Origin of the sequence: Undibacterium sp. Ji83W (genome assembly GCF_049340385.1) — a bacterium.
GTDB lineage: Bacteria > Pseudomonadota > Gammaproteobacteria > Burkholderiales > Burkholderiaceae_D > Undibacterium.
The window spans coordinates 1-46986 of sequence record NZ_JBMPOZ010000031.1; the positions used below are offsets into that span (position 1 = coordinate 1).

General features: G+C 48.8%; 46 protein-coding genes, 1 tRNA gene and 1 rRNA gene. 22 read left to right on the top strand and 26 right to left on the bottom strand.

Translation table 11 applies throughout. From position 1 onward, the window contains the following. A 16S ribosomal RNA gene (locus ACO0LD_RS29480) occupies window positions 1–97 on the bottom strand; the annotation flags it as partial. A gap of 584 nt (window positions 98–681) precedes the next feature. Here ACO0LD_RS29480 and alkB point away from each other — a divergent pair. Both alkB and ACO0LD_RS29490 read left to right on the top strand, forming a co-directional pair. Then, complete coding sequence (gene alkB, locus ACO0LD_RS29485; RefSeq protein WP_423012685.1) at window positions 682–1335, top strand: DNA oxidative demethylase AlkB; 654 nt, start codon at window positions 682–684, stop codon at window positions 1333–1335. Between the two features lie 48 nt (window positions 1336–1383). Further along, a complete protein-coding gene (locus ACO0LD_RS29490; RefSeq protein ID WP_423012687.1) occupies window positions 1384–2289 on the top strand; it encodes a 5'-nucleotidase in 906 nt (301 codons plus the stop codon). 88 nt (window positions 2290–2377) lie between these two features. On the opposite strand, the gene ACO0LD_RS29495 is transcribed toward ACO0LD_RS29490, so the two are convergent. Then, a complete protein-coding gene (locus tag ACO0LD_RS29495; RefSeq protein WP_423012689.1) occupies window positions 2378–4687 on the bottom strand; it encodes an NADP-dependent malic enzyme in 2310 nt (769 codons plus the stop codon). Window positions 4688–4960: 273 nt separating this feature from the next. Between ACO0LD_RS29495 and ACO0LD_RS29500 the strand changes: the two genes are divergently transcribed. From ACO0LD_RS29500 to ACO0LD_RS29520, 5 genes are all read left to right on the top strand, one after another. Then, a complete protein-coding gene (locus ACO0LD_RS29500; protein ID WP_422952300.1) occupies window positions 4961–5440 on the top strand; it encodes a rubrerythrin family protein in 480 nt (159 codons plus the stop codon). A gap of 40 nt (window positions 5441–5480) precedes the next feature. Continuing rightward, entirely contained in the window at window positions 5481–5645 is a 165-nt protein-coding gene (locus ACO0LD_RS29505) for a rubredoxin (protein ID WP_110258335.1), read from the top strand. A 7-nt stretch (window positions 5646–5652) separates the two neighbouring features. Beyond that, complete coding sequence (locus tag ACO0LD_RS29510; protein ID WP_423012691.1) at window positions 5653–6840, top strand: FAD-dependent oxidoreductase; 1188 nt, start codon at window positions 5653–5655, stop codon at window positions 6838–6840. 74 nt (window positions 6841–6914) lie between these two features. Continuing rightward, window positions 6915–7883 carry a thiamine-phosphate kinase gene (gene thiL, locus ACO0LD_RS29515; protein ID WP_423012693.1) on the top strand — a complete coding sequence of 323 codons (969 nt, stop codon included), beginning with the start codon at window positions 6915–6917 and terminating at the stop codon, window positions 7881–7883. Next, window positions 7880–8404: a phosphatidylglycerophosphatase A gene (locus ACO0LD_RS29520; RefSeq protein ID WP_423012695.1), complete on the top strand. Its 525-nt coding sequence runs from the start codon at window positions 7880–7882 to the stop codon at window positions 8402–8404. The genes thiL and ACO0LD_RS29520 overlap by 4 nt, the downstream gene beginning before the upstream one ends. A gap of 175 nt (window positions 8405–8579) precedes the next feature. Here the strand turns inward: ACO0LD_RS29520 and ntrC are convergent, their stop codons facing one another. The 4 genes from ntrC to glnA all read right to left on the bottom strand — a co-directional run bounded on the left by ntrC (window position 8580) and on the right by glnA (window position 13385). Next, on the bottom strand, window positions 8580–10103 hold the full coding sequence (ntrC, locus tag ACO0LD_RS29525; RefSeq protein ID WP_423012697.1) for a nitrogen regulation protein NR(I): 1524 nt from the start codon (window positions 10101–10103) through the stop codon (window positions 8580–8582). A 77-nt stretch (window positions 10104–10180) separates the two neighbouring features. Continuing rightward, window positions 10181–11254 carry a nitrogen regulation protein NR(II) gene (glnL, locus tag ACO0LD_RS29530; protein ID WP_423012699.1) on the bottom strand — a complete coding sequence of 358 codons (1074 nt, stop codon included), beginning with the start codon at window positions 11252–11254 and terminating at the stop codon, window positions 10181–10183. An 86-nt stretch (window positions 11255–11340) separates the two neighbouring features. Continuing rightward, on the bottom strand, window positions 11341–11829 hold the full coding sequence (locus ACO0LD_RS29535) for a DUF4124 domain-containing protein (protein WP_423012701.1): 489 nt from the start codon (window positions 11827–11829) through the stop codon (window positions 11341–11343). 140 nt (window positions 11830–11969) lie between these two features. Continuing rightward, entirely contained in the window at window positions 11970–13385 is a 1416-nt protein-coding gene (gene glnA / locus ACO0LD_RS29540) for a type I glutamate--ammonia ligase (protein ID WP_423012703.1), read from the bottom strand. A 641-nt stretch (window positions 13386–14026) separates the two neighbouring features. On the opposite strand from glnA, the gene ACO0LD_RS29545 reads away from it, so the two are divergent. From ACO0LD_RS29545 to ACO0LD_RS29555, 3 genes are all read left to right on the top strand, one after another. Next, a complete protein-coding gene (locus tag ACO0LD_RS29545; protein ID WP_423012705.1) occupies window positions 14027–15829 on the top strand; it encodes a putative bifunctional diguanylate cyclase/phosphodiesterase in 1803 nt (600 codons plus the stop codon). Between the two features lie 58 nt (window positions 15830–15887). Continuing rightward, complete coding sequence (locus tag ACO0LD_RS29550) at window positions 15888–16352, top strand: rhodanese-like domain-containing protein (RefSeq protein WP_423012707.1); 465 nt, start codon at window positions 15888–15890, stop codon at window positions 16350–16352. Between the two features lie 107 nt (window positions 16353–16459). Beyond that, a tRNA-Ser gene (locus ACO0LD_RS29555) sits at window positions 16460–16549 on the top strand. 170 nt (window positions 16550–16719) lie between these two features. Here ACO0LD_RS29555 and ACO0LD_RS29560 read toward each other — a convergent pair. From ACO0LD_RS29560 to ACO0LD_RS29575, 4 genes are all read right to left on the bottom strand, one after another. Beyond that, window positions 16720–17343: a hypothetical protein gene (locus ACO0LD_RS29560; RefSeq protein WP_423012709.1), complete on the bottom strand. Its 624-nt coding sequence runs from the start codon at window positions 17341–17343 to the stop codon at window positions 16720–16722. Between the two features lie 55 nt (window positions 17344–17398). Beyond that, window positions 17399–18415 carry a DUF2806 domain-containing protein gene (locus tag ACO0LD_RS29565; RefSeq protein ID WP_423012711.1) on the bottom strand — a complete coding sequence of 339 codons (1017 nt, stop codon included), beginning with the start codon at window positions 18413–18415 and terminating at the stop codon, window positions 17399–17401. A 145-nt stretch (window positions 18416–18560) separates the two neighbouring features. Further along, on the bottom strand, window positions 18561–18695 hold the full coding sequence (locus tag ACO0LD_RS29570) for a hypothetical protein (RefSeq protein WP_423012713.1): 135 nt from the start codon (window positions 18693–18695) through the stop codon (window positions 18561–18563). A 55-nt stretch (window positions 18696–18750) separates the two neighbouring features. Then, a complete protein-coding gene (locus tag ACO0LD_RS29575; protein WP_423012715.1) occupies window positions 18751–19185 on the bottom strand; it encodes a hypothetical protein in 435 nt (144 codons plus the stop codon). Between the two features lie 435 nt (window positions 19186–19620). On the opposite strand from ACO0LD_RS29575, the gene ACO0LD_RS29580 reads away from it, so the two are divergent. The 3 genes from ACO0LD_RS29580 to ACO0LD_RS29590 all read left to right on the top strand — a co-directional run bounded on the left by ACO0LD_RS29580 (window position 19621) and on the right by ACO0LD_RS29590 (window position 21068). After that, on the top strand, window positions 19621–20010 hold the full coding sequence (locus ACO0LD_RS29580) for a hypothetical protein (RefSeq protein ID WP_423012717.1): 390 nt from the start codon (window positions 19621–19623) through the stop codon (window positions 20008–20010). Window positions 20011–20046: 36 nt separating this feature from the next. Then, window positions 20047–20373: a DUF6985 domain-containing protein gene (locus tag ACO0LD_RS29585; protein WP_423012719.1), complete on the top strand. Its 327-nt coding sequence runs from the start codon at window positions 20047–20049 to the stop codon at window positions 20371–20373. 266 nt (window positions 20374–20639) lie between these two features. Then, on the top strand, window positions 20640–21068 hold the full coding sequence (locus ACO0LD_RS29590) for a hypothetical protein (protein WP_423012721.1): 429 nt from the start codon (window positions 20640–20642) through the stop codon (window positions 21066–21068). A 243-nt stretch (window positions 21069–21311) separates the two neighbouring features. Here the strand turns inward: ACO0LD_RS29590 and ACO0LD_RS29595 are convergent, their stop codons facing one another. Then, window positions 21312–21809, bottom strand: a complete 498-nt coding sequence (locus tag ACO0LD_RS29595; RefSeq protein ID WP_423012723.1) for an Lrp/AsnC family transcriptional regulator — start codon at window positions 21807–21809, stop codon at window positions 21312–21314. A gap of 226 nt (window positions 21810–22035) precedes the next feature. Between ACO0LD_RS29595 and ACO0LD_RS29600 the strand changes: the two genes are divergently transcribed. Together ACO0LD_RS29600 and ACO0LD_RS29605 are read left to right on the top strand one after the other, a co-directional pair. Then, window positions 22036–23067, top strand: a complete 1032-nt coding sequence (locus tag ACO0LD_RS29600; protein WP_423012725.1) for a histone deacetylase family protein — start codon at window positions 22036–22038, stop codon at window positions 23065–23067. Window positions 23068–23958: 891 nt separating this feature from the next. Next, window positions 23959–25665 carry a cation:proton antiporter gene (locus ACO0LD_RS29605; protein WP_423012727.1) on the top strand — a complete coding sequence of 569 codons (1707 nt, stop codon included), beginning with the start codon at window positions 23959–23961 and terminating at the stop codon, window positions 25663–25665. Between the two features lie 41 nt (window positions 25666–25706). Here the strand turns inward: ACO0LD_RS29605 and ACO0LD_RS29610 are convergent, their stop codons facing one another. From ACO0LD_RS29610 to ACO0LD_RS29650, 9 genes are all read right to left on the bottom strand, one after another. After that, the gene (locus ACO0LD_RS29610) at window positions 25707–26486 is read right to left on the bottom strand and encodes a TMEM175 family protein (protein ID WP_423012729.1); all 780 of its coding nucleotides are present in this window, start codon (window positions 26484–26486) and stop codon (window positions 25707–25709) included. 127 nt (window positions 26487–26613) lie between these two features. Next, window positions 26614–27045, bottom strand: a complete 432-nt coding sequence (locus tag ACO0LD_RS29615) for a hypothetical protein (protein WP_423012731.1) — start codon at window positions 27043–27045, stop codon at window positions 26614–26616. Between the two features lie 107 nt (window positions 27046–27152). Then, window positions 27153–28220, bottom strand: coding sequence for an alpha/beta hydrolase family protein (locus tag ACO0LD_RS29620; protein ID WP_423012733.1), 1068 nt, complete (start codon window positions 28218–28220; stop codon window positions 27153–27155). A 148-nt stretch (window positions 28221–28368) separates the two neighbouring features. Continuing rightward, window positions 28369–29328 carry an AraC family transcriptional regulator gene (locus ACO0LD_RS29625; protein WP_423012735.1) on the bottom strand — a complete coding sequence of 320 codons (960 nt, stop codon included), beginning with the start codon at window positions 29326–29328 and terminating at the stop codon, window positions 28369–28371. Between the two features lie 2 nt (window positions 29329–29330). Further along, window positions 29331–29810, bottom strand: a complete 480-nt coding sequence (locus ACO0LD_RS29630; RefSeq protein ID WP_423012737.1) for a GNAT family N-acetyltransferase — start codon at window positions 29808–29810, stop codon at window positions 29331–29333. A 96-nt stretch (window positions 29811–29906) separates the two neighbouring features. After that, window positions 29907–30203, bottom strand: a complete 297-nt coding sequence (locus tag ACO0LD_RS29635; RefSeq protein WP_423012739.1) for a 4Fe-4S dicluster domain-containing protein — start codon at window positions 30201–30203, stop codon at window positions 29907–29909. A gap of 1 nt (window position 30204) precedes the next feature. After that, complete coding sequence (locus ACO0LD_RS29640) at window positions 30205–30606, bottom strand: hypothetical protein (protein ID WP_423012741.1); 402 nt, start codon at window positions 30604–30606, stop codon at window positions 30205–30207. A 14-nt stretch (window positions 30607–30620) separates the two neighbouring features. Continuing rightward, on the bottom strand, window positions 30621–31163 hold the full coding sequence (locus tag ACO0LD_RS29645) for an RNA polymerase sigma factor (RefSeq protein WP_423012743.1): 543 nt from the start codon (window positions 31161–31163) through the stop codon (window positions 30621–30623). A gap of 243 nt (window positions 31164–31406) precedes the next feature. Continuing rightward, window positions 31407–34157 (bottom strand): PAS domain S-box protein, encoded by a 2751-nt coding sequence (locus ACO0LD_RS29650; protein ID WP_423012745.1) that lies wholly within the window; start codon window positions 34155–34157, stop codon window positions 31407–31409. Between the two features lie 346 nt (window positions 34158–34503). On the opposite strand from ACO0LD_RS29650, the gene ACO0LD_RS29655 reads away from it, so the two are divergent. Further along, window positions 34504–35154 carry a hypothetical protein gene (locus ACO0LD_RS29655; RefSeq protein ID WP_423012747.1) on the top strand — a complete coding sequence of 217 codons (651 nt, stop codon included), beginning with the start codon at window positions 34504–34506 and terminating at the stop codon, window positions 35152–35154. A gap of 172 nt (window positions 35155–35326) precedes the next feature. Here the strand turns inward: ACO0LD_RS29655 and maiA are convergent, their stop codons facing one another. Together maiA and ACO0LD_RS29665 are read right to left on the bottom strand one after the other, a co-directional pair. Continuing rightward, a complete protein-coding gene (gene maiA, locus ACO0LD_RS29660; protein WP_423012749.1) occupies window positions 35327–35983 on the bottom strand; it encodes a maleylacetoacetate isomerase in 657 nt (218 codons plus the stop codon). 8 nt (window positions 35984–35991) lie between these two features. After that, entirely contained in the window at window positions 35992–36687 is a 696-nt protein-coding gene (locus tag ACO0LD_RS29665) for a fumarylacetoacetate hydrolase family protein (protein ID WP_423012751.1), read from the bottom strand. Window positions 36688–36832: 145 nt separating this feature from the next. Here ACO0LD_RS29665 and ACO0LD_RS29670 point away from each other — a divergent pair, with 145 nt between their 5' ends. Both ACO0LD_RS29670 and ACO0LD_RS29675 read left to right on the top strand, forming a co-directional pair. Then, window positions 36833–38140 (top strand): TRZ/ATZ family hydrolase, encoded by a 1308-nt coding sequence (locus tag ACO0LD_RS29670; protein ID WP_423012753.1) that lies wholly within the window; start codon window positions 36833–36835, stop codon window positions 38138–38140. Between the two features lie 36 nt (window positions 38141–38176). Then, window positions 38177–39970, top strand: coding sequence for a M14 family metallopeptidase (locus ACO0LD_RS29675; RefSeq protein WP_423012755.1), 1794 nt, complete (start codon window positions 38177–38179; stop codon window positions 39968–39970). A 44-nt stretch (window positions 39971–40014) separates the two neighbouring features. Here ACO0LD_RS29675 and ACO0LD_RS29680 read toward each other — a convergent pair whose 3' ends face one another. Then, complete coding sequence (locus ACO0LD_RS29680) at window positions 40015–41253, bottom strand: nucleoside recognition domain-containing protein (RefSeq protein WP_423012771.1); 1239 nt, start codon at window positions 41251–41253, stop codon at window positions 40015–40017. 212 nt (window positions 41254–41465) lie between these two features. On the opposite strand from ACO0LD_RS29680, the gene ACO0LD_RS29685 reads away from it, so the two are divergent. Beyond that, entirely contained in the window at window positions 41466–41915 is a 450-nt protein-coding gene (locus ACO0LD_RS29685; RefSeq protein WP_423012757.1) for a hypothetical protein, read from the top strand. A 51-nt stretch (window positions 41916–41966) separates the two neighbouring features. Here ACO0LD_RS29685 and ACO0LD_RS29690 read toward each other — a convergent pair whose 3' ends face one another. After that, window positions 41967–42581 carry a DUF1345 domain-containing protein gene (locus ACO0LD_RS29690; protein WP_423012759.1) on the bottom strand — a complete coding sequence of 205 codons (615 nt, stop codon included), beginning with the start codon at window positions 42579–42581 and terminating at the stop codon, window positions 41967–41969. A 302-nt stretch (window positions 42582–42883) separates the two neighbouring features. Between ACO0LD_RS29690 and ACO0LD_RS29695 the strand changes: the two genes are divergently transcribed. The 3 genes from ACO0LD_RS29695 to ACO0LD_RS29705 are packed head-to-tail and all read left to right on the top strand — an operon-like array spanning window position 42884 to window position 45078. Continuing rightward, window positions 42884–43204: a hypothetical protein gene (locus tag ACO0LD_RS29695; RefSeq protein WP_423012761.1), complete on the top strand. Its 321-nt coding sequence runs from the start codon at window positions 42884–42886 to the stop codon at window positions 43202–43204. Beyond that, window positions 43201–44055 carry an HDOD domain-containing protein gene (locus tag ACO0LD_RS29700; RefSeq protein ID WP_423012763.1) on the top strand — a complete coding sequence of 285 codons (855 nt, stop codon included), beginning with the start codon at window positions 43201–43203 and terminating at the stop codon, window positions 44053–44055. The genes ACO0LD_RS29695 and ACO0LD_RS29700 overlap by 4 nt, the downstream gene beginning before the upstream one ends. Window positions 44056–44106: 51 nt before the next feature. Beyond that, entirely contained in the window at window positions 44107–45078 is a 972-nt protein-coding gene (locus tag ACO0LD_RS29705; RefSeq protein ID WP_423012765.1) for a diguanylate cyclase, read from the top strand. 73 nt (window positions 45079–45151) lie between these two features. Here ACO0LD_RS29705 and ACO0LD_RS29710 read toward each other — a convergent pair whose 3' ends face one another. Continuing rightward, entirely contained in the window at window positions 45152–46405 is a 1254-nt protein-coding gene (locus tag ACO0LD_RS29710) for a tetratricopeptide repeat protein (protein ID WP_423012767.1), read from the bottom strand. Between the two features lie 169 nt (window positions 46406–46574). Beyond that, window positions 46575–46986 (bottom strand): ExbD/TolR family protein (locus tag ACO0LD_RS29715; protein ID WP_423012769.1); only part of this gene is annotated, 412 nt, incomplete at its 5' end.

Here is a 46986-nt window from a genome sequence, read left to right on the forward strand (position 1 = left end):
CCACTCGCCGCCAGGTTGCCCCGCGCTGCCGTTCGACTTGCATGTGTAAGGCATGCCGCCAGCGTTCAATCTGAGCCAGGATCAAACTCTTCAGTTTAATCTCTGTTTTGTGTTCATTTCTGAACTCCGTTCTTTCGAACGGTGTCGCTCACTCAAAATACTGACAGTTCAATCTCCTATTGCTAGAAGATTGTCTTGCTTTATTTCTTGTGAACACTTGCTATATTATTTAAGCTTTTCCAATCCACCGAAATGAATTGGTGCGCTTCACCAAGTGCCCACATTTATTGACTGTTAATTGTTAAAGAACCAAATTCTTTTCTACCCTGCCAGACCGTCTTCCGATCCAGCTTTGCGTCGCAGCGTTGTGTGCGTCAGCAGCAGAGAAACGAGATTATGAAGCACTTCTTTTTATCTGTCAACACCCTGTTTTTTTATTTCGTTTAGATCAAATCTTTTAGAATCAATCTCAACTACTTCAGGACATTTCCAGACCCTGGCTTTTTGCGTCATTTCTTTCGCTCGAACCAAGAATTACTTCACTTTCTGCACCCGCTCTTCAGCGGGAGGCGAACTATAGCAAATCCCCCGCCTGCTTTGCAAGAGAAATTTTCTTTATGCGCCAAACTTTCAAAAAATGAATTACGCTTATATATGAGATGAGCAAACAGAAGTAAGGCAATGAACTATTCACTATTTGACGATGCCGGTGATGTACAACCCTGGGTAGAAAGCATTTGCGAAGGTGCCGTGATACTGAGGCACTTTTCAGTGAGTCACGAAATTGCATTGATGGATGGCATACAGCACATATTAAGCAAGCACCCTTTCCGGCAAATGCGCACGCCTAATGGTCACCGTATGTCAGTAGCGATGACTTGCTGTGGTGAGGTTGGCTGGGTGTCTGATAGCGATGGATATCGTTACAGTGCTTATGATCCGGAAAATGGCGAGTACTGGCCCGTCATGCCTGATAGTTTTCACTCACTAGCCGTGCAAGCGGCACAAGAAGCTGGTTTTCCTGGTTTCAAACCTGATAGTTGCCTGATCAATCAATATCAGGCAAGGTCACGCCTTAGTCTGCATCAGGATAAAGATGAAAAAAATTTGGGTGCCCCTATCGTCTCTTTCTCATTAGGGATACCTGCGACATTTCTTTTTGGTGGCATGCAACGCACTGATGCCGTCCAGCGCTATCATCTGGCACATGGCGATGTTGTAGTCTGGGGCGGCCCGGCCAGATTGCGTTACCATGGTGTTGCGCCAATCAAGGAGGCAGCGCATCCGCTACTTGGAATACAAAGAATCAATCTGACGTTTCGCCAGGCCATGTGAACAGAAAACCGCTTATCCCGTCACCAAATAACAAGACAACAATTCAATATGCCATTTTCGCTAGACAATCTCCTCGTCATAGGAATTTCTTCTCGTGCGTTATTTGATCTGGAAGCAGAAGAAACCATTTTTCAGGAACAGGGATTAGATACTTATCGCCAGCATCAGCTCAAGGAAGAAAACAGTATACTAAAACCAGGTGCAGGTTTTGCGCTGGTAAAAGCTCTATTAAAACTCAACGAACTGACACCTGGCCACAGACTGGTGGAAGTGGTCATCATGTCGCGCAATTCGTCCGAGACTTCTTTGCGGATATTTAATTCCATCGCCCACTATGGCCTGGACATCACACGCGCAGCCTTATCAGGTGGTTCACCACTGGCCCCCTACTTACTGGCTTTTAATGTCAGCCTGTTTTTATCCTTGCATGAAGATGATGTGCAAGCAGCTATCAATTCAGGCGTAGCGTCGGCGATGTTATATCGACTACCGGAAAATGCTGCTGACCCTGAGCAAATCCGTATTGCCTTTGATGGCGATGCCGTCATTTTTTCAGATGAATCTGAACGCATCTATCAGGAACAAGGCGTGGAAGCCTTTGAGCAGCATGAAAGAGAAAATGCCTTGAAGCCTTTGCCGGAAGGGCCTTTCGCCAGGTTGCTGCTGGCCTTATCGTACCTACAGAATAATTTCAAGACACCCGATGGCCGCGCCTTCCCGCTACGCACTGCCCTGGTGACAGCCCGTGCCTCACCTGCCCATGAAAGGGTGATACGCACATTGCGCGCCTGGAATATCGCGATTGATGAAACCTTCTTCATGGGCGGCGTCAACAAGTCTGCCGTATTGGCTGCCTTCAAGCCACATATGTTCTTTGATGACCAGCATGGTCATTGCCTGCATGCGTCGAATGTTGTACCGACTGGCCGGGTACCGGTTAAACAAGCTAAATAAGCAAGCTAAATAAGCAGACTAAATAAGAGCACTGAAAAACAAAAAAGCCAGCCTTGTAACGAGGCTGGCTTTTTTATCGGATGACAGATTAACGCTGTGCGAGTACGTCCACCACACACAAGGCTGTCATATTGACGATGCGGCGTACTGTCGCTGATGGCGTCAATATGTGCACTGGCTTGGCGCAACCCAGCAAGATGGGGCCAATCGCGACATTATTACCAGCTGTTGTTTTCAACAGGTTATAGGCAATATTTGCTGCATCGATATTTGGCATGACGAGCAAATTGGCATCGCTCTTCAAATTCGAATCAGGCATCATTTTTTTGCGATAGCTGGTATCAAGTGCAGTATCACCATGCATTTCGCCATCTACTTCAAGATCAGGCGCATCACGCTGGATAATCGCCAATGCTGCACGCATTTTTTGCGCAGATTCGCTATTGCTGGAACCAAAATTGGAATGCGATAGCAAGGCCGCTTTAGGCAACAGGCCAAAGCGACGCATTTCTTCTGCAGCCAGAATCGTGATCTCGGCAATTTGTTCTGCCGTCGGGTTTTCATTGACATGCGTATCAACCAACACCAACTGGCGATCTGGCAAAACCAGGCCATTCATGGCGGCATAGACATTCACGCCATCACGCTTGCCCAATACCTGATTGATGTAATTCAAATGCAGGCCCGTTGTGCCAAAGGTGCCGCAGATCATGCCGTCAGCATCGCCCTTGTGGATCATCATGGCGCCGATCAATGAATGGCGGCGGCGCATTTCCAGCTTGGCATATTGCTCGGTCACACCTTTGCGGGCAGTCATCTTGTGATAGGTCTGCCAGTAGTCGCGATAGCGGTCATCTTGCTCAGGATTGATGACTTCAAAATCAACCCCTGCCTTGAGACGCAAACCAAATTTTTCTATGCGCTGGTCGAGGATGTGCGGACGGCCCACCAAAATAGGCGCTGCCAGTTTCTCATCAACGATAACCTGTACTGCACGCAAGACTTTTTCTTCTTCACCTTCGGCGTAGACAATACGCTTGCGTTCAGCCGGTGCTTTTTTAGCGATCTGGAACAGCGGCTTCATGAAAGTACCACTGTGATAGACGAATTGCTGCAGCTTCTCTACATAAGCCTGCATATCCTGGATAGGACGCACAGCCACGCCGCACTCTTCTGCCGCACGCGCTACAGCTGGCGCGATCTTGATCATCAGGCGAGGATCAAAAGGTTTAGGTATCAGGTATTCAGGGCCAAAGGACAGATTGCTGATGCCATACGCAGAAGCAACGACGTCTGATTGCTCTGCCTGCGCCAGTTCGGCAATCGCATGTACGACCGCAATTTCCATTTCACGCGTGATGGTGGTTGCGCCGCAATCCAGAGCCCCACGGAAAATATACGGGAAGCACAGGACATTATTAACTTGATTCGGGTAGTCAGAACGCCCTGTCGCCATAATGGCATCATCACGTACAGCCTTGACTTCTTCAGGCAAGATTTCTGGTGTAGGGTTAGCCAAAGCCAGGATCAGAGGATTTGGTGCCATCAGCTTGACCATATCCTGTTTCAGCACGCCTGCAGCGGACAAACCCAGGAAAATATCTGCATCAGGCATGACATCACGCAGGCTGCGGGCAGATGTTTCTTGCGCGAAGCGTTCTTTGTCCGGGTCCATCAACTCAACACGGCCTTTATAAACCACGCCAGCCAGATCAGTAACGAATATATTTTCCAGAGGAAAACCAAGATCAACGATCAAATCCAGACAGGCCAGCGCTGCTGCACCTGCTCCAGATACCACCAGCTTGGTATTTTTGATAGTTTTACCAACAACCTTCAAGCCATTCAGAATAGCTGCGCCAACTATGATCGCTGTGCCATGCTGGTCATCATGAAAGACTGGTATCTTCATGCGCTCACGCAGTTTGCGTTCTATATAAAAGCATTCTGGCGCTTTGATGTCTTCCAGATTGATGCCGCCAAATGTAGGCTCAAGTGAAGCAATGATGTCGACCAGTTTGTCAGGGTCAGATTCACTGATTTCAATATCGAATACATCAATGCCGGCAAATTTCTTGAACAGCACGCCCTTGCCTTCCATCACCGGCTTGGATGCCAGCGGGCCGATATTACCCAGGCCCAGCACTGCGGTACCGTTGGTAATCACACCCACCAGATTGCCACGGGCAGTGTATTTGAATGCAGCAGTTGGATCTGCGACGATTTCTTCACATGGCGCAGCTACACCAGGGGAATACGCCAAAGCCAGATCACGTTGATTCGTCAGTTGCTTGGTAGCAGTGACACTGATTTTGCCAGGAGTCGGAAATTCATGATATTCCAGCGCTGCCTGACGCAATTGTTGACGTATTTGCTCTTTTTGATCTGACGAATCCATGTGCTTGACCTTCTTTCTATTTTTTTGCTTACGGAAATCTTACTAGTAGAGATTCTAGCAGAGGGAACCCTCTAACTTTATACGTATTTGTACGACTCTTATGCTTTTCAAGCATAACCAAATGCAATTTATTCTGTTAGGCAAAAATACATAGCCCTTAACTATCGAATCGATAAAATCAATTATCTTTTCAAATCAATTATTAAAATCTATGATCTGTCTCACGTTGATAGCAAATGCAAACAACATCCGCAAATAACCAAGGAGAGCATTATGAGCACCCAGGCAAACCCATCCGTCACCATCCAGAACCTTGAATCCGCTTTTGCAGGTGAATCCATGGCCCATATCAAATACCGCTATTTCGCCAAACTGGCGCGTGAAGCGGGTGCGATAGAAATTGCAGAAGCATTTGAAGCAACCGCTGATCAGGAAGTCATGCATGCCTTTGGACATCTGGATTTGCTGTATCCCAAAAGCCAGCTGACACCACAACGTGCCCTGGAAATTGCTATCGAAGGTGAGACTTATGAATACACAGAAATGTACCCAAAATTCCGCCATCTCGCTGTGGAAGAAGGCAACCAGGCTGCTGTCGCTGAATACGATGAGCAAATCGCAGAATCTAAGGAACACGCTGAAAACTTTAAGCGGACTTTAGAAATCGCGGCGAAACGCTTTGCTGCACTGGCCAAGGTAGAAGAACGCCATGCCAATCACTACCGTGCAGTGCTGGAAGCCAATCAGGCCTGAGCCCCCGAAAAACATTCAATTAAAAAATACAGAGGACATTATGAAAACTTACCAATGCATCGTATGCGGCTTTATCTATGAAGAATCCAAAGGCTTGCCGGAAGAAGGCATCGCCGCAGGCACACGCTGGGATGATATTCCAGCAGACTGGGAATGCCCTGATTGCGGCGTTGCCAAAGCTGATTTTGACATGATAGAAATTTGAGGCAGTCATGAAACCCATCGCCATCATCGGTTCCGGCCTGGCTGGTTATACAGCCGCCAGAGAATTCCGCAAGCTCGATAAAACCACGCCCTTGCTGATCTTCACTGGTGATGATGGCGGCTTTTATTCCAAGCCCATGCTGTCGAATGCTTTTGCAATGGGAAAGCAGCCGCAACAATTGCAAAGCAAAACAGTAGATCAGATGGCAGCCGAACTGACTGCCACTATCCTGACTAAAACTCAGGTGAACGGCATCAATACAGAGGCGCAGACCATACAAACCAAAGTGGGTGATTTTGATTATGCCCAACTGGTGCTGGCGCTCGGTGCGCAAGCCATACGCCTGCCCATCGCTGGCAACGCGGCAGACCGCGTTTTGTCGGTCAATAACCTGGCTGACTATGCGGTGTTTCGCGACAAGCTGGCGCAAGCTGGTGACAAGGCCAGGGTCACGATACTGGGCGCTGGTTTGATAGGTTGTGAATTCAGCGATGACCTGGCCAGCGCGGGGCATGAAGTTACCTTGATAGACCCAAACGCCCTGCCGCTCGCTGCGCTGGCACCGACAGCTATTTCACAAGGCTTGCAAGCTGCCCTGAGTGCAAAAGGTGTACAGCTCAAACTGGGTACAACTGCCAGCCAGATTGATGTGCTGGATAATACCTTACAGGTAACTTTGTCCAATGGAGAGAGTTTTAACACTGATGTCGTCTTGTCTGCAGTAGGCTTGCGTGCCGATATACGTCTGGCGCAGGCAGCACAATTGCAAACGGATCGCGGCATTATTATCAATGAATACGGTCAGACCAGTGCGCCTGGCATATTTGCCCTTGGTGATTGTGCGCAATACAAGCAAGCAGATGGCAGCCAAAGCCTGATGCCCTATGTCGCCCCCATCATGACTGCAGCGCGAGCAATTGCGCTAAGTCTGACAGGCCAACTGACCAGCATAGACATGAAGCCTTCCGCAGTGCTGGTCAAGACCCCCAGCTACCCGGTTGCATTGATCCCGCCTGCGTTTGCTGTCAGCAAATCAGGCTCGTGGGAATCAGATCATGCGGATGGCGTTACCACCAGCCGCTACTTTGACGAGGGCAAAAAATTGCATGGCTTTGCAGTTGCCCCACAAGATGCCAAATCGAGAAATGCACTGATTGCAGAATTAACAGAAGCACAAGCAACCCGGCTGAGCTGAATTAGGCAAGCGCACAGTACCGAGGGTGCTGGGGTTTATCTTGAATCCTGAGTCAGCTTAGGTACAATGCGCGCATGCTTTCCGAATTTGATCTCATCAAGCGCTACTTTGCGCAGCACAGCATTCATGACAGCCGCATCGCCCTCGGCATAGGGGACGATTGCGCCCTGCTCAATCCCAGTCCCGGCATGCAGATGGCCATTTCCAGCGACATGCTGGTATCTGGCCGTCATTTTTTCCCGGATGCTGACCCGTACAAGCTGGGTCATAAATGCCTGGCTGTGAATTTGTCTGACCTGGCCGCCATGGGTGCTGCTCCACTGGGCTTTACCCTGGCATTGTCACTACCCGAAGCAAACCAGGATTGGCTGGCAGAATTTTCACGCGGCTTGCTGGCGCTGGCTGATGAATATGGCTGTCACCTGATAGGCGGCGACACCACAAAAGGCCCCTTAAATATATGCATCACAATTTTTGGTGAGCTGCCACCCGGCACTGCCCTGCGCCGCGATGCGGCCAAAGTTGGCGATGACATCTGGGTGTCAGGCACCTTGGGTGATGCCCGCCTGGCTTTAGCGGGCTACTGGAATGAAATCGCACTCAGCGAGTCTGATCATCAATTGGCTGCAACACGCATGCACCAACCCAGCCCGCGTATTGCACTGGGCATGGCCTTGCGTGGTATTGCCCATGCGGCACTGGATATTTCTGATGGTCTGGCCGGTGATCTGGGTCATATCCTGGAAAAATCACAAGTTGGTGCCAGCCTGTTTATTGATTTGTTGCCTGCTGGCCCGGTCTTGCAAACGCAACCACAGCAACTGCGCAGGCAATTTACGCTGAATGGTGGGGATGATTATGAACTGTGCTTTACAGCTCCCGCCAGCAACAGGCAGCAAGTCATCGCAGCAGCAGCAAAATCGCAAACTGCTGTCACGCGCATAGGCCAGATAGAAGCAGATACTGGTTTGCGTTTGGTTGATGAAGATGGCAAACCAGTGCAGCTGCAATATAAATCTTTCGATCACTTCGTCAATCCATGACCACTTTAGAACAAGGCCAGACAGCCATCGTCACCCACCCCGGCTGGCGCTTCATGATGCGACACCCTGCCCATATTCTGGCTCAGGGTTTTGGCAGCGGTTTGTCACCCGTCATGCCCGGAACATCGGGCACCCTGTTTGCGTGGCTGAGTTTTTATGTATTATCCAGCCGCTGGCCTGAAGTATTCACAACCATTAACTGGCTTGCCATCATCGTCATTGGCTTTGCTGCTGGTGTCTGGGCTTGTCATGTCACTGGCAAAAACATGGGTATTGCCGATCATGGCAGCATGGTGTGGGATGAAATCATTGCCTTTTGGCTGGTACTGCTATTCATCGTACCTGCTGATTGGCAAACCCAGTTGTGGGCGTTTATAGGCTTCCGGTTCTTTGACATGGTCAAGCCGCCACCGATAGGCTATTTTGACCGCCGCTTCAAAGGTGGCTTTGGTGTCATGTGGGATGATATTGTGGCGGCTTTCTTTTGCCTGCTGAGCTTTGCACTCTGGCGTAACTTCTAAATAGGACTTACGCAAAACCGCCCCAGCTGCGTTGCAGCTCCTAGCCGTACTAAAGTACTGTCTTCGTCGCTGACGCCTTGCTGGGACAATTTTGCGTAAGTCCTAAAAAAGAATAGTGGCTGCAATCTGCAACCACTATTTTCACTTCTTCATATTGAGTAGTTACTCTGAGTACTTACTCGTCCTTTACCCCATCTATCCCCAGTTCCTGAATTTTGCGGGTGATGGTATTCCTGCCTATGCCCAGACGTATCGCGGCATCATTCTTGCGGCCATGGGTATGACGCAATGCAGCCTTGATGACGACAGATTCAAAACAACGACCCAGTTTGTCGATAACTTCTGACTGTCCTTCTGCCAGCATGGCCGTTGCCTCTGCTTCCAGCAAAGAAACCCAGCTTTCGCCACTGCGGTATACCGGTTTTTCTGGATAGGCACTGCCATTGATTTGTACAGGCTGGCCTGGCAAATGTTCACTACTCCTGCCATATGCTTCATTAACACTACTGCTAACTGGCGTCTGAACTGCACTTACCGCACCTATTGCAATCGGTACCAGATCCTGTGGCAGATCAGGCACTTCCACAGTCTGGCCTGGTGCCATAACGGTGATCCAGTTGCACAGGTTTTCCAATTGGCGGACATTACCCGGAAAATCAAGGCTGGACAAAAATTGCAATGCCGGTTCGGACATACGCTTGACATCCACACCCAATTGCTTGGCACTCTGGTTCAAGAAATATTTAGTCAACAGCGGAATATCTTCGCGACGCTCACGCAGACTAGGCAGGCGCAGGCGGATGACGTTCAGGCGATGATACAAGTCTTCACGGAACAAGCCGTCTTTGACGCGGGTTTCCAGATTTTGATGAGTCGCTGCGATCACGCGCACATTCGCCTTCATAGGCTGGTGGCCGCCAACGCGATAAAAATGGCCATCCGACAAAACCCGCAACAAGCGCGTTTGCAAATCAAAAGGCATGTCGCCAATTTCATCAAGGAACAGCGTGCCGCCCTCGGCCTGCTCAAAGCGGCCACGGCGCGTGGTTTGCGCACCAGTAAAAGCGCCACGTTCATGACCAAATAATTCAGACTCCAGCAAATCCTTGGGGATCGCTGCGGTATTCAGGGCGATGAAAGGTTGAGAAGAACGCGGGCTATGTTTATGCAAGGCACGCGCTACCAACTCTTTACCACTGCCTGATTCGCCCGTGATCAGCACCGTCACATTCGATTGTGACAATCTGCCTATCGCGCGAAACACATCTTGCATGGCAGGTGCCTGACCAAGTATCTCAGGCGTTTCAGACATGCTTTGCTCTACACTGGATTCACGCAGGCTCTCATCCATGGCACGGCGTATCAGCTCTACTGCCTTGTCCAGGTCAAAAGGCTTGGCCAGGTATTCAAAAGCACCGCCCTGAAATGCAGCCACTGCGGACTCCAGATCAGAAAACGCCGTCATGATAATCACAGGCAAGCCAGGATATTTGGCTTTGACGGTTTGCAAGAGTTCAAGGCCGGATGCGCCGTGCATGCGTATATCAGACACCAGCACTTGCGGCGTATCGCTTTGCAAGGCATTCATCGCATCTCTTGCATTGGTGAAGCTGCGGGTTGCCAGATTTTCTCTCGCCAGGGCCTTTTCCAGCACCCAGCGAATTGAATCATCGTCGTCCACTATCCAGATTGGTTTCATATTGTCGTTTTGCAGTCTGTGTTAAGCATATCGATAGAAGGAGCACTTTTGGTGCCGCCACTTTGCCACACCCTTATTTAAGGTAGTGGTATCAGTATCCGGAAATCCGTACATCCTGGCCGGCTCTCGCATTCGATGACACCCATGTGTTGTTCAACGAAAGTTTGTGCCAGCGTCAACCCCAAACCGCTACCGCCTTCCTTGCCTGATACCAGGGGATAGAAAATACGATTGCGAATCTCAGGTGGGATGCCCGGACCGTTATCAATGATATGCAAGTCTAATGCCAGCCTGTAACGAACCTTGGCCAAAGTGATCTGGCGCACCACGCGCGACTTGAAAGTCAGCACGGCGTCGCCCTGCCTGATTCTTTCATTCAGGGCTTGCGCCGCATTGTGGGCAATGTTTAACACTGTCTGTATCAGCTGTTCTTTGTCACCACGAAATTCAGGTATCGATAAGTCATAGTCGCGCCCTATCGTCAGCCCCTGTGGAAACTCAGCAACGATAAGGCTGCGCACACGCTCGCACACCTCATGGATATTCACGTCACCGACGATATGTGGCAAACGATGTGGTGCCAACAGACGATCCACCAGAGTCTGCAATCTGTCAGCTTCCTTGATGATGACCTGGGTGTACTCACGCAATTCGCGCAAGTGGCGCTCGGGTAATTCCAGCTCCAGCAATTGCGCTGCGCCCCGTATGCCACCGAGGGGATTCTTGATCTCATGCGCCAGATTACGGATCAACTCTTTGTTGGCCTTGCTCTGGTCGAGCATGCGCTCTTCCCTGTCGAGCTTGAGCTGCTGTACATTTTCACGCAGTTCTATCAGCACCGGCGTCTCTGGATTGTCGAGTGCAGTGACTATGCTGTGCACATGCAAAGCATCCCGCCCTGCCCGCTCCAGCGTCAAGTCCTGACGCTTGTCCGCAAACTGATGAGCCACTGCCTGATGGAAGACGGCATTCAATTCCTGTCCATTCAGGAACAGGTCAGTCAACTTTAAATGCGTGAGTGATTTGAAGGAAGAATCGAGCAGATTTTCAGCAGCGGCATTGGCAAATAAAATGCAGCCTTCAGCATCCAGCACAATCACGGCTGAAGTCAGCAGATCTAGCCCGGCAAATGAGGTAAGTGGAGTTTTCAAAACTTGTCCATAAAAAAAGGCCGCACAGAGCGACCTTTACGCAAGCATCATGCCCGAACAGCATATTTGCCGTTCACACGGGCAACTTATTTCGCATTGGCAATTTCACGTTTCAGTGCTTCTATGTTTTTTTCGGTGCGGCTAATGTCTTCTTTCATCAAATTGGTGCGTTCCTGATATTTGGCGAAATTTCTTTCATCACCACGACGCTCAGGCTCACCATTATTGTATTCTTTCTTGATGTTCGCCAGTTTTTGCTCTTCAGTCTTCAACTCATCCATCAAAATCTGTTTACGATCAGAATCCCTGGCCTTTTGCGTACTGTCGTCTACCTTGGGGAAATCGCTGGGGCTGCTGGCAGGCTTGCCCTGCGGCTTTTTGCCAGCGGCAGGTGGTGTTGGCGCAGGAAGCACCGTGATGCCCTGCAAATCCACTTTCTTGCAACCTTTGACGGCGCCGGTGTTCTTGTATTCTTTTTTGCCATTATCGTCGACGCACAGATACACCTCAGCCTGTGCATGCGCATAGGCATGCACGCCAATAAAGAGAAGCAATCCTGACAAGAGTCGGTTCATAAATAAGCAATAGTCATTGATAGACTGTAAGTGTATGTCATGCAGCCGTGCAACACAATTACGAACAAATTAGCATTTGTAACAAAAAAAGCGGGGTTACCCCCGCTTTTTTGTGCTTTTACCCTGATTACAGAGAGTAATTACAGAGAATAGTACATGTCAAATTCGACAGGGTGAGTTGTCATGCGATAGCGTTGTACTTCTTGCATTTTCAAATCAATGTAGGCATCGATCATGCTGTCGCTGAATACACCACCACGTGTCAGGAACTCGCGGTCTTTGTTCAATGCATCCAGTGCTTCTTCCAAAGAAGCGCACACTGTTGGGATCAATGCATCTTCTTCTGGTGGCAAATGGTACAGATCTTTGCTGGCTGCTTCGCCAGGATGGATCTTGTTCTGTACGCCATCCAGACCTGCCATCATCAGTGCAGAGAAGCACAGGTATGGGTTAGCCAGTGGATCAGGGAAACGTGTTTCAATACGACGACCTTTTGGATTGGCAACGTAAGGAATACGGATGGAAGCAGAACGGTTACGTGCAGAGTAAGCCAGTTTTACTGGAGCTTCATAACCTGGAACCAGACGCTTGTAAGAGTTGGTACCTGGATTAGTGATCGCATTCAATGCTTTGGCATGCTTGATGATACCGCCGATGTAGTACAGGGCGAAATCAGACAAACCAGCATAGCCGTCGCCAGCAAACAGGTTTTTGCCATCTTTCCAGATGGATTGATGTACGTGCATGCCAGAACCGTTGTCGCCAACGATAGGCTTAGGCATGAAAGTCGCTGTCTTGCCGTAGGTATGGGCAACATTCCAGACTACGTATTTCAGGTTTTGTGTCCAGTCGGCGCGCTCTACCAGCGTAGAGAACTTGGTACCGATCTCATTTTGACCAGCGCCAGCCACTTCATGGTGATGCACTTCAACCGGGATACCCAGGGATTCCAGGATCAGGCACATTTCAGAACGCATGTCCTGAAAGCTGTCGACTGGAGGAACCGGGAAGTAACCGCCTTTAACCGTAGGACGATGGCCAGTATTGCCGCCTTCCAGTTTTTCGCCTGTAGTCCAGGAAGCTTCGTCAGAATCAATCTTGACGAAGCAGCCAGACATGTCCACTTTCCAGCGTACGCTGTCGAAAATGAAGAATTCTGGTTCCGGGCCAAAGTAAGCTGTATCACCAATGCCAGATGATTTCAAATACGCTTCAGCACGTTTCGCGATGGAACGTGGATCGCGGTCATAGCCCTTGCCATCAGATGGCTCGATCACGTCACATTGCATGAACAATGTGGTTTCTTCAAAGAAAGGATCAATATTGGCAGTAGATGGATCAGGCATCAACAACATGTCGGATGCTTCGATACCTTTCCAGCCAGCGATGGACGAGCCGTCGAATGCGTGGCCAGATTCGAATTTATCGATGTCGAACTGGGAAACTGGAACAGTTACGTGCTGTTCTTTGCCTCGGGTATCAGCAAAGCGAAAATCAACGAATTTGACTTCGTTATCTTTCGCCATTTTCAAGACTTCTGCGGCTGTCATTGCCATGTGAAACTCCTCTGAGAGCTAAAAAATAAATTCGGAAATTGCTGAGTGCTGCGCCTGCCAGTTTTGCGTAATATTGACCAACAGACAATCCTTGTCTTATTGCCCTTATTTACAACTTACCAACAACATTTACCCGGCGGCTCAACTCACCGGGGATAATAGCAGAAACCATGCCATCATCCAGATCAGTCATATATAAATCCGAAATTTGTTAAATGCTTGTTTTTGTGGCGTTTTCTTGTCGAAAGTAGAAACGACATAGGATTATGCCAAATCATGTAACGCACCAAAATAATGCGCACTACGTAAAAATTACTATTTTGGTGCAAATTTTAAAGAAAATCATTATTTTGCATAATTTTGGTGCGCTTTTCAGGTGCGGCAAAAAAAACGATTTGTTAGCAACAGCCTTTCATATTGCCACCATGCAAAATAAACAAGCTTGATCAAAATCAACTTTTGCCCGCATAGATCAATATCAAATTGGTGCTCATTTAGACTATCGCATCTTTGCCAGGTTCGTCACGCATCGCCCCAAGGATCTTGTACAGAATCTATAACAACCAGAACCAGAACCTGCCATTGAATACTTTATCCCCATATTTATTATGCTGCCCCACCCCTGCCCGCGAAAGCCGCTTGTGCTTACCGCCCTGAGTTTTGTTCTGGCCATACTGGCAAGCACTGCTCTCACACTAAAACTGGTCAAGTTGCTGCAAGAAGCGCTTGAACAAAAACAACGCCTCAAAAAAATCATCTGCTGGCAACGTGCGAAACGCAGACATGTAGAAGAAGACTTGCGCATTGCCGCCATTGCCTTTGAGGCGCAGGAAGGCATGGTTATCACCGACCAACACCGTACCATCTTACGTGTCAACCTTGCCTTCACCCGCATCACTGGCTATAACCGGGAAGAAGCTCTGGGCAAACAAACCAGCCTGCTCAAATCTGGCCTGCACGGCACTGCGTATTATGAAGACATGAGCAAACAACTTGACACCAACGCCTATTGGCAAGGCGAAATCTGGAATCGCAGAAAAAATGGCGAAGTCTATCCAGAATGGCTAACCATTACCGCAGTCAAGAACCCAAGCGGCAAAGTCATCAACTATGTCGCCACCATGCTCGACATCACCCAAAGAAAAGCTGCTGAAGCAAAGCTGGAACATCTGGCCTATCACGACCCGCTGACCGGCCTGGCAAACCGCAGGCTATTGATAGATCGCCTGCAACACAGCCTGCTGGCAAAGAGCCGCAGTAACCTGTATGGCGCAATACTGTTTCTTGACCTCGATAATTTCAAAACCATCAATGACAGTAGCGGCCACGGCAAAGGCGACATGCTCTTGCAAGTTGCCGCAAAACGCCTGGCCCACAGCATACGCAAGGGCGACACCCTGGCACGCTATGGTGGTGATGAGTTTGTGCTGTTACTCGAAGAACTCGGCGACAACATCCGCGAAACTGCCATAGAAACACAAATGATCGCCACCAAGATCCTCGCAGACCTGGCTGCAGCCTACGATCTTGATCATGCCGAATTCCACAGCAGCGCCAGCATAGGCATCACCCTGTTTGACAAACAAAACACCTCAGCCGAAGAACTGCTCAAGCAAGTTGAAGTCGCCATGTACGAAGCCAAATCCAGCGGTGGCAATACTTTCCGCTTCTTTGACAAAGACATGCTCGATATCGTCAATACCCGCGCAACGCTGGAAGCCGACATGCGCCTGGGCCTGCAACAGGAGCAATTCGTTTTATATTATCAGCCACAAGTCAGCAGCACCGGGCAAGTGACAGGTGCCGAAGCCCTGGTGCGATGGCAGCATCCACAAAAAGGCCTGGTGCCACCCTCTGACTTTATTCCACTGGCAGAAGAATCAGGTCTCATCCTCATCCTGGGTGCCTGGATATTAAAAACCGCTTGCGCAACGCTAGCCGCATGGCAAAAAACCGCAAGCAAACAACACCTGACCCTGGCCGTGAATGTCAGCGCCCGCCAATTCAGGCAAAGCGACTTTGTCGCGCAAGTGCTGGATAACATCGCCCACTACAACATCGACGCCAGCAAACTCAAACTCGAACTGACAGAAAGCCTGCTCATCGATAATATAGAAGAAACCATAGACAAGATGAACCAGCTAAAGGCCAGAGGCGTAGGTTTTTCATTGGATGACTTTGGCACCGGCTACTCATCCCTCTCCTATCTCAAACGCCTGCCGCTGGACCAGCTCAAGATAGACCAGTCCTTTGTGCGCGACATCCTCAGCAACAACAATGACGCAGTCATCACCAAGACCATCATCGCCCTTGGCCAAAGCCTGGGTCTGGCAGTCATTGCCGAAGGCGTAGAGACAGCAGCCCAGCGCGACTTCCTGCAGCAGCAGGGCTGTCTTTCCTACCAGGGTTATCTGTACGGCAAACCCAGTGCCGATTTACTATAAACTAGTGGGCAAGCCAGAAGTACTTTTTTGCAATCACGATTTCATTAAGGGAACCACCATGTCCACAGAACTAACCCTGCAAACAGCACGCCAACGCGGCCAGGAACAAGCTCTGCCATACGCAGGCGCAGTCAGCCCGCAAGAAGCCTTTGCGCTACTGCAAAATGACAGCAAAATATTACTTGTCGATGTACGCACCAATGCAGAGCGCGACTGGGTAGGCAGGGTCAACATCAGCGAAGCCCAACACCTGGCCGTGCAATGGAGCCTCTACCCAGGCGGCACACCCAACCCCGACTTTCTCGCACAACTGCAAGCCAGTGTGCCCGACAAGGACAGCATCATCCTCTTCCTCTGCCGCTCCGGAGTACGCTCACGTCACGGTGCCAAGCTGGCAAGTGAAAACGGCTACGCCAACTGCTTCGACATCCTGCAAGGCTTTGAAGGCGACAAGGACGAACAAGGCCACAGAAAAACCGTAGGCGGCTGGTGCCAAAACGGCCTGCCATGGCTGGGTGCCTGACTTAACCCATAGCAAGATTTACAAAAAACAAGAAAAAAGCTTCCATAATGAAGTTTGCTTTGCTAGAATAGCGGACTTCGCTGTTACGGCAAGTTTTAGCGAATGCAGGAGAGGTGGATGAGTGGTTTAAGTCACACGCCTGGAAAGCGTGCGTAGGTTTATCCCTACCGGGGGTTCGAATCCCCCCTTCTCCGCCATGAATATGAAAAGCCCTTGGATGATTCCAAGGGCTTTTTGTATTTGGGCGTACTCTAAGATCGCCAGCGATTAACCCGCATCCAGCCTACGCACCTCGCAAGCAACGCAAAAACGTCCGGGCAAACAAGGCCCCATCAAAAAGCTAAATCTTGAAGCAGTCGAAAACTGGCTAAATCGTTAGTCTCGTATAATTGGCAATCGCCGTTCGAAAATGGACATTGGGCGTCTCAAAGCATAAATTACTAGCGTCGCCAGAACCGCCAAGCATCGGGCTCACTATGGGGGCGTAATGCATTCCAGTTTTCAATGGGCCAAGCGTTTTGATCGCCGCTTGAAAGCGTTGCTCATCTAAAAACGCATACCTATCATTTAAAACATGGGCAAAAAGCTCTGTTCCATTCTCTGCAACCGTAAAAGCTTCAAACGTATCTATACAAAAAAGCACATACACAACACGTTCGCCATCCCATCTGAAACCCAACTGATCACCGAAGCAAGTTTCTGCAAAAAAAACTGGCCCACCCTGCTGTGGAGCAGGATATACAGCGCGCCAAAAGTCTTTTTTATTCCAATCCTGAAATGAGTCTCTTGGCTGTGGAGTTATGCCGTCCCCGAAAACATATAAAAGCCTGTCTCCCAGGTATCCTGCACCGACACGCTCCCAAAAGGCGATGACTTCCGCTGGAACGTGCGCACTGAGTTCTGTCTCTACAAATTTAACAAATCTAGGTACATCAATAGTATTTTTTACGTTCCTCTCAGAAGGGAATGACATAGAAAAATTTTCAAACATAATTTTCGGTAGATACGCGGGCTAAATATTTGGGATTTGGGTCATTTTGCATCATTCACACTACCAAGGCCAATTTGAAACCTCTTTGATCAAAGTAGGCTGTTAAAACTTTAGAATATTCCTCATTCTCTACTGTTTCGACGATATTCAGAAGCTCTTTACCCGCAGCACTCAGTGCAACACCATATATTTTAAAATCGATAAGACTCTGCAATGTGATCTCTGTTTTTGAAACTAGCGCATAATTGATATCCATATATCTGATAGGGATTTTGGGTCCATTTCCTTCACTAGCAACCGTTTCAAAATACTGCATATAAGAATTATAATCGCCGATGATCAAGCCGTATTCAAACAAGATGTTCAAATCGTTAAACGACAAACCAAAAGCAGCGAGTCCGTTAGATTGGGCGGAGTCTCCAATTGCAATAACCCTTGAGTCAATAACTCGTTCCGGTATAGACATTGTGCAAGTGAGAGAGCAAAGTTTTCTGAACAAGATAGCTGCACGATTGTCCAATTGAGACATTAGCTTAATGGTTCGAATAGAGTATGAACCGGGCTTGTGTATTTCTCCTGCAAGAATCTTACCGAAATGCATTTGCATGTGTTCACTGCTCATATTGACTGCTTCGGCCTCAAAAGCATTTAGCCAATCGTCACTGATATCCTCCACAGTTTTATTCTCTGGAATTGGTGGGAGTTTTTCAATCTCGTCAGCAGTGTGTTGAAGAATTTTTGTCGTATTTACCTGTTGCCGCAATATTTTTCCTGCGTAAGTGTTTGTTGCGATTGCAGCCAAGTCTTCGTCAATCTTGATTGACTTTGCCAATTTCTTGCCAGTCGCTTTTATGACATCAACACGTGCGTCATACATGGCTTTATTAACTGCTGACTGCCCATCTATATGCGAATTCGGAATTTTTAGCATTTGCCCAAATGCCTTGGCAACATTTTTCTTGAGAGCAGAAGTTGGATGAAGAAGATAAGTTTTCAAAAAATCGACAACAGCAGGTACAAAACCATTACTTTCTTCACCGCTTTCAATTTCGTCGCCTGGAAAGTCATCCATTCACGTACCCCTCAAAAAAAATGATAATGCTACCCCCACTATTCAACGCAGCCTGCTCTGCTCGCAAGACTATGCAGATTGGAATAGCAGTAAGGATTCGCATCGATTTGAAATGAATATCGATATTCTTGCAAAAACCTCTGCCTCATTTCGGTTTTGGCGTTTTTTTCGCAGGAATTTTGATTGTTTCAACCACAGCAGTCTTTTTGTTTTTTTCAGCCACTTTTACTGGTATAAATTTTCCTGAGCCAGCATCTCTTCCAATCTTTTTGGTTACCATCTCGAAATCCTCCTAATTAAAAAGTTCATTCATCTGAACATTGATGCAAAAAAACCTACGAATGAACAACCTCATCCGCGTGAGCAAAAACAGGTGATTTTAAAAGGGCCACGCCTATTCTCGGAATAATACGATCAGCAAGATATTTGTTCGTTGTCTGACAAATCGTTTCCTTAAATAGTGCATCCTCGAAAATGTAATTATCACTATCTACATACATCTTCCATACTTCTACATCTTCATCTTTAAGGCCCGCGCAATACTTATATTCAATGCCCATTAAGTCGCCATCACGCACAAGTAAGCGATGCTTCGCACTCAAACGCATCCCAAGACAATCTGCTACCAGCTCATTGTCTTCGACATGAAGTTTATGTGGGCTCCCCTCTTGGTAAGTAAGTTGCTTTACTGTTGCCATAAACGAGTCGTGGGCTTGTTCCAAAATATTCCTCGCTCGTATCGCAATTTCATATCTTCTAGCCGGGTCCATTCAATTCCTCCAGTAATAACCAAACTTAGATGCCTTCTTCTGCTTAAAACAGAAGATCGATGCTTTTAAATCCAGACTCTAATTAACGAATTTATATTTAAATTTAGCAAATGATTTATGTGTACTAATGGTTAATTGTTGTTAATTGATTACCACTGCGAAACTTTAGTGTTTATAACCATACACATTGCCAAACCACCCAAACCTGCGCTTTCCTTGCGTCAGGTGCTGAACACAACTAATCCCGTCTGCGGCCAACCATCCGCGCCCGAAAGTCGTGGTTTTTTTACGTCCATAGGTTTACCTATGGCCGGGTAGCGCGTAACAATACAAGACCCGCAAGGGGAAGTTGCGGGCCATCTGACGGCGGTGTTCAAGTACCCTGCTACCCTCTGAACAAGGGTGAAAATGAACTTATTCCGTCAGGAGGCCATCATGGCTGTTCATACCCCTATTGCGTCTGCAATAGCTGCATCATCACAACCCTCTTTTGCCTTTTTCAAACTCCAAGACCTGCGCGCCAGCTTTGAACGCCTGCGCGGCCTGCAAATCGACGCCCTCAAAGCCATAGGCTTTGACACCCTCCTCGACGACCTCGCCAGCATCTGCGACGCCCTAACCGAGCGAGACCGCATCAACGCCGACTGCGCGTCACCGACAGCCCCCCAAATAGCTCTGCGTACTTACACTCATGATCTAAGATTCGTATCGATATTTTCAGGCCCAACATGCGCACGAGTACCGTACACTAATCGTACCTTGTGGGCCGATGCAATATACCAGCCGGACACAGACGAAAAACTGTGTCTGGTGCAGGCATGCTGATAAAATCGTAGTTCACAAAGTTGCCTAATTATCGCCATGCAAACCTTCATCAAAAATATATCATCAGATGAGAACTTCCCGCTTCGCGGTGAAGTGTTTCTCAACCTGTTTGATCAATATGTAGATTTTTTGACGAAAAACCAAGCATCAATAGACTATGTAGAGCGCTGCGCTGTCTATTTCAACTCACTGGATGCGACTCTCATAGATGCACTGTGCGAAGCCTGTATCCGCAGTTGCAATGAGCGCGCCGCAATGGCCAGCGCACCAGCAAAGACGTTTGCCACTTCGCGAGACGTGCTCAAATTCATTTCGCCATCAGCATTGATTATCCCCAATATCGGCACTAGCGACGCCCCGTAGCCCACGTGGAACTACACCGTACGTGGGACACATCACTCGACCTCGAATGGCTAATAAGAGAAGACAAAATCCTCTATGTCGGCCCTTACATGGATGTCGACCCGTGGGGTGATTTTTTAAACAAAGACAGTTTTAACTGTGCCTAGACCAAACTGTACTGGCTCGGACTCGACCTGACAGCAACTATCAGATGAGTTAGAGTTCTGAGGGCCGCTACCGGACGATCGCGGTCGTAATTCGTTCAACATGAAAAAATAGAGATGCATATGGATCAATCGAAAGTGCTGTATTTCCAGGAAACTTACGGCAAGATGAGAGATGATGAATTAGCGTATCTTATCGCGACGGGAAGTGATGGATTAGTAGAGGAAGCGCGAATGGCGTTGACTACCGTTCTCCAGACGCGAGATTTAAGAAGCATTGAAACTGAGGTGGCAGCGACCGTTAATGACCTGAACAGTCAAGCGGCATTCAAATCTCAACAAATACAGAAGCATAACCAGTTACAAGCCTCTGTTCGAAAAGCATTTCATTTTTTCTGTGCGTTTTTTTTGATTTCGGGTATCGCACTATTAATTTTCGGTGACTATGAACTCGGATCAATATGCGTCGCTGGTGGCCTTATTGGCTCGGCGCTGTTCGAACTTCGTCGGCTTGCTGTCAGATTCATTGTTGCTATCTTCAAGATGAATTAGCCCTGCATATTCGCAAGCATAATTTTAAGGTAATTACTGACATTTTCCCAGGCTCGACATGCGTGTAGGAGCAGGGTCAGGTCGCTCATTCATGCATTTTTAAAGCATTCATCGTACACGGAGCGCGTCTATAAAGTCGAGGCAGATTTCCTTTAGCGATACGACCTGCATTAAGAGTGTATTGGCATTTGGTGAATGTATAGAACCTCATATGTGTTATCAAAGTATATGAACAGTCCCTATTCATATTTTATCTGCCCCAATTATTGGAAGCCGCGTCGATGACTTTATTTCGCGCATTGCCAGGCTTGAGTGGATCATGCTGATCCCAGGTATGACGCGCAGGACATTTTCTACAAAATCGCTGTAAGCATCCAGGTTCTGTGCCACTACTTGTAGCAGATAATCTGCTACACCAGTCACCTTATGGCACGACAAGACTTGCGGGTGTGTCTGGATCACTTCTTCGAAATGCTTGATCGATACATCGGTGACGATCACAAAGCTCACTTGAACAAAAGCCAGGACATCGAGGCCCAGTTTGCGACGATCCAGATTGGCCTGATAGCTGGTGATAAAACCTTCCTGTTCCAGCCGCTTCAGCCTGCGCCAGCAGGGTGTCACGCTTAGTGAAACGTGTTCAGCCAGTTTGGGATTGGACAAGGTACCGTCTTGCTGCAAAAGATTCAGGATGGTTCGATCTGTATCGTCCAGGTCCAGATACTGTTTTTTCCCGTTCATTTCTAATGACTCCTCAATTTCCCGTACTTAAATCATACTTCCCGCTAGCGTGGCGGACCAAGCTAATTTGCTTAAGTAGAGAAAAATTGAGTCTATTAATTTTTTATTTCAATCATTTTTAGTCTATTATTCTAATTATGTGCCATTTAACATGCTAATAAAGCACAGCAATTCCATCTACTGAGCGCGATAATAATTTCTACTTCCCACACTCAGGCAAATCAAGATGCTCACCATTTATAGCGATAAACACCGGCTGCACCATGGCACCGAACTGAAAGATGGGGTTTTAAAACCTTGTGTGGAAATGCCGGACCGCGCTGACACCGTGCTGGCGCGTGTGCGTAGTGCAGCTCTGGGTGAGATCATGGCACCGCACGACTATGCATCGTCCTCATATAGCACTGTACACAGCGAACGCTACCTCAGTTTTCTTGAAAATGCGTGGTCCAGGTGGGTAGCTGCCGGGCGTTCGCATGATGCTTTGCCGCTGATCTGGCCGGTGCGTGATTTGCGCAGTGATATTGAGCCTGATCATATCGACGGCAAACTGGGGTTTTATGCGATGGATGCTGGTGTGCCCATCACTGCAGGCACATGGGAGGCGGTGCGCACCAGCGCAAATCTCGCATTGACGGGTATGGAGGCGATCGCAGACGGTGCGTCCAGCGCTTTTGCCTTGTGCCGCCCTCCTGGTCATCATGCTGCAGCAGAATACATGGGTGGTTACTGCTACCTGAACAATGCTGCCATCGCCGCACAAGGCTTTATCGCCAAAGGCGCTAAACGGGTTGCTGTGCTTGATGTGGATTACCACCACGGCAATGGCACCCAAAGCATTTTTTATGACCGTGCCGACGTACTGTTCATTTCCCTGCATGGTGACCCCAAAAATTCTTACCCGTATTTTATGGGTCATCGTGATGAACAAGGTCATGGTGCGGGCATGGGCTTCAATCACAATTATCCGTTACCGCACGGCACTGCCTGGGACACCTATAGCATCGCGCTGGCTGATGCCTGCAGCAAGCTCGCTGCCTATGCGCCAGATGCAATCGTGGTCTCGCTTGGCGTTGACACTTTCAAAGACGACCCGATCAGTCAATTCAAGCTGGAAAACCACGATTACCTGCGCATGGGCGAAGCTATTGCTGGCATCGGCAAACCCACTTTGTTTGTGATGGAAGGCGGCTACATGGTAGATGACATCGGCATCAATGCAGTCAACGTATTGCTGGGTTTTGAAGGGCATCGCTGACTAAGTCGGGTTTTAGTATTCATACACATTGCGAGAAATTATGTGTACTCATACCGGGAAAATCTACAGCATGCTGTATATCCAGCAGGTATTTAATACTAGGCTGAACGGCCACCATGCAATATCCCAAGCTTGCATGCAGGGCAAGCCTGCCCATCTTCAAATTCAATCACAATAGACTCAACAGCTGTGCACTTGATGCAAATCAGATCTGGCAGGTAGCGGCCATCGCGCAATGCAACCTCAAACAAAATATGTTGCCCTGTACCCTTCCAGTTCCAGATTCTTGGTACTTTCTTTTTCGCTTGTTGCTTAGTATGTTCCTCTTGCACGCATGTACATAATTCCAGCAATTCAGCCACGCCTGGCCCCCTAGGGTTCTCGGTCGGGAAGATATAGTGCTGCAAGCATTCTATACAGACTGCCTCGAAAAACCCCCGCATCTCGGGAACAAATCCACGAGTGTCATAACTATGATTGCTTTGAAAGAAAAAATCACATGAACTGCAGGTGCTTACATGGCCCCATAGTGATCCCATTGTTTTTCCTCAAATATGATTTTCTTCAATGCTCGTTCAATGCTCGTATTATGAACTTTGCTTGCAATATGAAGGCTTAAAATAATCAAAAGAATCATTTCGATTAAGCATATATCAAAATAAGACCAAACCAAATTTCTTGACCACAAGCAATATTAACTCTAGTATTTCCCACTGCACTGACAAAGCCAAGTATGCTCTACTTCAAATCGCTTGAAGTGTTTGATACCTAGCTACCCGAAATATAGCAATGCCCGCCGCTAGCCACATGCAAATGATGGCATCCGAATACTCAATCATATCCACTCACTATCACGCGCTATGAAGCGGGTGATTTAATTTAAGGAGCCGAATGGACCACAGCATTTCTTTAATCACCACTGTCGCTGCAGCTTTTGCGGGGGCGCTGGTTCTTGGTTTTATTGCTGAGAAGATCAAGGTGCCAGCATTGGTCGGCTATTTACTGGCAGGGATCGTGATTGGCCCTACCACGCCCGGCTTTGTAGCCGATGTGCATATTGCGTCACAGTTGTCAGAGATAGGTGTGATGTTGCTGATGTTTGGGGTGGGCCTGCATTTCTCGCCTGCTGATCTGTTGGCGGTGCGGCGCATTGCGGTTCCTGGTGCGGTATTGCAGATGGGGGTCACAACGGCTGTGGGTATGGCGATTGCATCATGGTGGACCTGGAGTGTGGGTGGTTCATTGATATTTGGTTTATCGCTGGCCTGCGCCAGTACGGTAGTGCTGTTGAAGTCACTGGAAGCACGCAATCTGCTTAACACCATGAATGGCCGCATCGCAGTAGGCTGGCTGGTGGTGCAGGACTTGGTGACTGTGCTGGTCCTGGTGTTGCTGCCGCCCTTAGCAGGTGTATTGGGTAGCACGACAGCGGTCGTCGCGAGTACGACTCCACTGTGGATCACGATAGGTAAAACTCTGTTGCAGGTGTCTGCATTTATTGCATTGATGCTGGTCGTGGGCCGCCGTGCATTGCCGTGGCTGTTGTGGCAGGTGGCGCGCACGGGTTCACGTGAATTGTTCACGCTGTCGGTGGTTGCATCTGCAATTGGTATTGCTTATGGTGCTTCGGTCGTATTCAGTGTGTCATTTGCGCTGGGTGCCTTCTTTGCTGGCACGGTAATGCGTGAATCAGAGTTTAGTCATCGTGCGGCAGAAGAATCATTGCCTTTACGGGATGCGTTTTCAGTTTTGTTTTTTGTATCAGTGGGCATGGTGTTCGACCCTGCCATTTTAATGGCGCAACCATTGCGTGTGCTGTGCGTGGTGGCAATCGTCATACTGGGTAACTTCTTTACTTCATCAGCGCTGGTGATCTTGCTGCGTTACCCGCTCAATACTGCCTTGTCGATAGGTGCAAGCCTGGGGCAGATTGGTGAGTTCTCCATCATCCTGGCTGGTTTGGGCTTGTCGCTGGGTTTGTTACCTCAAGAGGGCATGAGCTTGATACTGGCAGGCGTGTTGATTTCCATAGGATTGAATTCTTTTCTGTTCACGCTGATCGGGCCGCTCAGGAAATGGGCGCTGTCACATTCTGACCTGGCGAGGGAACTCGATCAAAGGCAAGACCCTTACGCTGAATTGCCGATGACGACAGAACGCAAATTCCTCGAAGGCCAGGTGGTTCTGGTGGGCTATGGCAGGGTTGGCCGCCGTATTGCGCAGGCCATGGATGAACGCGGTATCCCTTATGTGGTGGCAGAACAAAATCGCGAAATAGTTGAAGACTTGCGCAAAAAAGGTATTGCTGCCGTCTCAGGCAATGCCGCTGACCCTGCAGTATTGATACAGGCGCACATCACCAATGCTGCAATGCTGGTGGTGGCCACACCAGATACGCTGCATGTGCGGCAGATGGCAAAAACTGCCCGCACCTTGAACCCTGGCATAGAAGTTTTGTTGCGCACGCATAGCGAAGATGAATCGATCATGTTACGCAAAGAAGAGATAGGTGATGTCTTCTATGGTGAAGAAGAACTGGCCAAGGGTATGGCCATACACATATCAAATCGTTTTAAACCTGAGGATGTAGGGCATTAAGCAATGCAATGCCCTGGCAACCATGGCAACTGCTGCCGAGTTTATGCAATTTCTTTGGTGGCTACTTTTGGGGTCTCGTTTGAGGTCTCGTTTGGGGTTTCTTTTACCGCCGCATTTGCAGTCTCTTTAGCATCCTCCGTGACAACTGGCGGCGTCTTCTTTGCGTGACGGGCACCATTCCACCAATGGAGTGGGCCTAGCAGGCAATAGATAAATCCTGACCAGGTTCCCTTGTCATTGCTGACTACCACGATCAGTACCGACAGACCAGCAACAGCCATATTGATGAGGTTGCCACCCATGTCCGCTTGCAATTCATTAAGCTGCTCAGAGTCGAGGTTGAATTTCTCACGTAAGCGCCAGGCATGTTTATGCATGAGGAAAAAGACAAAGTTGACTGCGATGATGCCTGCACCGTAGATAGCCATCAGTTGCCTGATTTCTGACACGGAAGAAAAATTATCGTTATTGGCTCTCCATATCCATGAATCAAACAGGCTGGCAAATAAAAACTTCAAGGGATAGACATACAAGAGGATGACGAACAGCAAGGCCGTGTTCAGGCTAATCATCCACAAATCAGTCAGCGGGAAGCGCTTGAAAAATTTGCCGTGCTGATACCACAAGACCATCAGCAAGACAAAGGCCACGCCAAAGGCGATAAAACCGTGCATCAGGTGGAATAGTTCATGGGCAGATTTGGGCACTTCCAGTGACACCACCAGCAGGGTCACGGCAAAGGCAAACACGGCATCGCTAAAGCCTTCGAGCCTGTGCAGCGAAATAAAACTTTGATGCTTATGATGAACGGTATCTGTCACGGCATTGTCCTCGGCGATGGTTATTTAGACAATTATAACGAGTTCCAGACCTTAAAAGCAGGTCTATTGCTCTGTGTCGCTAAAGTGTTGGATATCGTTCAAAAGGCAGCTGGAGACTGGCGATATTTCATGCGATGTTGTGGTCTTCCCACTCAAACCTGTCGGGCTTCTCCTGACCTACAACCAGGCTACGTATTTCGCTGATGACCTGCACCAACCTGGCCCGCTTGCGTGGTGCTTTCAAAGTTGCCGGCAAGCGGCTGAGCCAGTGCCCATTTGGCCCGACCGGTGCATTGCGCAATGCAGATAGTTGGCCAGATGTGGGCAAGGGCTTGGTCGATAGTACGGCAATGAAATGATCCAGTTGCGCAGGCGCACTGAACACCAGATCAAACTGTTCAAATTCCACATGTAGAACGGCATAGCCGCGATGCGGTATGCTGGGTGGCGCAGCGGGCACATAGCTCTCTGGCTGACCAGCTAAAGGTATGTGCACCCAATAAGCCAGCGGCGCGCTACGCCAGTGGCTTTCAAAACTGAAATGAAATACAGGGCTCATATTACCGGGATCATATTGCAGGGTTCATATCGAGGATTTGATTTGGAAAACTGTATCATGCCCTGCCATTTAAATCAGCTTAGCCAGGTATCAGCAATGAGCACAAATTAACGCAGCTTGTCTTCAAAAAATTTTCTGGCGTCTGCTGCCACTTGCTGATGTATGGCAGCACGATCAAACCCGGCAGGGTCTATGCAAACCTGGCGTGCCGCCAATTTGCCTAGCATATTGCACTCTTCCAAAAAAGCATAGTGGGTTACCGCAGGTAGTGTCAACAGGCTGCTGCCTGCAATATTTGCAGCATAGACCTGGGCATTAAATTCAGGAATAGCCTGATCATCAGCAGTACCCACCACGACGCGTACAGGGACTTTGATGGCTGCCATACTATCTTTTGTCACTACCCTGCCCATGACAGGTGCCATGGCATAGGCGGCCTTGATCCGGTTGTCGCTGTAGTCTGCGCCAGACTTGGCGATCTCAGTCTTGACGCGCTGATTTTCTTTAAGCAGTGTCTGCAGGTCTTCACGGCTGAATTTGGCTTCTGGTGGCAATGTGCAATTTGGATTAGTTGCGTATTTGCCGCAAAATTCTTGCCACTGCGCATAACTGATCCTGCCGCCAACACTGGCCAGGGCGGTATAACCACCAATCGAAAAACCTGCCACGGCAATGCGTTGGGTATCGATACTTGGGCCGATCGCGGGATCTGCCAACAGCTTGTCTATGAGTACTGACAAATCACGTGGCCTGTCCCACCAGACGACAAAGCCTTCCAGCCGGGTATGCTCTTCATACGCAGTGTTACCGTGATGATTAACGGCGGCTACTATATAGCCATGTGCGGCCAGGCTTTCTGCAAACCAGGCGATGGAAGCTGCCGAGCCACCGGTTCCATGGGAAAGCAGGATCAGCGGCAATTTTTTAGACGCATGCAGCATGGGTGCATCTATCGCATTACTTCCTGCCTTGAAGATGGCAACATCCCAGCTTTTTTCTACCGTGCCCGCCCGGGCTGGATACCAGATTGCGGTTGCCAGTGGGCGTGCTTTGTTGCCTGTCCAGGCCAGGCGGCTGGTATCTTCATATTGCACCAGCTTTAGGCCTACGGGATAAGGTTTTTGCCCCATCTCGGCGGCCATGACAGTGAGACTGCCTGCGGCGAGTAAAATCAAAGATGTTATGCAGTAGCGAAGAAATGACATCATATTCGTGAACTCCAGAAAAATGGGCGCAAAAATGCTGCGGCAGCAATGTGCCAACGAGCATAGAGAAAATTGTCGCGACCTGACTCAGGTCATGGGTATGCCTCAGGGAGACGTATTAAAGAGGAATAACCGGGATGCAGATATCACAGTCAAAGATACCGGTTTCTGGATCAAAACAGGCTTCTGGCGAATAATATTCAAAGCAAGGTCTGGCATCGATTTGATAGCCACTCGCAGGCAACCAGTCACGCAGGATGGCGGCCCAGGTTTCACCGATTTCAGTGCTTCTACCTTCGAAGTGTAGTGAAGCATATTCACCACCGGGTATGCTGGTCAACAAGGCATTGCCGGGCGCAGGGGCATTTTCTGGCAACTCAACTGCCGCGTCATAACGACAAAGCGCGGGATCAGTAATGCTTGGGTCATCATGGCTGATGCCATAGCGCGCCCGCGTGAACAGATTATGTGTTGCCATCCATGGTGACACAACCTCTGCCCAGAACCGGCCCACCTCTGCACCATATGGCCCTATGTGGCGCAGGTACGCGATGTTGACTGGCTCTCTGTGTATCAGTTTGACATTCATGCTGGCCACCTGTTTTAAACTGGAAGAGACTCCATTATGAAAGGACGCATAAGACTGGACCTGATCATTATTGCTTACCGCTTGATTATTCTTGCTATTTGCACGCTGCAAGTCAATTTGATATTGACGCCATGCTGCCGGGGTATAGGCAAACCGGTCTTTGAAGGCACGGGTAAATGCCTCTGCCGAGCCAAAGCCCACTGACAAGGCAATCTCCAGCACTGGAGTGCCAGCCTGCGCAAACAACCGGAATGCCGCCACTTCCAGGCGACGTCGACGCACATAGTCGCCCAGGCGTTCCCCCATCCAGGCAGCAAACAATCGATGAAAATGATATGGCGAAAAATACGCAACCCCGGCCAACACCTCCAGATCAAGCGGCTGATCAAGATGGCGGTCTATATGTTCCAGCACCCTGTGCATGCGGGCTTGATAATGCGACTGATGCTGGGAAGCCTGCGGCGTTTTTTCCGATGGAAGCTGGCTCAAGTTTATACCCCTGCCTCGACTTCCCATTCCATGTATTTGCTGGACTGCTCAAAGCCTTCTGATGCATATAAAGACTGGCCATCTTCAGTGGCATGCAACCAGATTTTTGCAAAACCCTGCTCATGCGCATAATGCATTGCCTGCTGCAGTATCTTTCTGGCCAGGCCTTGCTTGCGATATTCTGCAAGGGTGTACATATTAAGCAAATATGCATCCTTGCCTGCCACATTACCCGGATATGGAGGGCGGATAAATATTGCCAGTGAGCCACAGGCGACGAGATGCCCATCAGTCTCAGCTACCCAGGTTTTGCAAGTCCCGCTTTGCAAAGCATCGCTGAAGTAAGTCCGCGTTGACTGCAACAGGTCTTGATCAACACCTTTGCCATTATTAAAGTCAACCAGCTTGTCGAACAGACGCATGCGCAGTTGCAAGACTTCTTCAAGATCACCAGGCCCAGCTTCACGAATTACAATAGTCATCAATGCTCCTTGGGGGGATGCAGACAATTGCTATGTCTGCTGAAATGACTATTTTAAAACATCAGTGTGGACCTCACTTAAATATGCATCTTGCCACTAGGTTGAACGCCGTAAAGTAATCGCCTTTTCCGGGCAAGCTGTCACACATAAACCGCAAGCGCGGCAGGCATCGACATTAGGGGTATAGGCCACCTTCATGCCATGTACTCTTTGTTTGAGTTGTGCCAGAAAGCCCAGTTGTTGATAGTCTTCGCTGGTAATACGGCGAATTTCAAACACGTTTTCGGGGCAAACTGGCACGCAATCAGCCTTGCCTTCACACTTGCTGAAGTTGACGACAGGGATGATGACACCTGGTTCCTGCTTGCAGGCTGCTTCTTTTGCGGCCTGCATTTCAGACTTGCTCCGGCTTGTTGTCGTGCGTACTTTCTCGCTTGTACTCTGAGTTGTGGTCTTGCTTATTGCGGCAAGCCTGGGCATAGGCTTCATCCCTGTGCCTTCTGCGTCCAAACATACCGTGCTGGAATTTTTCTCTTTCTTCCGGCGTCAGTTTTTCCCAGCGACGATGCCAGTGATGCTCACCATGTTTGTGCCAGCCACCATGTCCACGCATGCCGCCAAACAGGATTTTACTGAGCACCAGCAAACCTAGCGACTGTAGAAAATCGATGCTGCGGGCACCGACAAACAGAGCTGGCATGAGCCAGTTCCATAACATCATGACTACCCAACTCAGGGCGCTGATGCCAGCCACAACCAACACCATGATTTTTAATACTCTAAATCTCATTAACATATCAAACTCCTGTCTTAATTAAATTCTTCCAATAAGTCTTGCAAGCGCATGCGCAAATGCAGGACGGCATAGCGCTTGCGCGCCAGCAAAGTGTTTACGCCCAAGCCAGTAGCGGCGGACATTTCTTTAAAACTCAGGCCTTCGATTTCATGGCCGATGAAAGCATCGCGCTGTTCTTCTGGCAATTCATCAAGAGCTTCATACAATTCTTCCAGCATGACATTACGTGCATAGGCGGCCTCAGGCCCCTCGTCGCTGGATGGCAATACTTTGTCCAGCCAGGCTTCATCTTCACTCCCCTCCTCCAGATCAGGCAGGGCAACTTCTTTTTTTTTGCGAAAGCGGTCAATGATGCGGTTGCGCGCCACCCTGAACAGCCATGCACCAACCTGCTCTATAGGTTCTGGCAGGCGGTAAGCTTCGACCAGCTCATAAAACACATCTTGCAAAATATCTTCTGCCTCGCTGGCATCGGCGACGCGTTTGCGTATGAAACTACCCAGTCGCCCGCGTTCGCGCCTGACCGTTTCAGTGATGTCATTGTTCTGATCAGCCATCAGCTCAGGTGGGTTATGTGTCGTCTCCATACCTGTGTAGACGCACAGAAATGGCGAATATTGCAGATACCGGGAAAATAATTGGCAGACGCTACCATCAGGTCAGCAAATAAGAATCGATATTGCCATAAAATTATTTTTATCAGCGATAACATATCGAAAAGATATTCCAGTCGACAGATTTGTGTCTGTTTTATGGCGGAAATAGCATTCAAGCTTGTGATCAGCGCAGCTTGTATCTGGTCACAATACTTTTTTTTCATTCTCGGCACGCAATTGTGGTGCCACCAGGGGGATGATCAAGATGAAGCGTGTTCCTTCATTTAGCTTGCTTTCCAATTTGATCTCGCCACCCAGCACGCTGGTCACCAGGTTATAGGCGATGTTCATACCCAGGCCCGACCCGCCCTGCCCTAGTTTGGTGGTAAAAAATGGATCAAACACGCGTTTTTGTATTTGCTCTGACATACCCACGCCATTGTCGGCAAAAATGATTTTTACCTGTTGACCGGGCAGTAATTGAGTAGTCAGGTGCATATTACCTGTCTCGCGATGTTCAAATGCATGCGTCAGTGCATTGGTCATAAAGTTGGTGACAACTTGCCCCAGAGGGCCAGGATAGCTATCCATGACAATACCAGATTCAAGCATGGTCGCCAGATGGTAAGGCGTGTTCTTATACATGGGCGCCAGGGTAACGATGAGTTCGTCCAATGCTACTTGCAAATCAAACTGTCGCCTGTGGCTGCTTGACTGATCGACTGCGACCTGTTTGAAGCTGCGTATCAGTTCACGCGCCATACCCAGCGTACGCATGAGCAAGGCAGTTCCGGTTGTCGCACTTTCCAGATAATGATCAAGCACAGAACGCTTCAGCCGCCCTTCACTGATGTCGCGCACCAATTCTTTCGTCTTGTCTTGCAAAGTGCTGGCTACGGTCACACTATTACCTATGGGCGTATTCAGTTCATGCGCAACGCCTGCCACGAGCGAACCCAGGGCTGCCATTTTTTCTGAACGCACCAGTTCGTCCTGGGTATGCCGCAAGGATTCCATCGCCGTAGCAAGTTCAGCATTGGCTTGCTGTAAATTGAGGGTACGCAATCTGACTCGCTCTTCCAGTTGCGTCGTCATTTCACGAATTTCCTGCTCTATCTGCACTTGCCTGGTCACATTCAGCAAGGAGAAAATACACATGGCCTTGCCATTCATCTTGATCAACCTGGCTGACAGCAGGAAGATCATTTCCTGCCCTGCCTGATTGTTGATGTGGACTTCCAGTTGATCTATTTTCTTGTCACGTCCCAGGTCTTCATTAAATTTCTTCCGCACTTCAGCTTGATGGATAAAACCCATTTCCAAAGTGGTGCGACCCAAAATGTCCTGTCTTTGATAACCGAGTTCCTTGAGCCAGACATCATTGACTTCAACTATGCAATCGGTTTGCACATCCACCAGACCGAGTGGGATAGGCGACAACTGAAAAAGCGTCGAATATTTTTGTTCATTCTCACGCAATAGAGATTCAACCTGCAGGCGTGCCGCCTCTGCGCTTAACTCCTGATCGATGTTGCGCGATGACAGTAGCAGATAAGTTTCATTACCTGCTTCAAACTTCGACCCAGAAACACGGCAATTGCTGATGAAACCCTGCTTATGGCGAAATGCGATCTGCATATTTCTGACTTCGCCATACTGACGTATCTGATTGATCAGTTCGTCTCTTTGTTCAGGTTGATCCCACAGATGTATTTCATTCGAGGTATGCCCGAGAACTTCTTTGCGGGAATAACCAGACATCGGTTCCCAGTTGCGGTTGACATCAACATATTCACCTGTCGCCATCCTGGTGATAGTCAGCGTGTCGGGCACCAGCTGAAACACAGTTGACAGCAATTTCTCGCGCTCCTGCAATTCGCGCTCTGCCTGCTCTTGCAATTGTTCGACTTTGCGCAGGGCAGAAATATCTTGCAAGGCATAGGCGATATAAGGTTCGCCACCAGCATCAAAACGCGTACCAGATATAAGCACATGGTAAGGATGTCCCAGTTTATGCCTGTAGATGCCTTCAAAATTATTGATTTCGCCGTCACGTCTTAAAGTGCTCAGCATTTCCGCACGCCGATTGACATCCATCCATAGATTCAATTCCAGCGAATAGCGCCCCAAAGTTTCATCCCTGGAGTAGCCGGTGATCGTTTCCCAATGACGATTCACGTCCAGATAACGACCATCTTTTTCACGGCAGATCGCCAGCACATCGGGCACCATCTGGAAAACTTTTTCAAACAGGGTTTCGCGATCTCTGGACAAACGCTCTATGTTTTTGCGCTCTTCCATCTCTTGCTTCAAATTGTCGTTGATGCGCTCGACATCGTCTTGCTGGCGCAATAAGGCAGCCACTAAAAAAAGCATGCCGATAGCCAGGTCCAGCAAGGCCGCAGCTTCTTGCCCAAGTGCTGCATATTCAGGTTGCTTATGCCAAAATGATGAGCCAGCCAGATACAGACCTTTGATGAAGACCAGTAGGCCAAGCAGGATAAAACCCAATATATGTTTTTCGCTGCGTGCGCGCCAAAAAGTCATGGCAGCAGCCAGCATGACCAGGCCAGAAGCCAGGTAAACCGGCAACATGCGCCAAAGTGGAGTGACTGCAGTCAGGAAAGTCATCAGTAACCACAAAACGGCAACTGCAAAACTCAGCATGACAGGCATGACAAAAACCGTAACGCCATGGAAGATGCGCGTCCCCGCCCACAAGTAACAGATATAGCCAGACAAGAAAACATCCGCAGCCAGATTGAAAACCGGGCTTTGCTCATTGCCAAGGAAATGGCACAACTGCTGCATGACCAGGCAGGCATAGGCTAAAGCCCAGCACCTGGTTGCTCTGGCATGCACGTGCAAATGCTGGACATAAAACAGTATCAGCATGGTCAGAAATGAAGTGACCAGCGACGTCAACATGGCTAGGGGAAGATAAATGGAAGGCATAAGTAAACTACCCGGACAGCCTATGCAAAAACACTTCGAGCCCCATACCCGTTCTCGATTCAGGTGTGCTGCTTTTTGACGATTTGAATAATGAATTAAACTTGTTCAATCAAGCTTACTTTTCCTGATTTAGCGCTATATTTGACTCAGATATCAGCAAATTTAATTTTATGAATTAAATAGTAGCACTGAAAATCAGCATAGTTGGTGACGAATATCAATTTATGTTACAGGCCAGTGTTGTAATAATCATTATTTAACATTTTCCATTTCTTTGGTCTTGATTATGCAGTCTGCTTCACATAAGATTGAAGTGGAACTTATTCAAGCAACAGGGAGCAAACTGATGAAGAATCAACACAGTAGAACACCCGGCTTGTTACAAAATGATCTTTTTATGGCACAGATGAATTGTGACATTTTGGCAAAGAATGAAAGATCGCCAGCTCTTGGCATGTATTCATATCTGGGTAGTGATTTAGTCTCTGATGGTGCACTGGGTGCGAGTCAGGACGATGATGTCATTGATTTTATTGAAGAAGACGAAGAGTCTTTGCAACCCAAACAGGAACTGCACCCCTGGAAAATATTGATCGCAGACGATGACAGCAATGTGCATGACACAACCTTGCTTGCTTTGAGTGGCGTAAAAATTCATGGCAAACCATTAGAATTCATACATGCTTACTCTGCCAAAGAAGCATATAGCATTATCAGCGCTAATTCTGATATCGCCCTGCTGTTGCTGGACGTGGTGATGGAAACTGTTGATGCAGGTTTAAAACTGGTCAATATCATACGCAATGAAATGTCACTGCCCAATCTGCGCATCGTATTGAGAACAGGACAACCAGGTTATGCCCCTGAACTGCAAGTCAGCGAAGCCTTTGCCATCGATGGTTATACAACCAAATCGAAATTGACACGCTCACTACTGATTTCTGTACTCAACGACACGCTGGCAAACAGTCACGATAATCCAGAAATACCAAATTAGTGTTTTATTAATTTTCTTATCGAGATTATTTATTAAGACTGCTTATTAAAACTGCATATTAAAAAATTGCTTATGCAAGCGGGTGAAGGATTAGGGCCAGTTATCTGGCCCTTTTTTTGCGTTTAAAAAATAAACACTGATGCAGAACTGCCCATGGATATGGGCAGTTCTGTTATTCCGCATCAGGCTGATTTGCTGGCGCAGCCTTGATAAAAGCAGGATGCTCGCTGCAAGCCTGGTGTATGCGCATGATCGTGGGCATGCTGCTCATATCGCAGTTAAAACGCTGGGCATTGGCAATCTGTGGTATCAAGAAGCAGTCTGCAAATCCTGGCGTATCACCAAAACAAAAACGTCCGGTACGGGTATCTGTAGCCAATTTTTGCTCCAGCACAGCCAGGCCAACCTCACACCAGTGCCGGTACCAGGCGTTCTTTTGTTCATCACTGATTTTCAGAGTTCCTGACAGGTATTTCAATACCCGCAAATTATTGACCGGATGAATTTCGCAGGCTATGGATAGCGCCAGCGAGCGTACATAAGCACGCTCCAGAGGCTTGGATGGTAGCATCGCTATGTCTGGATAAACTTCATCCAGATATTCAATAATTGCCATCGACTGTGTCAGTGTGATCGTTTCACCATCCAGCTCATCTTGCAAGGCGGGTACCAGTCCATCAGGATTCAACGCCCGGTAAGCGGGTGTCAGTTGCTCTCCACCGTTTTTGACCAGATGAATGGCGACCTGCTCATAATCCAGTCCTTTAAGATTCAGGGCAATCCTGACGCGGTAGGAGGCCGAGCTACGAAAATAACCATATAGTTTCATGACAGTGCTCACACCAATTTGATTTTCAAATCACTCAGACCCGTGATCGAAGCTTCCAGCAAATCACCCCGCTGTACCGCAGCCACGCCCTCTGGTGTTCCGGTAAAAATCAGGTCACCGGGTTGCAGAGTGTAGAGCTCAGACAGGCAGGCGATGATTTCAGCCAGATTCCAGATCAATTTGCCAGTATCACTATTTTGCCGGACCTGCCCATTTACATCCAGGTGTATGCTGGCTTGCTCCATGCCTTGCACTGTGTCTGCCCGGTGGATCTGCCCTATCGGTGCAGAAAAATCAAAACCTTTGGAAGTACACCATGGCCTGCCCTGATCCTTGGCTTCGGCCTGCAAGTCACGGCGCGTCATATCCAGTCCGACTGCATATCCCCAGATGTGGCTAAGTGCGTCTTCAGTACGGATACTCTTGCCGCCCTTGCCTATGGCGACAACCAGCTCAACTTCATGATGCAGATTGACTGTCATGGGTGGGTAAGGCATTTCACCAACTGTACCCTGCTTTACGGGCAAAACGGCATCGGCTGGCTTCATGAAGAAAAACGGTGGCTCCCGGCCTGTCCAACCCATTTCTTTTGCGTGTTCGACGTAATTACGTCCCACGCAGTAAATCCTGTGTACCGGGAAATAGGCAGTACCACCAGCTATGGGTACGGCTGCTTGCTGTATTGGGGGGAATAAGTAATCCATATCTGCTCCTGATTTCTGATGCCAAGCCCTATTATGGCACTTTCAATTAAGGTCTGTCACATGGCTGCTTTGCCTGATCGTGCTTGTCAACTCCACATTTAATGACACTGGTTATAATGTCTTATCAATTGTGGAGCCAAATAAAATGAAAACCTGCTTACATCCCAAATACCTGATCCCCATAGAACCACGCGCTACCATCCTGAGTGGGCATGCCCTGGTCATGCAAGATGAAAAAATCCTGGCCATACTCAGCAGTGCCGATGCACGTCAGCAGCACCCAGATGCGCAGCATGTAGATCTGCCAGAACATGCCGTCATGCCCGGCATGGTCAACCTGCACGGCCATTCTGCCATGACACTGCTGCGTGGTCTGGCGGATGACCTGAGCCTGATGGACTGGTTGCATAATCATATCTGGCCTGCCGAGAAAAAACATGTTTCAGAAGAATTCGTTTTCGATGGCAGTGTATATGCCATGGCAGAAATGCTGCGCGGTGGTACCACGACCATCAATGATATGTATTTCTATAATGATGATGTGGCACGTGCGGGCCTGCACACAGGCATGCGCACCGTGGTCGGTTGCAGTGTGCTGGAATTTCCTACCGGCTATGCAGCAGATGCTGATGCTTACCTGGAAAAAGCGATGGCATCGCATCAGGCATTCAAGGGGCAAAGCGGAGTCTCATTCCGCCTGGCCCCGCATGCACCATATACGGTGGCAGATGCGACTTTCAAAAAGATAGTGGCTCTGGCAGACAAGCATGACATGGGCATACATTGCCACATCCATGAAACCATGGATGAAGTGAATGACAGTATCAGGGATCATGGTATGCGCCCTTTGCAGCGCTTGTATAATCTGGGGTTGCTGTCTTCACGACTGATTGCGGCACACATGGTGCATGCGAATGAAGATGAAATCAAACTGCTGGCACAACAAGGCGTACATATTGCCCATAATCCAGCCAGTAATCTGAAGCTGGCTTCCGGCTTTGCCCCCATCCATGCCATGCAAACTGCTGGCGTCAATGTGGGCATAGGCACCGATGGTGCAGCCAGCAATAACAAGCTGGATTTACTCGGTGACTTGCGTATGGCAGCATTGCTGGCAAAAGCAGTATCAAGCAATCCGACTGCCTTGAATGCGGGTAACGCGCTGGAAATGGCAACGCTGGCCGGTGCCAAAGCCCTGGGCATGGACAAACAAATTGGTAGCCTGGTAGCAGGTAAGCTTGCTGACGTGATTGCGATTGACCTGTCTGCTATTGAAACCCTGCCGCTGTTTGATCCGGTATCGCAGATTGTCTATGCATCCGGGCGTGAACAGGTCAGCCACGTGTGGGTAAATGGTCGTTGTTTGATGGCTGATCGAAAACTCCAGACCGTAGATGAAGGCCAGCTCAAGGACAAGGCAAGATGGTGGCAGCATAAGGTTGCTGCAGCCTAGGTTTTCAATTTCAACATATCAAATTTTGACCTTCGTATGAAACCAGCAAACTCAATTTTTAAACTCAGCATTATCAGTAGCTTGATTGCAGGCAGCAGCCTGTTTCTGACCAACGTCCAGGCAGCCACTCCACTGACGACAATCGCTGAACAAAGCGGTTTCAAAAAGACCGGGCGTTATGAAGAAGTGGAAAAGCTATGCCAGGCTTTTCAGAAAAACTATCCCAAAGAAGTGCGTTGTCTGGAATTTGGCCGCACACCAGAAAACCGCCCCATGCTGGCCTTGCTGGTCACACGCAGCGGCGCATTCACGCCAGCACAGGTGACAAAGCAAGCTTTGCCGGTCACCCTGATACAAGGCGGCATACATGCTGGTGAAATAGATGGCAAGGATGCGGGTTTTCTCGCTCTGCGCGAGATATTGGACAGTAAAGTCGCACCACATGTGCTGGACAAGCAAGTGCTGTTATTTGTCCCGGTCTTCAATATAGACGGCCATGAACGCTTTGGTGCATGGAACCGCCCGAATCAGCGTGGCCCGGAAGAAATGGGCTGGCGCACCACAGCACAAAATTTCAACCTGAACCGCGATTACGTGAAGGCAGATGCGCCTGAAATGCAGGCCATGCTCAAGCTGATCAACACCTGGGACCCGCTGGCAGTGATTGATTTGCATGTGACCGATGGTGCCAAATTTGAACACGACATTTCGATACAGGTAGAGCCCGTCAACTCAGGCGATGCAGCCTTGCGTGAAGCAGGTAAAGCCTTGCGCGACAATGTCATCGCAGACCTGGCCAGGCAGGGTTCATTGCCCTTGCCTTTCTATATGTCATTCATGCGTGAAGATGATCCCATGTCAGGTTTTATGGACAGTGTGCCTCCGCCACGTTTTTCCAGTGGTTATCCTGTACTGCGCAACCGTTTTGGCATGCTGGTGGAAACCCATTCATGGAAAGACTACCCTACCCGCGTGCGCATTACCCACAACACTGTGATATCAGTGCTGGAGCAAGTGGCGGCAAATGGCGGGCAATGGCTGTTAATTACCAAGGCGGCGGATAAGCGTGCAGCACAGTTGACTGGTCAAAGTTTGCCTGTTACTTATAAGACGACAGAAAAAACCAGGGATATAGACTTCCGCGGTTATGCCTACACACGCACGATGTCTGATATTTCTGGCGCATTGATGACGCGCTATGACGAAAGCAAACCACAAGTATGGAAAGTGAAGCTGCGCGACGAGATCGTGCCGGACGCACAAATCAATTTACCTAAAGGCGGTTATATCGTACCTGTCGCCTACAGCAAAGCAGTGGCAGAAAAGTTGCAGCAGCACGGCATAGAGTTCCGCATTATCAATACCGACTTGAACGCCGTCTCTGCTGAGCAATTCGCTACCAGCAAGGCCAGCTTGCAAGCGCAGTCCTTTGAAGGTCGGCAAACTTTGAAGCTGCAAGGGCTATGGCAAAACCAGATACAAAGCTTGCGTAAAGGTGCTTTATTCATTCCCATTGCACAGGCAAAAGCACGCCTCGTCGCTGGCATGCTTGAACCGCAGGCACCAGATGCACTGGTCAATTGGGGCTGGTTCAACGGCGCATTTGAACGCAAGGAATACATGGAAGCCTATGTGGCTGAAGATGTCGCACGTGAGCAGTTAGCCGTTGATCCACAATTGAAAGCACTATTCGACAAGCGTATTGCCGAAGATGCCGAGTTTGCCAAGAGCGCTTCTGCCCGTCTGGAGTTCTTTGCGCAGCGCCATTCATCCTGGGACAGGCGCTATCAGGTTTACCCTGTGTTGAGACTGGATTTTGTTCCTCAGTAAAAACTTGCAATCCGCCACATGCAAACACCTGCATGTGGCGATGTTTAATGAAAGAACAGGTAAGCAACAAAAATCGCTGCAACCACTCCAGCAAAATCAGCCAGCAAGCCCATGGATATGGCATAACGGGTCTTGCGTATGCCGACTGAACCAAAATACAGGGCCACGATATAGAAAGTCGTGTCAGCAGAGCCCTGGAAAATGCAGGTCAGGCGGCCAATGAATGAATCCACGCCATATGTCTTCATGGCATCCACCATCAGCGCCCGTGAGCCTGAACTGCTGAGCGGCTTCATCAGGGCTGTCGGCAAAGCAGCGGTAAAATCCGTATTCAAACCCATCTGCGTGAACAACCAGGTAAAGCCGGAAACAATAAACCCGAGGATGCCGGAATTGCGCAAGACACCGATGGCGACCAGCATGCCCACCAGATATGGGATGATGGTCAGCGAAGTCTGTATGCCGCCTTTGGCACCTTCAATAAAGGCTTCATACACATTCACTTTCTTGCGCATGGCGCCCAGCATGAAGCTGATGATAATGGTGAACAGCAAGAGATTGGCGCTGATTTTGGAAAACACTTCAATGTCGGTACGACTCATGTGCTGACTCATATACCAGACCAGGGCAACGATAAAACTCGTCAAACCACCCAGCCACCCCATAATCACCCGGTCAAACAAATTAATACGCTGCCTGATGGCAACTGCAACCAGGCCCACCACTGTAGCCACATAAGTGGCGATCATGCAGGGGATGAAAATATCCGAAGGGTCTTTTGCTCCCAGCACTGCGCGCTGCGCCATGATGGCAAGGGGAATCAGTGTCAGACCGGAAGTATGCAAGACCAGGAACATGATTTGTGCATCACTGGCTTCGTCCTTGCTGGGGTTCAGGCTCTGCAGGCTTTCCATCGCTTTCAGGCCAAAGGGCGTGGCAGCATTGTCCAGGCCCAGCAGGTTTGCTGAAAAATTCATGACCATGTGGCCGTTGGCAGGATGGGTTTGCGGCACACCAGGAAATATCCTGGCAAAAAAGGGGCCAATGATTTTGGCGATAAAATCAATCGCCCCGGCTTTTTCGCCTATATTCATGATGCCCAGCCACAATGTCATGACACCCGCCAGCGGCAAGGCTATGTCCATGACACCCAGGCGAGCTGATTCAAAAGTCCCGTCCATGATGCGCTTGAATACCTCTACATCTCCCAAGATCAACCATTGCGCCAGGGCAGCAATAAAACCGATCAGAAAAAAACCTGTCCAGATGTAGGTGAGTAACATGGCATTCAATATGGGATAAGTGTGCAAGCTTTTTATCATGAAAAGCTTGCGCTGTAGTATGAAAATTTCAATGCGCGCCATAAGCGCCCGATATGGATGCGCCCGGTCGCTGTAACATCTGCTTGCAGTTTTACTTGGCTATATACAAATCCATGTCAGCCTTATTGTTCTGGGCTGCGTTATATGAACATCAAAACGAAGGAAGAGATGCCATGAAAGCTAGTCAACTCATCAAAGGCCTGTTATCCATACTGTTGATTTGCGCTGCCAGTGCAAATACCGTGTTTGCCCATGATGTATATGTCAGGGACTACCGTTGGCACCCGGCACCACCAGTACACCAGGTGGTACGCAGCTACAACTACGTGTATTACCCGTCCCAGCAGGTGTATTACGCGCCAGCGCAGCGCAACTGGTACTGGGCAAATGGTGGTACCTGGCAAAGTGGTAGCAGCTTGCCCTATGGCGTCAACGTGGACATGCGCATAGGCGGCGTGCCTGTCGTGTTAAGCTCTCCCAGACCTTATGTGGAACATGTGTATGTAGAGCAAAACTATGGCCGCCCATGGCGTGACCGTCACGGCTGGTATCAGGAAAGACGCTATGAGCGTGAATGGCGTGAAGAAAGACGTGAACGCCACCACGATCATCATTGGCGTTAGGACATGTAAAAAGAAGCAGCTGCGATTACGCATGACTGCTTCTTCGTTTGTCTAGCTTCCCACCAGACTGGCAGCAATATTGATAGAAAAACCAACGACTGCCACGTTAAAGAAAAAACTGAGTATTGATTGCGCAAGCACAGTCTTGCGTGTCTGCCTGTTCATCACCGTCACGTCAGAGGTTTGCGCAGCAACGGCGATGGTGAATGAGAAATACAGGAAATCCCAAAAATCTGGTATGCACTCCTCTTCCGGAAAACGCAAGGCTGGCTTATCTGGCGGTGCGCTATAAAACTGCAAGGCATAGTGAAAACAAAAAATCACGCCCAGCAACAGCCACGAACCCAACACCGTACTGACGGCAAACAAGTATTTGATCGCTCTTTCCTCTCTGCTGGCACCTGCCATGCCAGATAATTCGTGGATGATGGCCAGCAGGCTGAGCGTTGCTGCCAATGACATCAATACCAATACGGCCACAGCACTTTCATCTTCCTGCTGCGCCATCTTGCGTACCGCATGCTTGTCTGCCCCCATCATCAGCCAGGCCATCAACAAAAGATAGGTCCATACAGCCACATTCCAGCCAAAAAGGGCGCGGGTAACCAAAGATACTGACCCAGGCAGCAAAATCGCCGCCAGGCTACCCAAGCCCAAAGTGAGCAAGAGACGTGGGCGGCGTTGAATGATTTGTTTAATGATGAATCCTGTCTGAATAAAGATGAATAGGGAAACACGTGTAAATATTACAATATTGCATAGTAAATTGAAGTAAATTACAGAATCAAACTAGACGCTGCAACAGGTGTAGTATATTCAATATCAATTGATATTCTGTCATATTCATCACCAAGCATATCTGATTTGCCTCTCTTAATAAAAATCAACTTTCCTTTAAGTAATTTTTAATTACACTGAAGTTTTATGCAATTATTGACCCAGCACGCTCATTCTGCGAGGCCAGCACCATGAACAGACATTACCACTATATGCCACTTTCCAAGGTCACTCCGGGAACAGTGTTGGCCGATGATTTGCTCGATAAGGTTGGCCATGTATTACTGCCAGCCGGCACCACCTTGACTGAGCGCATGCTAACAGCTATTGCACAGCATGATATACACCAGTTGTCGGTCGAAGGTGAAGCTGGTACCGAACAAGAGGAAATTGAAGATCTCGCGACAAAATTAAGTCGTATAGAAAAAATTTTTCGCCAGGTGGGTGATGCTGAACCTGCCAGCATCTTGAAATCCTATGTCATTCATTACCGCCAGGGTGAAGCAAAATGACTGATACCAACGAATTCAAGCTGCAACTGGAAGACATCGTCAAAAAAATCAAGGACCTGCCTACCTTGCCCGAAGTTGCCATGGAAATGCTGCAGAATCTTGACGATGAAGAAAGCAGCCTGGATATGGTGACGGAAAAAATCGCACTGGATCAGTCAGTTACAGCGAAACTGTTAAGGCTGGCCAATTCTTCCTATTACGGCAACAATTCCAGGGTCGTGACCTTGCAGCAGGCAACCGCCATGCTGGGTGTCAAGAATGTGAAAAACCTGATACGCATGACGGCCTTGTCAAACAAATTTCCTACGGCGAATTGTCCTGCATTTGATTTCAAGGCATTCTGGCGCCACAGTGTTGCAACGGCAATCTGTGCCGAACTGATTTCACGCGCGCTGCATATGAAGCATGATTTTGCTTTCACTGCGGGCTTGTTGCATGACATAGGCAAACTGGTACTGGTGACCTCTTATCCTGCAAATTATGATCAGGTCTTGCGTTATCAGCACAATGCTGACTGTCTTTTAATCGAGGCTGAACGCAGCATCCTGCATGTCGACCATGTCGATGCGGGTCTGGCACTGGCAACGCACTGGAATTTTTCTGAAGCTGTGTGTGATGCCATACGCGGCCATCATCATCCCGAACTGGAAAACCTGAACGTACTTGCCTCGGTCGTACATGTAGCAAATGCAATTGTGCACGCACTTGACCTGGCACATGATGAAAACGATATGCTGCCCTTGCTGTCGCAGGCAGCTTGGGATACGCTAGGGCTTGGTGAAGCTGACTACCTGAGCATTTTCCGCGAAACTGAAATGCGTTTCGATGCCATGGATCAGATCGTACTTTGACATTCTTATTTTTGCCTCATGTATCTGGATAAAACGATTTTGGAACGACTCATGCTTTTCAGGGAAACGGATTATCGTATCGATGATATCCATCTTTTCCGCGACATTACTGAGGACAATAGAAAACTCATTGCCGATATCATCAAGGACTGCTTGGTGGTGAAAGCATATACCGGACAGGTTGTTCTGGACGCCAACAGCTCCGGGGCGAAACTGTTTATCGTCCTGAAAGGTGCTTTGGGTGTTAGTCGTGTGACCGAAGAAAGCAATCAGCTGGAAAATACCATCACGCAGTACCTGCCAGGTGAATGCGTGGGCGAAATCTCGGTTCTTGATGAAGAAATTCATTCCGCCACCATCTCCGCCATCAGCGAAAGCGAATTATTGTTGATAGAGGCAGAAACCTTGTGGCGTCTGGTAGACGAATCAAATGGCGTGGCCCGCAACCTCTTGCAGCTTTTATCTTTCCGCATACGTGCAGCCAATGCACAAATCCGCAGTCGCCAAAAAGTGGGCGAGTTTTATCGCCAGCTATCGATGGTGGATGGCCTGACAGGCTTGCATAATCGCGCCTGGCTGAACGCACAATTGCCTGGCATGGTGCAGCATGCCCACGCTACCGGCGCAGCCCTGAGCATCATCATGGTCGACCTGGATCACTTCAAGCGCTTTAATGATGAGCATGGGCATTTGCTGGGTGACGATGCCCTGCAAACCGCAGCAAAAGTATTGAATGCAGGTTTGCGCCCCAGTGACTTTGCAGCGCGTTATGGCGGTGAAGAAATGATGGTCATACTGCCTGGTGCAAGTCACAAATCTGCCATGGGTGTAGCGCAAAGACTGTGCAGCCGTCTGGCGAAAACCAAGGTATTTGTCGATCGCCAAAAACCGCTGCCGCATATCACAGGCTCATTTGGAGTGGCAACTTTAAGCACAGACCAAGATAGCAATGATCTCATCAGTTGTGCTGATGCAGCCTTGTATCGCGCCAAAGACAACGGGCGCAATCAAGTCGCCAGTTGACACTCAAACGATAAAAATAAGTACAAAAACAAAGGCGCCCGGAGGCGCCTTTGTTTTTACATCAGGCCATGCATTATTTGCCGGACTGATTCGCGTAAATCACCCAGTAACGTGCCAGATCGCCTGAGCCATCTGTCCCCTTTACTGTTTTCAGTGTTTTGATTGCATTGGCTTTCTTGCCTGCCTGCAGTTGAGCGATACCCAAATGTAATTTGGCATCATCTTCCTGCTTGAGGCCACCTTTGGCGATGCCCTCTTCGATCATGCTGATACCTTTGTCGAAGTTGCCAGCAGTTACGTAACCATAACCGATATTGACCAGAGCATTACCATCCTTGGCTGCCTTGGCTTCAGTTTCGCTAGCTGCAAGGCCTTTGGTAGTCTCGGCTTGAGTCTTGTTTGCCATATCGCGCAAGCGTTTGTGACGGTCAGCGTCCTTGCCTTCACCCAGCACACCGGCCTTATAGCCAGCATCAATGACCTTAATCGCTTCGGCCGGGTAACCTGCCTGAATAGCGAACAATGACATGTCCATATAGTCGGCAGTCTTGGTAATTTGACCCAGAGCCAGTTTCAGACGCATCAAATCCAGTTTGAAACGCTCGGAATAGCCAGGTTTTCTCTCAATGTTATTGAGCAGGTTAACCCAGTATTCTTTTTTGCCGTGGAAAGCCACCATTTTTTCCAGCGCACTGGAATAAGTAGCCATATCTTTACGCTTCAATGCGTCATTGGACTGGTATTCCAGATTGGTCAGACTTGGTGTGCGACCTGATTTTTCATCTGCTGCCAGCTCAGCATTGATTTCCTTCATCGCCTTTGCACTGTCACCACTCTGCAACATGGCTTGTGTGAGGTAAGGACGCAACGAAGGATCTGTACCACCGTCAGCATAGTAACGGTTATACCATTGTGCAGCTTTGCCATAGTTACCAGCTTTGAAATAACCATTCGCCAGCACCTGTATCATTTGCAACTGCTCTTTACCGCCCAACTTGTTTGCAGAAACGATGGTTTCTGCTGAACGGATCACGGTGTCATTATCACCAGCAGCAGAGGCGATAGACAGGCGCATGCGCTCTATCGTGAAATTTTCATTGACTGTCTTGCCGCCTACGCTATCGGCTTCATGAATCTTGGACAGCGCTTCCCTGAATTTCTTCGCTTTGTACAATTCACCGGCCCCGTGCACAATTTTGGCAATTTCAGGACGCAAGGATTCTTGAGCATAAGCTTGATTTGCTGCGATATTTGTTAATTCTGGAGCGGCTGCAAAGCCAATAGCTGCAAACAATACAGCAATACGAGACAAGCGAAGTTGCTTCATATGTTGATCTCTCAATCAATAAATTTAATAAACCTTGGGATTGCAGCTTAGAAATACGCAAAGCCCAACCCGCGAATATGAAAAATGGCAGGGGTAACCCTGCCAATTTTCTATCATACCTTAATAACTCAGCATTGATACGTCGAAAATGCCATGAAGTGCTTATTTATCACTTCAGGAACTGCTCATTCCCGACCATACCGATCTTGGTCACGCCCAGACGCTGTGCCGCCGCCATGACCGCAGCCACAGACTTGTAAGGCACAACAGCGACCGGACGCAGATGGATCTCAGGCTGGTCACCTGCAGGCATCGCTGCAGATTCAGCCAGCTTGGCTTCCAATTGAGGATGATCGACTGCCAAACCATTCCAAGACACCGTACCATCAAAGTCCACGTCGATGTTTACAACGACTGGTTCTTTCAATGGTGGAGGCGGCGTGCCTGTCGGCATATTCAGATTCACTGCATGATTCTGAATAGGAATGGTAATAATCAACATGATGATCAATACCAGCATGACGTCAATCAGCGGCGTCATGTTCATTTCTATCATCACTTCCGGATCGGCTGAACCACCG

Excerpts from the sequence above, each read along its gene's own strand:
- ACO0LD_RS29590 (WP_423012721.1), top strand. The coding sequence starts at position 20,640 with ATGGATCAATCGAAAGTGCTGTATTTCCAGGAAACTTACGGCAAGATG.
- ACO0LD_RS29495 (WP_423012689.1), bottom strand. The coding sequence starts at position 4,687 with ATGGATTCGTCAGATCAAAAAGAGCAAATACGTCAACAATTGCGTCAG.
- ACO0LD_RS29655 (WP_423012747.1), top strand. The coding sequence starts at position 34,504 with ATGAAGAATCAACACAGTAGAACACCCGGCTTGTTACAAAATGATCTT.
- ACO0LD_RS29695 (WP_423012761.1), top strand. The coding sequence starts at position 42,884 with ATGAACAGACATTACCACTATATGCCACTTTCCAAGGTCACTCCGGGA.
- ACO0LD_RS29595 (WP_423012723.1), bottom strand. The coding sequence starts at position 21,809 with ATGAACGGGAAAAAACAGTATCTGGACCTGGACGATACAGATCGAACC.
- ACO0LD_RS29645 (WP_423012743.1), bottom strand. The coding sequence starts at position 31,163 with ATGGCTGATCAGAACAATGACATCACTGAAACGGTCAGGCGCGAACGC.
- maiA (WP_423012749.1), bottom strand. The coding sequence starts at position 35,983 with ATGAAACTATATGGTTATTTTCGTAGCTCGGCCTCCTACCGCGTCAGG.
- ACO0LD_RS29565 (WP_423012711.1), bottom strand. The coding sequence starts at position 18,415 with ATGGATGACTTTCCAGGCGACGAAATTGAAAGCGGTGAAGAAAGTAAT.
- ACO0LD_RS29575 (WP_423012715.1), bottom strand. The coding sequence starts at position 19,185 with ATGGACCCGGCTAGAAGATATGAAATTGCGATACGAGCGAGGAATATT.
- ACO0LD_RS29580 (WP_423012717.1), top strand. The coding sequence starts at position 19,621 with ATGGCTGTTCATACCCCTATTGCGTCTGCAATAGCTGCATCATCACAA.
- ACO0LD_RS29505 (WP_110258335.1), top strand. The coding sequence starts at position 5,481 with ATGAAAACTTACCAATGCATCGTATGCGGCTTTATCTATGAAGAATCC.
- ACO0LD_RS29600 (WP_423012725.1), top strand. The coding sequence starts at position 22,036 with ATGCTCACCATTTATAGCGATAAACACCGGCTGCACCATGGCACCGAA.
- ACO0LD_RS29680 (WP_423012771.1), bottom strand. The coding sequence starts at position 41,253 with ATGTTACTCACCTACATCTGGACAGGTTTTTTTCTGATCGGTTTTATT.
- ACO0LD_RS29700 (WP_423012763.1), top strand. The coding sequence starts at position 43,201 with ATGACTGATACCAACGAATTCAAGCTGCAACTGGAAGACATCGTCAAA.
- ACO0LD_RS29560 (WP_423012709.1), bottom strand. The coding sequence starts at position 17,343 with ATGTTTGAAAATTTTTCTATGTCATTCCCTTCTGAGAGGAACGTAAAA.
- ntrC (WP_423012697.1), bottom strand. The coding sequence starts at position 10,103 with ATGAAACCAATCTGGATAGTGGACGACGATGATTCAATTCGCTGGGTG.
- ACO0LD_RS29550 (WP_423012707.1), top strand. The coding sequence starts at position 15,888 with ATGTCCACAGAACTAACCCTGCAAACAGCACGCCAACGCGGCCAGGAA.
- ACO0LD_RS29640 (WP_423012741.1), bottom strand. The coding sequence starts at position 30,606 with ATGTTAATGAGATTTAGAGTATTAAAAATCATGGTGTTGGTTGTGGCT.
- ACO0LD_RS29570 (WP_423012713.1), bottom strand. The coding sequence starts at position 18,695 with ATGGTAACCAAAAAGATTGGAAGAGATGCTGGCTCAGGAAAATTTATA.
- ACO0LD_RS29585 (WP_423012719.1), top strand. The coding sequence starts at position 20,047 with ATGCAAACCTTCATCAAAAATATATCATCAGATGAGAACTTCCCGCTT.
- ACO0LD_RS29605 (WP_423012727.1), top strand. The coding sequence starts at position 23,959 with ATGGACCACAGCATTTCTTTAATCACCACTGTCGCTGCAGCTTTTGCG.
- ACO0LD_RS29705 (WP_423012765.1), top strand. The coding sequence starts at position 44,107 with ATGCTTTTCAGGGAAACGGATTATCGTATCGATGATATCCATCTTTTC.
- ACO0LD_RS29675 (WP_423012755.1), top strand. The coding sequence starts at position 38,177 with ATGAAACCAGCAAACTCAATTTTTAAACTCAGCATTATCAGTAGCTTG.
- ACO0LD_RS29510 (WP_423012691.1), top strand. The coding sequence starts at position 5,653 with ATGAAACCCATCGCCATCATCGGTTCCGGCCTGGCTGGTTATACAGCC.
- ACO0LD_RS29615 (WP_423012731.1), bottom strand. The coding sequence starts at position 27,045 with ATGAGCCCTGTATTTCATTTCAGTTTTGAAAGCCACTGGCGTAGCGCG.
- ACO0LD_RS29535 (WP_423012701.1), bottom strand. The coding sequence starts at position 11,829 with ATGAACCGACTCTTGTCAGGATTGCTTCTCTTTATTGGCGTGCATGCC.
- ACO0LD_RS29500 (WP_422952300.1), top strand. The coding sequence starts at position 4,961 with ATGAGCACCCAGGCAAACCCATCCGTCACCATCCAGAACCTTGAATCC.
- ACO0LD_RS29685 (WP_423012757.1), top strand. The coding sequence starts at position 41,466 with ATGAAAGCTAGTCAACTCATCAAAGGCCTGTTATCCATACTGTTGATT.
- ACO0LD_RS29490 (WP_423012687.1), top strand. The coding sequence starts at position 1,384 with ATGCCATTTTCGCTAGACAATCTCCTCGTCATAGGAATTTCTTCTCGT.
- ACO0LD_RS29710 (WP_423012767.1), bottom strand. The coding sequence starts at position 46,405 with ATGAAGCAACTTCGCTTGTCTCGTATTGCTGTATTGTTTGCAGCTATT.
- ACO0LD_RS29665 (WP_423012751.1), bottom strand. The coding sequence starts at position 36,687 with ATGGATTACTTATTCCCCCCAATACAGCAAGCAGCCGTACCCATAGCT.
- glnA (WP_423012703.1), bottom strand. The coding sequence starts at position 13,385 with ATGGCAATGACAGCCGCAGAAGTCTTGAAAATGGCGAAAGATAACGAA.
- ACO0LD_RS29670 (WP_423012753.1), top strand. The coding sequence starts at position 36,833 with ATGAAAACCTGCTTACATCCCAAATACCTGATCCCCATAGAACCACGC.
- ACO0LD_RS29650 (WP_423012745.1), bottom strand. The coding sequence starts at position 34,157 with ATGCCTTCCATTTATCTTCCCCTAGCCATGTTGACGTCGCTGGTCACT.
- thiL (WP_423012693.1), top strand. The coding sequence starts at position 6,915 with ATGCTTTCCGAATTTGATCTCATCAAGCGCTACTTTGCGCAGCACAGC.
- ACO0LD_RS29635 (WP_423012739.1), bottom strand. The coding sequence starts at position 30,203 with ATGCAGGCCGCAAAAGAAGCAGCCTGCAAGCAGGAACCAGGTGTCATC.
- ACO0LD_RS29630 (WP_423012737.1), bottom strand. The coding sequence starts at position 29,810 with ATGACTATTGTAATTCGTGAAGCTGGGCCTGGTGATCTTGAAGAAGTC.
- alkB (WP_423012685.1), top strand. The coding sequence starts at position 682 with ATGAACTATTCACTATTTGACGATGCCGGTGATGTACAACCCTGGGTA.
- ACO0LD_RS29520 (WP_423012695.1), top strand. The coding sequence starts at position 7,880 with ATGACCACTTTAGAACAAGGCCAGACAGCCATCGTCACCCACCCCGGC.